Genomic DNA, 55,346 nt, shown 5'->3' with positions numbered 1-55,346 from the left:
CGATCTCGTCGACGATGTCCTCGAACTCCGGTTCGTGCGGCTCGTGATACTCGTCGATGATAGCCTCGTCGAGGTCGGCGTCCTCGAGCGCTCCGACGAGGTCGGGAAGCGTCACGAGTTCGATGGGGGCTTCGACCTCGACGGGGTCGACGAGGAGCGCCCGGTCGCCGTTGTCGTCGGGCTCGTCGAGCTGTTCATCGTCCGCGAACGCGAGCGCGAGCGTCTCTTCGGCCCGCGCTTCGTCGCCGGTCGTCAGGAGCGTCCCGTCGATACCGCGGCCGTCGCAGCGCTCCGCGAACGCCTCGACGCTCCGGGCGTCGAACGCGGCCTCGACGTCTATCCAGACGACCTCGGTCGGCTGTGACTCGCCTTCGGGAGCCGCAAAGAGGAACGTCCGCTCGTCGCGGGCGGTCCGTTTCGTCCGCTCCCCACGGGCCGAGCGGACCCGCTCGACGACGGTCGCCGCGTCGTCGGTATCGAGAAACGAGAGCACACTCGACAACAACACGTCGCTCATTGTTCGGACAGACTTCGCATCCTGCGATAAACCTTCGCGCCCCATTATCAATTTATGATAACCGGCGGGTCGTCGGCGCAGCCTCGTCGGGACGTCAGTCGGGGCGGACGAGTTCGAACCGGTCGTCGGTCGTCGCGTACTCGTTGCCCGCGAGCCGGCCGACCGCGTCGAGTTTCCTCGTGTCGAGTTTGCCGTCGGTCAACACTTCGTCGGCGACGTGCGCGTGGACGACTTCGCCGAGGACGAGCGTCGAGGAGCCGACCTCCACGCTGTCGTAGAGGGTGCACTCGAAGGCGACTTTGGCGTCGGCGACGCGGGGAGCGTCGACCCGGACGGACTCGGCCTTCTCGATGCCGGCGTGTTCGAACTCGTCGACGCCGGGCGGGACCGTCGCGGCGGTCTCGTTCATCGCCTCGACGAGGTCTCGGGTGACGACGTTGACGACGAACTCGCCGCGGGAGATGGCGTTTCGCGGCGTGTCCTTCAGCGACGGGCCGCGGCCGACCGGCGCGAAGACGACGACCGGCGGGTCGACGCTGGCGACGGTGGAAAAACTGTACGGCGCGAGGTTGTCGGCGTCGTCGCCGCGGGTGCTCACCCACGCGATGGGGCGGGGGACCACCGCCCCCGAGAGCAGGCGGTACGGCGAGCCGAACTCGTCGGGCGCGCCGTCCATCAGCGACCCGCCTCCGCGGGCGGACGGGGTCGGCTATGCGGCGGGAGACGTGCGGGTGTCGAGTCCGGTATTGCGTCGGTCATGAATGGGTGTGTGGTGGGTTCGGACGCCGATGAATCTGTGGGGCCGCGGCGGGTCGGGAGGCTCGTCGTCGCGTGGGAGTCGCCTCGGCGCGGTTAGAACAGCGTCAGGCCGACGGCGTAGGACCACGTCGTCCCGCTGAGCGCGAGGAAGACGAGCGCGCCGCCGAGCATGACGACGTTCTTCAGGAAGCTCGTCATCTCGGACTCCTGTTGGTCCTCGGGAACCGCCCAGAAGTCGTGGAACACCGGCGTCCCGACGACGAGGAAGACGGCGACGGCACCGGCGGCGAGCGCGGGCAGGACGCCGAGGGCGATACCGAGACCGCCGAACACGAGCATCCCGCCGGAGACGACGACGCCGAGGCGAGCCGCCGGCAGGCCCTTCATCTCCGCGTAGCCGGTCATGTGGTCGAGGTTCAGGAAGTGGTTGAGTCCCATGAACGCGAGCACCGCGCCGAAGAGGACGCGCGCGAGGAGGAACGCGATGTCCGCGCCGGGAGCGGCGAACTGGAGCGCGACGCTCATCTCGGTACCTCCGTCGCGGCGGTGGTTCTGTGACGGTCCGTCGTCGGGTGTAGTACTATCATTACGTTACCTGGTACGAGACGGAACCGATATATGTGTTTGCTGACATACATGTCACCGGGTAACCGTGCAGGTATCCGGTTACGCCGGCGTCACTCCAAGTCGGTGATGTCCACGAAGAGTTCGGTCGTTCGGTGACTGAATCGGCACACTCCGGGCGAGTAAGTGGGAGCACGTTTCGTTCTCGGCCGATATATGGTACGTATATGGTAGTATTGTCCGACCCTCGAAAGATATACCCCGCTTGGCAGTGCATATCAGTACGGGACGTGTCAACCATGATGAAAACAACCAGCGGAGGGTCTCATTTATGACCGAGACGTGGGACTCCGCGGGGTACATCGCGAGTTCTCGGTATCGACTGGCCGTGTGTCGGTATCTCTCGGAGCACGGTTCGGGACTTCCGTCTCGAATCGCCGCGGAGACCGACCTCGCACAGCCGCACGTGTCTCGGGCGCTCTCCGAACTGCGGGAGCGGGGCATCGTCGAACTCTTGGTTCCGGAGTCACAGCAGAAGGGGCGACTCTACGGACTGACGGACCTCGGCGAACTCGCTTACGAGCGGGTCGCACTCGACCAGGAAGCAGACATTACCGTCGTCAACGACGGCGAATTCCCCGCGCCCGAACTGTCCTCGGAGCTACAGGAAGCGTACGGGGGCGCGCTCCGAGCAATCGCGTGGTGTGAGCCGATTCAGACGCGGATTCGCTTCTTCGAGCAGTCGCTCATCGAGCGCTACGACGAAGACACCGTCAAGACGCTCGTCGCGACGCTCACGAACGAGGAGGCCATCGACCAACCCCTCGAAGACCTGCCAATCGGAGGGCCGGAACTCGTCGCGTTCGCCATCGACGACGCGCTCATCGTCAGGGTGCCCCTCGAGGACGGCGTGAAACTGCTCGTCTCGCTCGACGCGACTGTCGACGTGACGCTCAACGAACTCCGCGATTCCTGCCGGCAGATGACGGCTACGGCCCTCGACTCCTAACTCCGACGCTTTTGTCTCCCAGCCCCGTACTGCAGGCCGTGCCACAGCGATGCTCCGTCGTCGGTGTCGACGGCTGTCGGTCGGGCTGGGTGTGCGCCGTCGCCGCCGCGGACGGCCTCTCCGTACGGATCGTCTCTGACTTCGCCGCCGTCTGGGACCTCGCCCGCGAGCGTGACGCCGAGCGGGTGCTCGTGGACATCCCTATCGGTCTTCCCGAGTCCGACCGCCGTGCGTGCGACCGCGAGGCCCGCGACCTGCTCGGCGCTCGGGCCGCCACCGTCTTCTTCGCGCCCGTCCGGGCCGTCCTCGACGCCGACTCCCACGAGGCGGCAAGCGCGGCGAACCGCGAGCGCACCGGGGCGGGGCTCTCGATTCAGGCGTGGCACCTCGTGCCCAAAATCCGCGAGGTAGACGCCGTTCTTCGGGAGACACAGCGCGCCCGACAGCGCGTGTTCGAATCCCATCCCGAACTCGCCTTTGCCGCCTTCGCCGGCGAACCGCTCTCGGAACCGAAGTCGACGCCCGAGGGGCGCGACCGTCGTCTCGACGCGCTCAGGACGGCGTTCGCCGGAGCCGGAGTCGGCGACGACGGTTCGAATGCCGGCGCGACGGACGCGCCGAAGTTCGACGCCGAGCGCGCCTACCGCGAGACGCTGGCCCGGACGCTCCGACGCGACGTGGCTCGCGACGACGTGCTCGACGCGCTCGCGCTCGCGGCCGCGGCCGCGGCCCGGCGACCGCTCGGGACGCTCCCGAGCGACCCGCCGCGGGACGCCGCCGGACTGGAGATGGCGATTCGCGTCCCGACGGGGGCTCTCGAGACGAATACAGAAGTTTGACAATCACTAGCATCTATCCGTAAAATCTTGAAACACACGAGTATATAGTCAACAATAGTGTTGGGTATTCTTCGGGGAGAAGATATTTATGCACGGTGTTCAATCGGATAGATGGCGCGGCCACTGTCGCCACCACGGAATACTCAGCCCAGCCCAATGCGTGATTCAGTGCCAGCACGCAGTCGGTCGCGCCTCCCGCTGCCTCTACGCGGGTTCGACGTCCCCGCCCCGGACTCGAACCCGACCGTTTCAACGCTCTGAGCGCCCGCCACGGTCGGTCTACCGCCCTGTTATCGCCCGGTTTCGGTCCTGTGTTCCGGCCCGAAGCTACATCTACAACCCATCCTAACCCCGCGTATGTACACCGGCAGGACGGACCAGCCCTGCTGTCTCTGCGACGACCCGAAGACGGTCGCCCGCATCGCGGTCCCCCCGCGAGCGGTGACGCTCATGGAGAACGCCGCCCCCATCGCGTGGCGCGACATCGTCGGCGACGTGACGCTCCAGTTCTGCGAGAGCGACTGGGAACTCGTCACCGAGTTGGTCTTGGACCTCGGCATGCACCCTCTCTCTCGATGCAACGTCGCCCGCGCGGACTTCAGTATCCGCGAGGACTTCGAGGCGCTCCTGAACAGCACCCGCGAGGAACCAGACCAGACAGCACAGGAAGACCGCATGCTCGCCGAGGCCCGCGCCGTCATCGACGACGCCGACGACCCGATGGTCGAAGCGCGCGACCTCGTGGAGGCCCACGTCGTGGTCCGCGCGCTGGCCGAACTCGGCGTCGACAGGCCCGCGTGAGTCGCGTTCGGTGAGTCCCACGGAACCGTCGACTCGGTCGTTCTCACCGGGCTGACTGTCTCGCGTAGGCCGAACACCGTATTTCTCCGCAGGGGACGTATCAGAGACCAGTTGGGTCGGTCCGTCGCCGCCCCCGCGCCGATGTCCGCGGACCCGGACGCCGTCGGTGCCGCCCGCCGGGACCTCACGATGAAGAGTTACACCGCTATCTTGGTCGCCGTACTGCTCGTCCTCGCCGCGCTCCCGACACCCGTCGCCGGCCAGCAGGCCGAACCGAACAACGTCCCCGTCTTCCGCGCGTACGTGGTCGACCCGGTGGTCGAACCCGGCGTCGAGACGACGGTGCGAGTGGTCTTCGCCAACGACCCGGTCGACACCGAAGACGTGGCGAAAACCGCGGAGAACGTCCGCGTCAGGCTTGACCCGCGGAGCACGCCGTTCACCGTCAGGACCGGCGACCTGTTCGTCGGCACGATGAACGACAGCGACACCCGCGAGGTCGCCTTCCGGGTCGAGGCCCCCGAGAACGTCGCGGCCGGCGAGTACAACCTCCGCCTCGACGTGTTCTACGAGTTCGACAACGCCCACCGCCGCGTCTACCGCCTCGACGTGCCCGTCAGAATCGAAGAGCGCGTGCGGTTCGCCGTCGTCGGCGCGGACTCGTCGGTCCCCGTCGGCGGGAGCGGCGCGGTCGCGTTGACCCTGCAGAACACGGGCGAACTCGACGCGCGGAACGCCGTCGTCGCGGTGACCGCCCAGTCTGCCGACGTGAGCTTCGACGGCGCGCAGACCGCGAGCAGTTTCGCCGCCGACTGGCCCGCCGGCGAGAATCGGACCTTCGTCTACGACACCGCGCTCGATTCCGAGGCGTCCGTCCGCGGCTACGTCCTCGGCGTCGCCGTCGCCTACGAGGACCCCGACGGCGCGCGCCGACAGTACCCCGACCTCGCCGCCGGGTTCGTCCCCTCGCCCAAGCAGTCGTTCTCCGTCGCGGACGTGACGAGCACGCTCCGCGTCGGCGACGAGGGTCGAATCGAGGGCGTCGTCGTCAACGACGGGACGACCCTCGCGCGCAACGCGGTCGTGACGCTTTCCCTCCCCGAGGGGAGCGCGACGGCGACCGAGACCGAGTTCGCCCTCGGCGACCTCGAACCCGGCGAGCGCGTCCCGTTCTCGTTCGACGTGGGAATCTCGGACGACGCGGACGCCGGCCCCCGGCAGTTCACCGCGACGGTCGCCTACCGCGACGCCGGGGGTGACCGGCGCACCGGCGACGACATCGACCTCCGGGTCGCCGTCGCGGCCGCGACCCCCGAGTTCGGCGTGACCGTCGACGAGGGCACCGTCGCGCCGGGCCGGAACGGACAACTCCGCGTGACGGTCGTCAACGACCGCGACGAGACGCTCACCGACATCTCCGCGAAGATATACCTCGAAGACCCCCTGTCGTCTGCCGACTCCGAGGCGTTCGTGGACGAACTCGCACCCGGCGAGTCGGCGACGCTCGTGTTCGACGTGTCGGCCGCCCGCGGCGCGCTGGAGAAGGACTACCCGGCCGAACTCGACTTCCGCTACGACGACGGCGCGGGCGAGACGACCATCTCGGACGCCTACCGCGTGCCCGTCCGCGTCGAGGCACCCGAAGACAGTGGCGGCCTCCCGTTCGGCCTCTCGGCCCCGCTCGTCGGCGCGGTCGTCCTCCTCGCGGCGGTCGGCGGCGCGGGCGTCCTCGTCGTCCGCCGGCGGGGGCGGCGCTGAGCCGTGGCCCGACTGGAGTTCCAGCGGTTCGTCGACTGGGTCGACCACCGCATCGTCAACCGCTCGCGGCGCGTCATCCTCGTCTTCCTCGTCCTCACGCTGGTGTTCGGGGCGGGACTGAGCGCCGTCTCGACCGAGGCGGGGACCGAGCAGTTCGCCGAGGAGGTGCCGGAAGAGGAGGCGTTTTCGCGCGTCACCGAGGAGTTCTCGCCGCGCTTCGAGGCGGGGACCGGTAGCACGCAGCTCATCCAGCGCGCGCCGAACGTCCTGACGAGGCGCGAACTCCTGCGGATGCTCGAAGCGCAAAAGCGCCTCTCGGACCGCGACGACCTCCGCGTCGTCGGTACCGCCAGCGCCGCCTCGGTCGTCGCGGAGACGCTCGACGCCGACGCCGACGGCCTCGACGAGCAGATTGCGGCGCTCGAACGCGCGACCGACAGCGAGGTCGCCGCCGCGGTCCGCGAGAACGCCGACAACGAGCGCTTCACCGGTCTCCTCGCCGACGACTTCAACCCGACCGCGGCGAGCGCCTCGGCGACGATTGCGGTCGTCACCCACTCGATTCCGCTGGCCGACGAGGCCGGCGCGGGACAGGGCGGCGACAGCCCGCTCACCCCGATTCAGCGGACCGCCGGGCGCGTCGTCGCCACCGTCGGCGGCGACATCTCCGTCTTCGGCTCGGGCGTCATCGCCGACGAGTTCGGGACCGTCATCGCCGACTCGCTCGTCCTCGTCGTGCCCGCGGCCGTCGTCTTCATCCTCCTCTTTCTCGTCGTCGCCTACCGCGACCTCGTGGACCTGCTGTTGGGGACCGCCGCGCTCGGGATGGCCATCGTCTGGACGTTCGGCTTCCTCGGACTCGCGGGCATCCCGTTCAACCAGATTATGATCGCCGTGCCGCCGCTGCTCCTCGCGGTCGGCATCGACTTCGGCATCCACGCGGTCAACCGCTACCGCGAGGACCGCGCCGAGGGGCTTCCCGTCGGCGATGCGATGCGAAAGGCGACGGACCAGCTCCTCGTGGCGTTCTTCATCGTCACCGCGACCACCGTCATCGGCTTCCTGTCGAACCTCGTGAGCAACCTCACGCCGATTCGGGACTTCGGCGTCGTCGCGGCCATCGGCATCGTCTTCACCTTCCTCGTGTTCGGCGTGTTCCTCCCGGCGACGAAAGTCGAGGTCGACAGGCTCCGGGAGCGCTACCCGATTCCGACGTTCAGCCAGTCGCCGCTCGGCCGCGAGGGGAGTTCCCTCGGGACAGTTCTCCGGGTCGGCGTCGCGCCCGCCCTCCGCGCCCCCGCCGTCGTGCTCGTCGTCGCGCTCGTCCTCTCGGGGTCGGCGATGTGGTACGCCACGGGCGTCGACACCGAGTTCGGACAGGAGGACTTCCTGCCGCCCGCGGAGGCCCCGGCGTACCTGAAATCCCTCCCAGAGCCCTTCGCGCCGGGCGACTACAGCGTCGTCGCCGACATCGAGTTCCTCGAAGAGCGCTTTTCGTCCTCCCAGAGCGGGGTCGTGACGGTGTATCTGGAAGGTCGGCCCACGGACGACGCCTACCTCGAAACGCTCGACCGGGTCGCACAGGACCCGCCGGACACCTTCATCGTCGAGGACCGCCGGGCCGACTCGACGAGCGTCCTCACCGTCATCGAAGCCGAGGCCCGGGAGAACCCCGAGTTCGCCGCGGTCGTCGCGCGACACGACCGCGACGGCGACGGCGTCCCCGACCGGAACCTCGCCGAGGTGTACGACGCGCTGTTCGCCACCGACTCGGCCGCCCGCGCCGGCGAGTACCTCGCCGACGACTACCGGAGTTCGCGGGTCGACTACCGCGTCCGGGCCGACGCGGACGACGACGCGGTCGTCGCCGACGCCCGCGAGGTCGCCGCGCGCTTCCGCGGTCCGAGCACCGCCACCGGCGCGGTCGTCGTCTTTTCGGCCATCTCGGACCTCATCCTCGACTCCGCGGTGCAGAGCCTCGCCATCTCGATGGCCGGCACCGGCGCGTTCCTCGTGTTCGTCTACTGGTGGCTCGAACGCCGCCCGTCGCTCGCGCTCGCCAACCTCGTGCCAATCCTCGTCGCGGTCACGTTCGTCGCCGGGACGATGCGACTCGCCGGCATCTCCTTCAACGCCTTCACCGCGACGGTGCTCGCGCTGACCATCGGACTCGGCGTGGACTACTCGGTCCACGTCGTCCACCGCTTCGTCGACGAGCGCGCCGACCACGACCTCGAAACCGCGCTCGACCGGACGGTCCGCGGCACCGGCGGCGCGCTCGCGGGCAGCATGCTCACGACCGTCTTCGGCCTCGGCGTGCTCGTCCTCGCGGTGCTCTCGGTCCTCGGCCAGTTCGGCCTGCTCACCGCCGCGAGCATCGTCTACTCGTTCCTCGCGTCGATGCTCGTGTTACCCTCGGCGCTGGTCCTCTGGGACCGGTTCAGCGGCAACGACCCGCTCGTTCCCCTGGGCGGCGTCGAGCGCGAGTCCGGCGCGGCGGCGACCGCCGACTGAGACCCGCGTCCCCGCTCACGCCCCGCTCGTATTCGCGCTCCCGCTTACGCGCCGGCTGGTATTCGACCCACTCACGCGCCGGTTCCGACGCCGAACAGCCGCGTCGACCCCCACGAGAGGACGACGATGCCGACGATGAACACCGCGAGCGCGGCCATCATCGGAAACGGGTCGAGCGACGGCCCGCCGAGGAACGGCCCGCGGACGATGAGAAACGAGGTGCCCATCGAGAGGCCGAGTCCGACGCTCGTGACGAGCGTGAAAAACAGTTTTGCGACGCCGATGCCCCGCGTGTCGTTCCGGAAGCGCATGGGGACAGGTCCCCCGAACCCCGCTTGAACGATTTGGCCGTCTCGTTGATGTTATCGGGCGGTTGTCGGGTTCTCGTCAGCGCTCGACGCGGAAGCCGGTCTCGCCGTCCGGCTCCTCGTAGGTGACGTCCACGTCCTCGACGGACGCCATCGGACTCCCCTCGTGGCACCACTCGACCATCGCCTCCACGTCGTCGCGGGGCCCCTCGAAGACGGCCTCGACGCGGCCGTCCGAGAGGTTCTTCACCCAGCCGTCGACGCCGCGGTCGCGGGCGGTGTCGCGGGTCGTCGCCCGGTAGTAGACGCCCTGTACGTGTCCCGAGACGTAGACGTGCGCGCGGGTTCGACCGTGTTCGCTCATGGCTCCCGATTCGTCATCCGTCGTCAAAGGCGTGCTGCCTCGGGCGGTCGGTTCGGCGGTCCGTCCGACGCCGGCGTCGCCGTCTCCCCGCCCGTCGCCGCGACCGCGCCGGCCGCCCCGTGCCCCCGACCCGCACGCATCCGGCGAACCGTCAGCATCTAAGTACGACCCACCCAACGCTGGACTATGGAACTCTTCGGCACCGCCGGTATCCGCGGGAGCGCGACGGAGCGAGTCACGCCGGAACTCGCCCTCAGCGTCGGCCGCGCCGCTGGCCTCGCCGCGCTCGAATCGGACGCGCCCGCCGAGTTCGTCGTCGGCCGCGACGGACGGACGACCGGGCAGGGCCTCGCCGCCGCCGTCGAGGCCGGTCTGCTCTCCGCCGGCGCGGACGTGACCCGCGTGGGCGTCGTCCCGACGCCGGCGCTCGCGTTCGCCTCGCGGGGTCGACGCGGCGTCATGCTCACCGCCTCGCACAACCCCCCGACGGACAACGGCATCAAGATGTTCGTCGACGGGCAGGAGTACGACCGCGACCTCGAACGCGACATCGAGACGCGGGTCGAGGCGGGCGCGTCCCCGGCCGACTGGGACGACTGGGGCGCGACGGGGACGAGCGGCGTCCTCGACGCCTACCGAAGCGCTATCGTCGAGTTCGCCAGCCAGCACGGCGACGACCTCGACGGCCTCAACGTCGCCGTCGACTGCGGCAACGGGATGTCCGCGCTCGGCACGCCGCAGGTCCTCCGCGACCTCGGCGCGCGCGTCGTCACGCTCAACGGGCAGATAGACGGCCACTTCCCCGGGCGCGAGTCGAAGCCGACGCCCGAGACGCTCGCGGACCTCATCGCGTTCGTCGCCGACGGCGACTTCGACTTCGGCATCGGCCACGACGGCGACGCCGACCGCATCGTCATCATCGACGGGGACGGCGAGGTCGTCCACGAGGACACCGTCATCGCCATCGTCGCCGAGCACTACGTCCGCGTCTCCGACGCCGACGACCCCGTCGTCGTCACGACGCCCAACGCCTCGGGCCGCATCGACGAGCGGGTCCGCGAGGCCGGGGGTCGCGTCGAACGCGTCCGCCTCGGCGCGCTCCACGAGGGCATCGCCAGCGCCCGCGCCGGCGGCGGCGACGTGGTGTTCGCGGCCGAGCCGTGGAAGCACATCCACCCGTCGCTCGGCGGCTGGATAGACGGCGTCGCGTCGGCGGCGCTCGTCGCCCGCCTCGCCGCCGAATCCGGCATGGCCGGCCTGCGCGAACCGGTCACGGAGCGCCCGTACCGCAAGGTGAGCGTCCCGTGTCCCGACGAGAAGAAGCGGGCGGCGATGGCGGCGCTCGAAACCTCGCTTCCCGACGCGATGGCCCCCGAGTCGGTCGACACCGAGTACGGCGTTCGACTGGAGTTCGCCGACGCGTCGTGGACGCTGGTCCGCCCGTCCGGCACGGAACCCTACATCCGCGTGTACGCGGAGGCCGACGACGTGGACCACCTCGTCGACGAGGTGACGGCCGTCGTCGAGGCCGAAATCGAGGACGCCTGAACGGGCTTCGAAGAGGTTTTTCGCCGGCGCAAGCGGCCGGCCTGGTGCGAACTCGACGCCGGCGGACGTGAACCTCGCTCCCGTTCTCTACGATTTGCAAACGTGGTGATGTGACGCCGATGAAACCGCGAAACGACACCTTTATGCAATTTTCGCGGCCCCTGTCTCAATAGGAGTTCATACATATGGACAGACGTTCTTTTGTCAAAGCGGCAGGGGTCGCGGGTATCGCTGGCCTCGCAGGTTGTACGGGCGGACCGTCCGAGGGGAGCGACGACACGACGGCGACGACGACCGAGTCGTCCGGCGGCGAGGAGACCACCACGGCCGAGCAGACGACCGAGGAGTCCGGTCCGGCGGCCAACGTCGGCATGGTCTACGCGCTCGGCGGTCTCGGTGACAAGTCGTTCAACGACGCCGCGAAGCGCGGCATCGAACAGGCGGAATCGGAACTCGGCATCGCCTACGACGAGGCCCAGCCCTCGGCGGCGGAGGAGTTCCCGCAGTTCCAGCGCCGGTTCGCGCAGTCGTCGAACCCGGACTACGACCTCGTGTCGTGTATCGGCTACGCGCAGAAGTCCGCGCTCTCCGAAACCGCACCGAGTTTCTCGGACCAGAAGTTCATGATCGTCGACGACGTGGTCGACGAGGACAACGTGGCGAGCTACCTGTTCCGCGAGGAGCAGGGCTCGTTCCAGGTCGGCTACCTCGCCGGCCTCATCACGACCCAGGAGTTCTCGGCCGGCTCCGGCTCGACGACGGCCGACTCGAAGAGCGTCGGCTTCGTCGGCGGCACCGAGACCGAGCTCATCCGCAAGTTCCAGGCCGGCTACGAGGCCGGCGTGGCGCACGCGGACGAGGAAATTTCCGTCGACGTGGCCTACGTCGGGTCGTTCTCCGACTCCGCGAAGGGCAAGGAGATTGCCACCTCGATGTACGACAACGGCGCTGACGTCGTCTACCACGCGGCCGGCGGCAGCGGCCTCGGCGTCTTCCAGGCGGCCAAAGAACAGGGCAAGTTCGCCATCGGCGTCGACTCCGACCAGTCGCAGACCGAACCGAACTACGCCGACGTCATTCTCGCCTCGATGGTCAAGCGCGTCGAGTCGGCGGTGTACACCTCCGTCGAGAACGTCGTCAACGACGAGTTCAACGGCGGTTCCACCACGACGCTCGGCCTCGAAGAGGACGGCGTCGCCGCCGTCTACGGCGCGGAACTCGGTTCCGAAATCCCGCAGGACGTGAAGGATTCGCTCTCGGAGTCCCGCGAGGCTATCATCGCCGGCGACATCGAGATTCCGACGACGACCGAGTAACGCCGCACTCGACACTCACATTTCTTTCGACGCCGCCCGCCGAGCGACGGCATTCCCGAACCTTGGGGTCAATGTTGCCGCTTTCACACCGCGGTCGGCCGAACATGCTCGCGGGTTGAACGGTTCGAACTCCCCGAGAACCGCCGCGACGCTCCGTGTGGACCACTCCCGCGCCGACTCGAATCCCACGAGTTTAAGCGAACCCCCCCGAAAAAAGGGTCAAGATGAGCACCGCTGTTCATCTCGACGAAATCACAAAACGGTTCCCCGGCGTCGTGGCGAACGACGACGTGGACCTGACCGTCGAGCGCGGCACGGTGCACGCACTTCTGGGAGAAAACGGGGCCGGCAAGACGACGTTGATGAACATCCTCTACGGGCTCTACGAACCCACTGAGGGGACCGTCCACGTGGACGGGGAACCGCGGGACTTCGATTCGCCCGCGGACGCCATCGACGCCGGAATCGGCATGATTCACCAGCACTTCATGCTGGTCGACCCCATGACGGTCGCCGAGAACATCGTCCTCGGCAACGAACCGCGCAAGTGGTTCGGCACGACCGTCGACCGGGAGCGTGCGCGCCAGGAGGTCATCGACCTCTCGAACCGATACGGATTCGACGTGAACCCCGACGACGCCATCGAAGACGTGAGCGTCGGCGTTCAACAGCGCGTCGAGATTCTGAAAGCACTCTACCGCGGGGCCGACATCCTCATTCTGGACGAGCCCACCGCGGTCCTCACCCCGCAGGAGGTCGAAGAGCTGTTCCGCGTCTTCGAGGAGCTGACCGCCCAAGGCAAGACGATTATCTTCATCAGCCACAAGCTCGGGGAGGCGATGCACGCCGCCGCCGACATCACCGTCCTCCGAGACGGGAAGAACGTCGGCACCGTCAAGGCTGACGAGACCTCCAACGAGGAGCTCGCCGAGCTGATGGTCGGCCGCGAAGTTCTCCTCGAACCGAAGGCTGAACCGCAAGAACCGGGCGACGAGGTGCTCGCGGTGCAGCACCTCTCGGCCGAGGACAACCGCGGTATCCCCGCCGTCTCCGACGTGTCGTTCGACATCCGCGAGGGCGAGGTGTTCGGCATCGCCGGCGTCGACGGCAACGGCCAGTCGCAGTTGGTCGAGGCCATCACCGGCCTGCGGACGCCGACCGGGGGGGCGATTTCCTACAAGGGCCGGGACATCACCGGCGCCTCTCGCCGCTCCCGCATCGCCGACGGGATGGCGTACATCCCCGAGGACCGCCACGAGCGCGGGCTCGTGATGGACTTCGACCTCGTCCAAAACGGCATCCTCGGCAGCCAGCACAGCCCGACGTTCGCCGCCGACGGCCGGATAAACTGGTCCGACGCGCGCGACCACGCCGAGCGAATCATCGACGAATACGACGTTCGACCGCCCCACGCCGACGCCGACGCCGAGTCCTTCTCCGGCGGCAACCAACAGAAGTTCATCGTCGGCCGCGAGTTCGAACGCGAACCGGACCTCGTCGTCGCCACCCACCCGACCCGCGGCGTGGACATCGGCGCGATGGAGTTCATCCACGAGCGGCTCTTGGACCTCCGAGCCGAGGGCAAAGCGGTGCTCCTCGTCTCCTCGAAGCTCGACGAGGTACAGGGCCTCTCGGACCGCCTCGGCGTCATGCACGACGGCGAACTCATGGACATCGTAGACCCACGCAACACCACCGAAGAAGAGATCGGCCTGCTCATGGCCGGCGAACGCCCCGACGCCGACGCGACCGACGCGGAACCGCCGGTGGGTGACGCCAAATGAGCGCGACCGAGAACGCGAAGGCCGTCCTCCGACGGCTGACGGCCGCCTCCGCGACCGAGCGCATCCTCATCAGCTTCGCCGCGCTCGTCATGGCCGTGCTCGTCGGCGCGGTCATCATCCTCGTCTCGGGCCGCATCACGACGTGCCAGACCGCGGCGACGACGCTGTTCGGCACCGGCTTCTGTTACGACCCCGTCGAGGTGTACCTCGTGTTGTTCAACGGGGCGCTCGGCGAGCCGTTCCTGCTGAACGACCCCGCGCTGTTCAACCCCAACTGGAACCCGCTGAACTTCGGGTTCGCGCTCACGCTCAAGGAGACGACGCTCCTCATCTTCACCGGCCTCTCGGTCGCCGTCTCCTTCCGCGCGGGCCTGTTCAACATCGGGACGCAGGGACAGCTCGTCCTCGGCGGCCTCGCGACGGCGCTGTTCTCGTTTTTCGTCGCGCCGCTGCTCCCGTCGGGTCTCGTCGGCGGCCTCATCCTGATTCCGCTCGCCGTCATCGTCGGCGCGCTCGTCGGCGGTCTCTACGGCGCGATTCCGGGCGCGCTCAAGGCGTACGCCGACGCCAACGAGGTCATCACGACCATCATGCTGAACTTCATCGCGGCGCAGATCGCGTTCGTCCTCGTCAGCGAGTTCTACGGCAACCCCGACTCGCAGGTCGTCGAGACGACGCCGCTTCCCGACTGGGCGACGCTCCTCCCGGTGGCGTTCCCGCAGGGCGGCGACTTCTCGATTCTCGCGCTCGCGTTCGGTCTCGCGCTCGTCGTCGCCGTCTGGTTCCTGCTCGAACAGACCTCGTTCGGGTACGACCTCCGGACGAGCGGCGAACAGCCGGAAGCCGCCGAGTACGGCGGCGTCGACGCCAAGCGCACGACCGTCACGAGCATGTTCCTCTCCGGCGCGCTCGGCGGCATGGGCGGCGCCATCTGGGTGCTCATGGTCATGGGCAAGTGGCAGGCCGGCGTCCCCGCGCTCGGATTCGACGGCATCACCGTCTCCATCCTCGCGGGGAACAACCCGTTCGGGGTCGTCCCGGCGGCGCTCCTGTTCGGGACGCTCAAATCCGGCTCGCTCGCGGTTCAGTTCGGGACCGGCGTCCCGAAACAGCTCGTCGGCGTCCTCCGCGGCCTCATCATCCTGTTCGTCGCGATGCCCGAGTTCTTCCGCATGCTCGGTTCCGCGATCGACCTCGAACCGGACCGCGAGACCGTCGCCACGGACGGCGGCTCCCTCGGAGGTGACGACGAATGAGTACGACCACTATCGACCGACTCCGCGACACGGAACTGTCTTACAGAGCGACCCTCGCCGGCGGGGCGCTGAGCGTCTTCCTGCTCATCGCGCTCCTCGGTCTCGCGTTCCCGGGCAGCATCTGGGGCAACTTCCTCGCCATCCTCACGAGTCGGAGCACGCTCTCGTCGGCGCTCCGGCTCTCGGTACCCATCACCTTCGCCGCGCTCGGCGGTATCTTCTCCGAGAAGGCCGGCGTGGTGAACATCGGGCTGGAAGGGCTGCTCATCATCTCGGCGTTCACCGCGGTCATCACGACGGCCGTCGTCGGCCCCGAGATGACCGTCCTCGGTCTCCCGGCCATCTGGATCGGCTTCTTCGCCGGCATCCTCTCGTCGGTGCTGTTCTCGGCGCTGTTCGCCGTGGTCTGCATCCGATTCAAGGCCGACCAGATTATCGCCGGCCTCGCCGTCTGGCTCATCGCGCTCGGTCTCGCGCCGTTCGCGGCGACCGTCTACTACGGCGGCGTCAACACCGACAACCTCGGGACGACCCTCGGGACGTGGACGATTCCCGTCCTCTCGGACATCCCGTTTTTCGGCGCGTTCTTCGACGCCGACCCCGCGGTGTACATGATGCTCGTCGCGGTCCCGGCGTCGTGGTACGTCCTGAACCGCACGGCGTTCGGCCGCCACGTCCGCGCGTCCGGCGAGAACCCGAAGGCGCTCGACACCGTCGGCGTCGACGTGAGCCGCGTCCGCTACGCGGGCGTCCTCCTCTCGGGCTTCCTCGCCGGCATCGGCGGCTCCGCGCTGTCGCTCGGCCTCGGTCAGTTCGTCGGTAACAACCAGACGATGGTCAACGGGAAGGGCTTCATCGCCATCGTGGCGTACCTCTTCGGGAACTACAACCCCATCGGCGCGTTCGGCGCGTCGTTCCTCTTCGCGGGGCTGGAGGCCGCCCAGATTCGCCTCCAGCAGGTCCCCGGCTACGCCATCCCCGACTCGCTCATCCAGACGATTCCGTACGTGACCGTCCTCGTCGTCCTCGCGCTCGTCGGCCGCACCCGCATCCCGGAGGCGGCAGGCGAGCACTACGACACCGGCGACGACAACCGCTGAGCGACCCGGAATCCTCGTTTCCCCCGTCTTTTCCGCTCCCCTGTTCTCCGTTTTCGCCCGTTCGAGCGCCGCATCTCGGGCGGGCCGGTCTCCGTCGAACCCCTCCCGAACGGTCGGTGCGGGAGTAAAGAGTTTTCAGCCCGCGATATGGAGGTGATACCATGTCCACAGACGAGAACGACACCGCCGAGGAGTCCTCGGCGAGCCCACGGACCCAGTCCGTGGACGTGGTGGTCGTCGGCGCGGGAACCTCCGGCTGTTACGCCGCCGCCACCATCGCGAACGCGGGCTACGACGTGACCATCGTCGAGCGAAAGTCCGCGGAGGAAGCGGGGCACATCGCCTGCGGGGACGCCCTGAAGGGCGCGGACGCCTTCCCCGAGGCGATTCCGAAGTCGAAAATCGAGCCCGCGTTCACCAACACCGAGGTCGACCACGGCCGCTTCGAAATTCCGCAGGAGGACACCGTCCTCGATATCCCGGTCCCCGGCGAACTCGCCGTCATCGACCGCTGGGAGTACGGCCGCCTCATCATCGAGGGCGCGGACGAGGCCGGTGTCGAACTCCACTACGACACGGTCGTCCAGGACGTGAAACAGGACGACGACGGCACCGTCACCGGCATCGTCGGCAAACACGACGGCGAGGTCGTCGAGTACGACGCCGACATCGTCATCGACGGCGCGGGCTCGCTGTCGCTCCTGCAGGACAAGGTGGACTTCTCCGACGCCACCTTCGACACGAACGTCTCCTACCAGCACTTCTCGTCGGCGTACCGCGAGGTCGTCGAGGTTCCCGAACCCGTCGAGTGGTCCGACGCGCTCGTGTTCAAGCCGGCCGAGGTCGCCGCGGGCTACGTCTGGTACTTCCCGCGGACCGAGACCGAGATCAACGCCGGCCTCGGCTTCCAGATGACGGAGGAGCCGATGAAGCTCGTCGACGACCTGAAGCGGGACCTCCGGGAGCGCCCCGAGTTCGAGGGCGCGGAGGTCATCGACAAGCTCGGTGCCGCGCTCCCGACCCGCCGGCCCTACGACTCGGCGACCGCGCCGGGCTACATGGCCGTCGGCGACGCCGCGGCCCACGTCAATCCGACGACCGGCGGCGGCATCGCCGGCGCGGCCTACGCCGGCAAGTACGCCGGCGAGCAGGCCGCAATCGCGCTCGACGCGGGCGACGTGAGCGAGGAGATGCTCTGGCGCTACAACCAGCGCGTCATGGACCACTTCGGTGGCCGCTACGCCAGCCTCGACGTGTACAACATCCTCTCGACCGCCGTCGACGTGGACGACCTGATGGGTCTCATCGCCTCCATCCCCGGCGAGAAGCTCGCCGAGGCGCTCTACTCCGGAACGACCTCGTTCGGCCCCGTCCTCCTCGCGCAGACCGCGGCGTCGAGCTACGGTCACTGGAGCCAGATTTACGAGTTCTTCAAAATCAAGCGCCTCGCCGACGAACTGCTGGCCCACTACGGCCGCTACCCGACCCGACCGAGCGCCCTCGAGGGCTGGAAGGTCGAGCGGGACCGCATCATGGACGACATCTACGAACTCACGGGCGCGGACCCGAAGTACTGACCTCGGACTCCGCCGCGAACGAGACGTTTCGGAACTCGAACCGGGCACCCCCGTTTTCGCCGTCCGTCGCCGCCACCTCCCAGCCGTGCGCGTCGGCGACGCCGGAGACGATAGCGAGGCCGAGGCCGGTCCCCCGCGAGTCGGTGCTGTAGCCCGACTCGAAGATGCGCTCCCGTTCTTCCGGTGGGATGCCGGGGCCGTCGTCCTCGACGAAGAAGCCGTCTTCCAGCGGACCGACCCGGACGTTGACGCCGGGCGTTCCCCCGTCGGTGGCGTCCGGCACCGGCCGTCTGACCCCCGGATTCGGTGCCTCGTCGGCCGACGGTCGACCACCTGCCGCGCCGCGCTCGACGGCGTCAGACGCGGTCTGGTCGCCTGTCGAACTGCGTTCGACAGCGTCGTCGGATGAAATCCGACTGCCCGTGGAACCCTGTTCCACAGTGTCGCCGGGAGTATCCCGACGGCCTGTCGAACCGTGTTCCACCGAGTTCCGAAACAGGTTCTCGAAGACAGCGGTGAGTCGTCCCCTGTCGGCGAGCAGTTCCGCGTCGGCCTCGACGGTCAGGCCCGACGCGCCGAGGCTGGTGTTCGTCACCGCGTCCGCGGCCACGGTGGCGAGGCTGACGCGCTCGACCTCGCCGACCGACTCGCCGGCTCGGGCGAGCTGTAACACGTCTTGGATGAGCGCCTCCATCCGGTCGTGGGCGTCGGCGACCGTCGAGAGGTGCTCGGTCCCGTGGCCGTCGCGGGCGAGTTCGAGCCGCATCTGGGCGACGTTCAGCGGGTTTCTGAGGTCGTGCGTGATGACCGACGCGAACTGGTCGAGCCGGTCGTTGCGGCGGCGGAGGTCCGCCTCGCGGGCGTCGCGGTGGGTCGACCACCGGACCGCGCCGACCGCGAGCGCGGCGGACCCGACGAGGAGCGCTCCGTCCTCGAAGACGAGCGTGAACGCCTCGGGCTGGACGACGACCTCGTCGACCGCGTCGCTGACGGCGTAGACGGCGAACAGCGCGGTCCCGGCGTACAGCGGTCGCCAGACCGTCTGCACGTCGCGGACGCTCCCGACGACGAACGCGCCGGCGAGCGGAATCGGAACCAAGAGGAGTTCCACGGCGAACCGGAGCCAGTGAACCTCGGGGCTGTCGGGGAAGACGGCGACTTGGACGACCGCGACGCCGACGGCGATGCCGACGACTGCGAGACCCGGACGCAGGTCTGCGTCTTCGGTCGATTCACCTCCGAGGAGCCCCATCGCTGCCGGCTATGCACGGGGGGGACAAATAACCGCTGGCGGTTCGTCGCGGGCAGGTCGGTCGAGCGCGCGTCGGTCCGGCGAGTCGAGGCGGTCGGAAATCGCTCGAACGGCGCTCTCGGCGCGACTCAGGGTTGCTTCGCTCGCCTCAGGGGCGGCCGGCGGCGATTCGTTCGACGCTGCCGGCGAGCACGTCGACGGCGATGCCGATGGTCGCTTCGTCCACGTCGAACGTCCGGGTGTGGTGGCCGCCGGGGTGGTCGGTGCCGACGCCGACGTAGGCCGCGAGGCCGCCGCGGTCCTGGACGTACTGCATGAGGTAGGTCGCGTCCTCGCTGCCGCCGAGGTCGTCGCTTTCGAGAATCGAGGTGACGCCCTCGACCCCCTCGCTCACGCCGCCGACGATGGCCGCGAGCGCGTCGTCGCTCCGGGCGCTCGGGGCCTTCCCCTCGACCCCGATTTCGACCTCGCAGTCGTGCATCGCGGCCGCCGACTCGATGACGGTGTGGGCGCGGTCTTCCATGTACTCCATGAGTTCCGTCGTCGCGCCGCGCACCTCGCCTTCGATGAACGCCTCCTCGGCGACGATGTTCGTGGCCGTGCCGCCGCCCATCAGGCCGACGTTGACGCGGGTCGGTCCGTCGGAGTGCCGGGAGATACCGTAGAGGTTCTGCGTGGCCGCCGCGGCCGCGAGGTTCGCGTTCTTTCCCTCCTCGGGCTTCGCGCCCGCGTGGGCCGGCGCGCCGGTGAACTCGGCGCGGAAGTGCGACACCGCGAGGAACCCGCCGACGCCGCAGACGACCTCGCCGGTCGGGTGGTCGAGACCGACGTGGAGCGCGAGCAGGTAGTCCACGTCGTCGAGGTGGCCGCCCTCGGCGACGGCCTTTCCGCCGGCGACCTGCTCCTCGCTCGGCTGGAAGAACACCTTGAACGTCCCCTCGAAGTCGGAGTCGAGGACGGCGTCGAGGACGCCGATACCGATCGTCGCGTGGGCGTCGTGGCCGCAGGCGTGCATGAAGCCCTCGTTCTCGGAGCGGAAGCCCTCGGCGGCCGGGAGGTGGTCGCCGTCCTCGGACTCGGTGATGGGGAGCGCGTCGATGTCGACGCGGAGCCCGACGGTCGGGCCCTCGCCGCGTTCGACGACCGCGACCGCGCCGGTGTAGCCGCCGACGAGGCGGTCGAGAACGTCCTCGCGCGCGCCGGCCTCGCGGGCCCGCTCGAACCACGCGTCGAGTTCGGCGTCGTCGGGGACGGCCATGCGCTCGTCGGCGTCGAGTATCTCCGGGCCGACGTAGAGCGCGTCGAGGTCGCGCGTCTCCAGTTCGTCGACGAGGCGGGCGGTGGTGTAGAACTCGCGCCACGCGGGTTCGGGGTGGCGATGCAGGTCGCGGCGAAGCGAGACGAGGTCGTCCATCGTCGCTCGGTTGCTCATGTCCGGACTCTTTTCTCCCGGCGATGATAAACGCTCCCGACGTTTCGTGGCCGAGAAACTCAAGTTTGGAAGAAATAGTTGGAGGAAATTCGTGCCTATTATATATCACAGTCAATCTCTGACAAACGATGCCAGAAGAACCGGACATCGAGCTCAGTTTCCGTGGCGGGCGCCTCGTGAGCGCCCTGCCCATCGCCCTGTTCATCGCGTGGGCGATTTTCCAGAGTGGTATCCTCGGTATCGGCGATACGACCGGCCTCGTCGCGGGGATGCTGACAGGACTCATCGTGGGACTACTGTTCGTCCGGGGAGATTGGAAGGACTACGCGGACGTCGTCTTCGCCGGCATGACCCGCCGGGTCGCCGCGACGGCGGTCGTCGCGTGGCTCTGGGCGGGCATGTTCGCCGAGACCATCCAGGTCGGCGGCTTCGTCGACGGCCTCGTCTGGGCGGCCACGGTCCTGAACGTCGGCCCGGGGCTGTTCCCGGCCGTGACGTTCCTGCTCGCGGCGCTGTTGGCGACCGGTATCGGCACCGGTTACGGCACCGCAATCGCCTTCACGAGTCTCGTCTTCCCGGCGGGACTCCTCCTCGGTGCGAACCCCGTGTTGCTGTTCGGCGCGATTCTCTCCGGCGCGGTGTTCGGGGACAACCTCGCGCCCGTCAGTGACACCACCATCGTCTCCGCGGTCACGCAGGACGCCGACATCGGCGGCGTCGTCGCCTCGCGGGTGAAGTACGCCGTCGTCGCGGCGACGCTCGCAATCGCGGCGTACCTCGTCGCCGGCTTCGGAATCCCCGGCGTCTGGGGCGGCATGCCGTACGTCGACGTGGCCGGCGAAGTCTCCGCGTCCGTGTCGCCGTGGGGACTCGTCCACCTGCTCGACATCGCCGTGGTCATCGCGCTCGCCGTCCGCGGCCGACACATCATCGAGGCCGTCTCGTGGGGACTGCTCCTCGCGGCGGCGTTCAACGTCGCGCTCGGCGCGGCGAACTTGGTGGACGTTTCGGTCGGGAGCATGCTCCTGTTCAGCGCGCCGCAGAACGGGCTCACGCAGGCGGTCGAGGCGCTCCCGCTTCTCGGGGCCGTCGTCGAGACCGTCCCCGCGGGGCAGGTCGGCGTCGGCGGGAGCGTCTACTCCGGCGCGGCCGGCTTCTTCCCGCTCATCGTCCTGACGCTCTTGCTCGTCGCGGGCGCGGAAATCATGCGCGCCGGCGGCGGCTTCGACGCGATTCAGGAACTCGTCATCGACCGCGTTGCCACGACGGTCCGCCGCGCGGAGACCACGATGGTCGTCGGGACGGCGCTCGTCAACGCGACGGTCACCATCAACACGGCGGCCGAAATCGCCATCGCGCCCTACGTCGCCACGCTCGGCAAGCGCTTCAACATCAACGGCTACCGCCGCGCCAACATCCTCGACGCCAACACCTCGGCGCTCGGCTACATCTTCCCGTGGGGCGGCGGCCTGCTCGCCGGCTACGGGGCCATGCAGGGCCTCGTCGGCGGCGAGGCGACGCCGTGGTTCACGGCGGAGATGCTCGTGAACCCCGCGTCGGTCTTCCCCTACGTGTTCCACGGCTGGTTCCTCGTGGCGGTGTTCCTGTTCGCCGCGTGGACCGGCTACGGCCGCGAGTACGTCTCCGACCGCACGAGCGAGGAGGTGAGCCGCGTATGAGCCGCCTCGATAAGCTCTTGGCCGGCTGGACGTTCCGCACCGCGACGCCGACGTTCGAACCCGGCGAGGTCATCACGGCCTACGTCAGCGAGCGCAACGGCGACGGTCTCACCGTCCGCATCGGCGACTCGGTCATCCGGGTCGAAGACGGCCGAGGCGCGGCCGTCGAGGACAAGGTTCGGCTGGAGGTCACGTCGTTCGACGCGACCAATCACGTCGGTACCGGCGAGGTAGTCGAGGTCCTCGGGCCGGACGCCTGAGCGGTCGAAAAACAGACAAAAAAGCGCAGACCCGCGTCTTCTTTCGCGCTCCGTGACCGCCGTCAGCGACGGTGACCGAGCGGTTTCTTCTGTTCGACTTCGATTTCGAGGTGGACGCTGTCGGGGAACTCCTTGAGGCCGACCTCGCGGGCGATCTGGTCCGCGCCGTGGATTTCGAGCCGACGGGTGTACACGGGGTATGACCACGACGAGAACTGGTCGCCGGGCTGGAGCGTCCGATACTGCGGGACGCTCACCTGCTTCGGCTGGTCGGAGTGGGGGCCGCGGCACTCCGCGCCCTTCCGCTCGACGAACTGCTTGAGGTCGTCGACCACTCGGTCGAGGACCGCCTTATCACCGCTTTGAAAGGTGAGTTTTGTGACGAAGGCCATAGCTGGGTACTACTCCTTGTTGCACGCTCCGACGGTAAAAGCGCATCTACACGAACCGGGGACTCCGGGCTTCCGCCACCCGAATCCCGAACGAACGACCGTGCGAACGCGCTACAATCTCCGATACCCTCTTAAAGGGTGGCACGTTTATTTCGGGTAATGGCAGTCGAAGCGGTTAGCGCTGGAGCCATTCTCTTCCGCGACACCCGCGGCCGGAGGGAGTACTTACTCCTGAAGAGCCGTCCCGGGGACTGGGAGTTCCCGAAGGGCGGGGTCGAAGGGGACGAGGAGCTTCAGCAAACGGCAATCAGGGAGGTCAAAGAGGAGGCGGGAATCCAAGATTTCCGTCTCATCGACGGCTTCCGCGAGGACTACAGCTACGTCTTCGAGGCGAACGGTACGACGATTCACAAGACGGTTCACCTCTTCATCGCGCGCTCGTTCGAGGCGTCCGCGGAGCTCTCGACGGAGCACCGCGACCTCCAGTGGCGCGACTACGAGCAGGCCATCAACACCATCACGCAGGACGGCCCCCGCGAGATATTCGAGCGCGCACACGAGTTCCTCGACGAACTCGCCGAGCGGAACGAGGGCGAACACAAGTACCTGAAGTAGCGTCGGTCGGTTCGACCGACGCCCGAGACGCGACGAGAGCGAGCGACAGCGCCGCGAGTCGGCGCGGGGGCAACACCCGCGGCGTCGTCTGCGTCGTCGTCGGGTCGCACCCCGAAGCCACCCGACCGAAACGCCTTCGGCTTCCCGCCGCAACTCCCGGTCGTGAGCGACGCCGCCGACCGCGACCCCGAGTTCGCCTTCGAGCTGCGGGTCTGCCGCTGGGCCGAGCGCGCGTGGCACCCCGACGGCCCGCGCCCCGCGTTCGTCGCCCGACAGCTCGGCACCCGAGAGCGCCGCTGGGACACCGTCGTCGTGGAGGTCGACCCCGAGGCGTTCGCCGCCCGGCGCGCCCTCTCGACCGACGGCTTCGACTCCGACCTCTTGCGCGTCGTCCGCCACGCGCCCGCCGAGTGGGCGTGGTACCGAGACGCCATTCCCGAACCGGATTTCCCGTGGCGACACGTCGTGCCGGCGGTCCACCGCGCCGCGGGGCTCGGACTGGTCGAGAAGTGCCGCGGCTCGCGGAACCGCGTCGAGTACCGCCGGACCGCCCCGTACCCCGACTGGGTCGAGCGCGTCGTCGCCATTGAGAACAAGCCGGACCTCGACGCCAGCGCCGCCCGCGCGCTCGCTGACCAACTCGAACACGACGTGTCGCGGGCGCTCGCCGACGAGGTCTGGGTCGCCACCGAGGTGACGGGCCGGCGGGTCGAACCCGCTCTGTTGGAGGACCTGCCGGTCGAAGTCGGCATCCTCGGCGTCGACGGCGACTCGGCGGAGGTGCTGTGGCATCCGAGTTCGCTCTCGCCCGACCCCGACGACGCCCGGCGGCGACTCGTCCTCGCCGAGCGGGCCTACGACCGCGGCTGGCGGAACTACGTGGACACGATGCGCCCCGACTGCCGGCACTTCGAACTCGACCGGCGCGGGCGGGCGCTCGTTCCGCGGTGCGCCGCGAAAGACTGCTATCAGAGCCAGCGCGAGTGCGCCCACTCGTGTCCGTCGTTCGAGCCGGAGCCCCCGGCGTGGCGGATGAAGGGCTGGCCTATCGAGGGCGGCCCCGGCAAGGGCGTGCGCCGGATTCTGGACGCGCGGCGCGAGCGCGCCAGAGACCGTGCCGAACGCGATAGTGAGAACGCCTAAATTCGCGCCCCTCTGACCGGGCAGTATGGAGCGATTCCAGAACACGAGCCTGCCGGACTGGGACTGGTGGGGAAAGCTCTGGCCGACGCCGGGCGAGACGCTTCGGGAACTCGGACTGTCGACCGGCGACACTGTCGTCGAAATCGGCTGCGGAAACGGCTACTTCGCGCTCCCAGCGGCGCGAATCGTCGCGCCGGCCCCAGTGTACGCGGTTGACCTCGACGACCGACTGCTCGCGGAACTCGAACACCTCGCCGACCAGCAGCGCATCGACAACGTGGCGACGGTTCGCGGCGACGCCCGCGAGCTATCGGCGCACGTGTCCGACCCCGTCGACGTGGCGCTCTTCGCGAACGCGTTCCACGGGGTCGACGACCGCGACGAGTTCCTGACGGAAGTCGAGTCGGTCCTCGCCGACGACGGCCGGTTCGTCGTCGTCAACTGGCGACCGCTCCCCCGGTCGGAGACGACCGTGGCCGGCGAGCCCCGCGGCCCGCCGACCGAGCTACGGCTCGGTCCCGAAGAGACCGCCGCGATAGTCGAGGACGCGACTGGCCTCGCGGTGACGGCGGAAATCGACATCCCGCCGTACCACTACGCGCTGGTGTTCGAGCGGCGAGCGTAGCGACCGCGGAGACGAGCGGTTAGACGACTTCCACGTCGACCTCGTCGCGCTCGACGGCGAGGCGGAACGTGGGGACGGTTCGGTAGACGACCTCGATGACGCCCTTGCGGCGGAGGCTCTGGAGCGCCCGGCGCACGTCGTCCACGTCGGGGTCGATGTCGAACTCCTCGCGGAGCTTGTTGAGGACGCTGACGACGCTCTCGGAGCGCTCGTCGGGGCCGGCGACGACCTCGAAGACGCGGGCTTCGAGCGAGGGGACGCGGATGACGCTCGGTACGGACTCGGCCTCGTCGTCGCCCTCGACGCCGGGTTCGACGCCGACGAGTTCGGCGGCCTCGGCCGTCGCGCGGATGAGGCTGTTGTCGTCGCGGTAGTAGTAGTCTTTGAGCTCGGACTCGAGGTAGCGGTGGACTTCGCTCCCGCTTTCGAGGTCCCAGCGGTTCTGTAACTCCTTGTTCTTCGTCGGCTGGAGCCGGACGATGTCGGCGAGGCGTTCTTTCGCCTCGTCGGAGAGCGTCATATCGGTGGATTCGACGGAGGGGGTATAACGTTGTTCTGGATTCTTCAGCGCGACCGCGGAACGTTAATTATTATCCCTGTCCCTTGCGTCGGCTCGACCATGAGCTGGGACACCCTCCGACTCGACTGGGACGGCGACGTGGCGACCATCACCATCGACCGCCCCGAGCAGATGAACGCGCTCAACGCGGACACGCTCGACGCGCTCGAAGACGCGCTCGACGAGGCCGAGGACGGCGGCGCGCGGGTGGTCGTCCTCACCGGCGCGGGCGAGAAGGCGTTCATCGCGGGCGCGGACATCGGCTACATGAAGGACATCGGGTCGCCCGCCGCGCAGGCGTACGCCGAGCAGGGTCACCGCATCGCGACGCGCTTGGAGGAGTTCCCCGCGCCGACCATCGCGGCCATCAACGGCTACGCCTTCGGCGGCGGCATGGAGTTCGCGCTGGCGTGCGACCTCCGGGTCGCCTCCGAGCGCGCGCTGCTCGGTCAGACCGAAATCGACCTCGGCATCATGCCCGGGTGGGGCGGGAGCGTCCGCCTGCCGGCGCTCGTCGGCGACGAAGTCGCCCGTCGACTCATCTTCTTCGGCGAGCGCATCGACGCCAGCGACGCCCACGAGTACGGCATCGTCGGCGAGGTCGTGGCCCACGACCAACTCGACTCGCACGTCGAGGACCTCGCCGCGGACCTCGCGTCGAAGCCGCGACACGCCCTCGCGGGCGCGAAAGCCGCCATCAACATGTCCCACGACGCCCCGCGGGACGCCGCGCTCGACTTCGAGGCCCGCGTCTGGAGCGGCCTGTTCGGCACCCACGACCAGCGCGAAGGGATGGACGCCTTCCTCGACAAGCGCGACCCCGACTTCGAGTAGGAAACCGACGGGAAGCCCCGTTTCGACGGCGCAATCGGTCAATTAGCTTCGTCCGTACTCAGTGATACCCGTGCTAGCACGGCTCCTACAACTGCTAAGGCGCTGCATGTATAATGAATAATCGTGCAAGATTCCATCACGCTCGGCCGCGTCGAATCCCTCCTCGAAGACCTCTCGTACCCGGTCTCGCGCCGGGACGCCGCGGCCTCCCTCGACGGTGTGACGGTGCTCATGGCCGACGGGAACGCCGACCTCGGCGAGTTGGTCGGGAACTGCCTCACGGCCGAGTTCGCCGACGCGAAGGACCTGTACTACGAACTGAACAACGCGATGCCGATCGAGGCGCTCGGCGAGCCGGGGCAGTCCGACGGCGACGCCTGAGCCGCCCGTTCGACACCGGCTTTTTTAGCGCTCACCCCGCGAGCGGGGCGCAATCCTGACGCTTAAGTCCCTCAAGCGGTAGGACGTACTATCATGGAGTTTTGCGACGACTGCGGGTCCCTGATGACGCCGCAAGACGGCGTCTGGGTCTGTCCGAACGGCCACGAGAAAGCGCGCGACAGCGAAAAGGAAAAATCGATGGTCACGACCGAGGGCCAAGAGTCCAGCGAGGTCGTCGACATGTCCGACGTGGACAACGCCGACATCGGCCCGACGACGAAGACCATCTGCCCGAAGTGCGGCCACGACGTGGCGCGCTACGAGATGAAGCAGATCCGCTCGGCCGACGAGTCCGAGACGCGTTTCTTCACCTGCGTCGAGTGCGACCACAAGTGGCGCGAAGACGACCACTGAGCGACTCGCCTTTTTCAGCCCTCCGTCCGTAACGCGGGGTATGTCCGACGCGCTCGCCCCGCCGACGCTCCCGCCGCTCGAGGGGTGGGTCCGCGTCGACGACGCGACCGACCGGCCGTTCGAACTCGGTCCCGTCAGCGTCGTCGCCCGAACCGTCGTCTACGAGGACGCCACCATCCGCGAGCGCGTCCCGGCGACCGCCGACGGCCCGTGGCGCTTCCTGTTCGCCAGCCGCCTCGAAATTCGGCCGCACACGCCGCCGTCGAAGGCGCTGACGAAACTGGTCGGCAAGCGCGCGAGCGCCGGTTTCGAATCCCGCCTCGGAGCGCGCGGCTTCTCGGACGTTCGGCGCGTCGAGTCGCGGACGCTTCGGGTTCGAGTCGGTGGCGGCGACGAGACTGGTTCCGCCGGCGACGGCGGGACCGAAGCCGAGGCCGACGTGGTCCGGTACGCCGCGACCGTCGAACTCGCGGGGGTCGAACTCGCGGCCGACGCCTACCTCGCGGTGACGCCGGTCGACGGCGAGTTCCTCCTGACCGGCGGCGCGTACCCCCGCGAGGTCCGCGGCGGCGACGCGGAGACGGCGGCGGCGCTCCGCGAGGTAATCGAGCCGGAGCGGTTCAGAGAAGAGCTGTTTCGCGTGATTCGCCGCGTCGGGTGAGGCGACGCCGACGGACCGAAAGCGGGGCTGGCCCGGCGGCGTCGGCGTCGTTCACTCGTTGCGGGCGAAGACGAGGTAGCCGGTGTGGCCGACGCCGGCGGTCGAGGGGCGCGACCCGCGGTCGTTGAAGTCCATGTGCCGCTGAATCGTCTCGAACGTCTCCACGTCCGACAGGCCCGCCTCTCTTGCGGCTTCGACGGCCGCGCGCGTGCCCTCCACGAACGGGGAGTAGACGGCGACGTAGCCGCCGGTCACGAGGAGGTCCGGCGCGTGTCGGACGACCTCGGGCGCGTTCTCGGTGTCGAGGGTGAGCACGTCGAACGCCGACGCCGCGAGGTCGTCGACCTCGTCTGTGATGTCGCCGGTGCGAACGTCGACGCGCTCTTCCACGCCGGCGAGTCGCATGTTCTCGCGGGCGACGTCGGCGAACTCGGCGTCGCGTTCGAACGTCGTCACGTCGACGCCGAGGCGACCGAGGTACGCCGAGAGGACGCCCGTGCCGGTGCCCGCGTCGAGGACGCGCTCGCCGGCCGCGACGCCGGTGTGGCCGACGATGAGGCCGATGTCGCGCGGCATCATCGGCGCGCCGGTGCGCTCGAAGTGGTTGAAGAGGTCCGGGCCGCGCGGCTCGCGGACGAGGAACTCCTCGCCGATGTGGGTTTCGAGCGTCTGGCCGGCTTCGACGTCCTCGGGGACGGTGAGCATCCCGAGGTCGGTGTGCAGCTCGTCGCCGGGCGCCCGGAGGTACTCCCGGTCGCCGTGGACGAGGAGTATCACTCCAGTCGCGAGATGGCCGCGGCGAGGTCGCCGTCTTCGGCCTCCAGCGCTTCGCGGGCCTCGTCTTCGGGGACGCCGGCGCGCTGGGCCACGATGGCCACGTCGTCTGCCGGGATGGCGTCGGCGGCCTGCGCGGCCTCGTCGTCGCCGTCGTCACCGGCACCGAGTTCGCGCGTCTCGGGCTCGCCGACGATTTGGTAGGTCTCCTGGCCCTGCGCGTCCATGCGCGTGACCTGCGCGTCAGAGAAGACGAGTTCCTCGTCGGCCGTCTTGATGACGACTTCCTCGGCATCGAGCTCCGTCACGTCGATGCCCATCTGCTTCATCATTTGCTGCATTTTGCGTGGGTTCATCCCGCCGCCTCCAAACATACCCGAAGGGTCGGGGTGAGCGCTCAAAAGCGTGGCGAACGTCGGTGCGCGGCGGGGCGAGCCCGGGCCGACGCTCGCTGGCTCACTCGACCCGCGTGCTGACCGCGAGACCGCTCCCGACCGGGAGGACGATGGTCTCGTACCGCGGGTCGGCCCGCACCGCGTCGAGGAACGCCGCGATGCCGCGGGTGTCGGCGTCGGCCCCGTCGAGCGCCTCAGCCTGCCCCTCGCTCCAGTCGGTGAGCGCGCCGAAGTCGACGGGGCCGCGCATCACGTTGTCGGCGACGACGACGCCGCCTTCCGTGACGCGGTCGGCGACGAGGTCGAACGCCTCGGCGTAGCGGTGTTTCTGGTGGTCCAAGAGCACGAGGTCGAACTCGCCGTCGACGCCCTCGAACAGGTCGAGCGCGTCGCCTTCGAGGAAGGTCGTCCGGTCGGCGAGGCCGGCGCGGTCGAGAAAGTCCCGCGCCATGTCGAGTTCGTGGGCGTCGTGTTCCGTCAGGTAGAGCTCGCCGTCGTCCGCCATCCCCTCGGCGAACCACGTCGCGGAGTAGCCGAAGCCGGAGCCGAACTCGAACAGCCGCTCCGCGTCCGCGAGGTGCGCGAGGACGCGGAGGACGCCGCCCGCTTCGGGGCCGATAATCGGGAAACCGTGCTCATCGGCGTACGCGGCCATCTCGGCCTGCACCGCGTCGTGTTCGGGCGCGGTCGCCGCGAGGAACCGCCGCGTCTCGTCGGTCAGGATGTCCATGGCGAAGCAGGGCGCGCGAGCGACATAAAATCGGTCGCAGCGGCCGGATTCGTGGGTTCCGTCGCGGGCGCGTTTGCGCTCCGCCCTCACCGCGTCCGTCGTCTCGGTCTCACGGTCTCGCGTCCGCCCTCGTCGCGTCCGCAGTCGGCGGCAGCACCGCGATTCGCCGACCCGCGTACGCTTAAGTAGGGACAAACCACATCTTCGACCATGTTTGATCCCGACGAGCTCGAAGAGATTCGGGAGGCGAAAGCCGAGTGGGAAGAGGAGACGCTGGGGCCGACCCTCGACCGCTTCGGGGAGCGAAAGGAGGAGTTCACGACGGACACGGGCGGCAACGTCGTCGAGCGGCTCTACACGCCCGACGACGCCGACGTGGACTACGACGAGGACGTGGGCTTCCCGGGCGAAAAGCCCTACACGCGCGGGGTCTATCCGACGATGCACCGCGGGCGGCTCTGGACGATGCGGCAGTACGCCGGCTTCGGGACGGCCGCCGAGACCAACGAGCGGTTCCGCTACCTCATCGACAACGGCTCGTCGGGGCTGTCGCTCGCGTTCGACCTGCCGACGCAGATGGGCTACGACTCCGACGCGATGATGGCCGCCGGCGAGGTCGGGAAGTCGGGCGTCGCCATCGACAGCCTCCACGACATGGAGACGGTGTTCGACGGCATCGACCTCGGGGAGGTCTCCACGTCGATGACCATCAACGCCCCGGCGGCCGTGTTGCTGGCGATGTACGTCGCGCTCGGCGACAAGCAGGGCGTCCCCCGCGAGGAGCTCCGCGGCACCATCCAGAACGACATCATGAAGGAGTACATCGCGCGGAATCTCTACATCTTCCCGCCGGAGCCGTCGATGCGGCTCATCACGGACATCTTCGAGTTCTGCGCGGCGGAGACGCCGAAGTTCAACACCATCTCCATCTCCGGCTACCACATCCGCGAGGCCGGGTCGACCGCCGCCCAGGAGGTCGCGTTCACCCTCGGTAACGGCATCCAGTACGTGCAGGCCGCGGTCGACGCCGGCCTCGACGTGGACGAGTTCGCCCCCCAGTTGTCCTTCTTCTTCAACGCCCACAACAACATCCTCGAAGAGGTGTCGAAGTTCCGCGCCGCCCGGCGGATGTGGGCGAAAATCATGGAAGAGCGCTTCGGCGCGGAGAACCCGAAGTCGATGCAGTTGAAGTTCCACACCCAGACCGGCGGGTCGACGCTCACCGCCCAGCAGGTCGAGAACAACGTCGTCCGGGTCGCCTATCAGGCGCTGGCGGCCGTCCTCGGCGGCACGCAGTCGCTGCACACCAACGGGAAGGACGAGGCGCTGTCGCTGCCGACCGAGAAGTCGGTTCGGACGGCGCTCCGCACCCAGCAGATTCTCGCCCACGAGTCGGGCGCGGCGGACACCATCGACCCGCTGGCGGGGAGCTACTACGTCGAGGCGCTGACCGACGACATCGAAGACGAGGCGTTCGACCTGCTCGACGAGGTCGACGAGCGCGGCGGCATGCTCGACGCCGTGAAGAACCAGTGGGTCCAGCGGGAGATTCAGGACGTGGCCTACGAGCGCCAACGCGAGATTGAGGAGGGCGAGCGCGTCATCGTCGGCGTCAACGAGTATCAGGTGGACGAGGAGCCGACCGTCGAGGTCCAGGAGGTCGCCGAAGAAGACGAGACCAAGCAGGTCGAGTCGCTCGAAGCCCGGAAGGACGACCGCGACGAGGCGGCCGTCGAGGCCGCTCTGGAGGACATCCGCGCCGCCGCGAACGGCGACGAGAACCTCCTCCCGCTCATCGTCACGGCGGTCAAGGCCTACGCGACGGTCGGCGAGATATGCGGCGTCCTCCGCGAGGAGTTCGGCGAGTACGAACCCGGCATGGCCTGAGTCGGCCCCCGAGACTCGGCGGCAACCAATGCCGGCGGTCGCGTTCCGTCTCCCTTCAGTCCGACCGCCCAGCCCGTCTCGCCCCGTGCCAACTAGTCACTCGAATTATACATTCACCCGGCTAACGAGTTTTATTATCACCCCCCGAGTGGAGACAATCGAGGCTTATGATGCCGCTTATCGTATTCTAAACCCGTCACACGCCCGGCCGCCGTCTGTCGGCGCGAGGTTCGCGCCACCAGTCGCTCGACGTTTCGAGCGGCGGCCGTCGCGTTGCGGGGCTCTTCGACCGGAGAGCCCCCGGTATCGCATCCGATTGTCCACCTCACCAGACGAATGTCACGAAGACGCTCCCGAGACAGTCGTACCGTCTCCGACTACCGACCCTCCCATCACCGACCCGCGCCCTCGCTCGCGACGCAGGCCGTCCTGCTCGCGTCGATGGCCGCGGTCGTCGCGGTCGTCACCTTCCCCGTGGCGTCGCTCGCGGTCGCCGTCACCGTCGCCGCCATCGTCGCCGTCGCCCGCGCCGTCGTCACCCGGGCCGACCGCTCGATGCTGACGGTCGACGTGCCCGGCGTCCCCGTCGAGGTCACGGTCGCCCGGACCGCCCGCGACTGAGGACCGGCCGAACGCCGTGAGTCCCACACCGCCCCCGCTCGCGTCCCTCACACACCTCGCACGCTCCACGCCACTCACGACCACCGCACCCCTCACGGCCGTCACACCCCTCTCGACCGTCACGACTCCCGCGTCCCGCTCTTGACGCGCGCTTCCGCGCTCATTTTCGTTCCCGCTCTCGACGCGTTTCCCGCTCTTAGGTCACTCACCGACCCCGGCGAGTCGGGTTCGAAGCACCCGCACGACCGCCACGACGAGCATCGCTTGGAGGTAGCCGAAGACGGCGAGCGCCGGGTAGAACGTCGCCGTCTCGCGGACGCCGAACTCGTTGGCGGCGAGCGTGTCGAAGAAGAAGGCGGCCACCAGCGCGGGGAAGTCGACGAACCAAATCTCCTTCGGCAACACGCCGAAGAAGCCGACCGCCCACGCGGCCGCGAGCACGGCGAAGACGGCGACTGTGGCCCGGTCTGTTGCGAGTCGAGCGAACCCGCGCGCGAGCCGCCGCGGGTCGCGGGCGGCGCGCCGGGACGTCGGCGTCATCGTCGGCTCACGCCACGTCGGCGTTCGACTCGGACGCCGATTCCGCGTCGGCGTCGTCGTCGCCGACGAGTTTGACGGCGGTCCCGTAGGCCAGAATCTCGGCCGCGCCCTGCGTTACCTCGGCGGTCACGTACCGGACGCCGACGACGGCGTCGGCACCCATCGCCTCCGCCTCGGCAACCATCCGGTCTGTCGCCTCGTCTCTCGCCTCGGCCATCAGCCCGGTGTAGGACTTGAGCTCGCCGCCGACGATGTTCCGGAGCCCCTGCGTGATGTCGCGGCCGACGTTCCGAGCGCGAATCGTGTTCCCGCGGACGGCACCCAGCGTCACCTCGATGTCGCGGCCGACGACCGACTCAGTTGTAGTTACTATCATGACATGAGTATCGAACCGTCTGGGTTTATCCGTTGCGCCCGACGAACTGGAGACATGCACTTCGACCACGTCGGAATCGCCACGCCCGACGCCGCCGGGCTGGCCGCGCTGTTCGCGGAGCTGTTCGACGCGCCCGTGGCCCACGAGGAGACGTTCGACGGCATGTCGGTCATCTTCCTCGAACTCGAAAACGGCTACTTCGAACTGCTCGAACCCCACGAGGAGGGTGCCATCTCGAAGTTCCTCGACAAGCGCGGCGGCGGCATCCACCACGTCGCCATCGAGACCGACGACATCGAGGCCGCGCTCCGGACCGCCGAGGCCGCCGGTGTCGACCGCATCGACGAGGAACCGCGCCCCGGCGCGTGGGGCCACGAGGTCGCCTTCCTCCATCCCAAGTCCACGGGCGGCGTCCTCGTCGAGTTCGTCTCGCACTGAGCGATGACGGGAGATTACCCCGACGACACGGCCGACGACGACGCGCCCGCGGACGGGTCGACCGACGACGACGCAGCCGCCACCGGCAGTTCAGACGGTGGCGATGAGGGCTCCGCCGCTGACGGCTCCGCACCCGGCGGCGAGGGCCGCGGGTTCGCCGGACCGATGCGCGACTGGCTCTCCCACCGGGTCGCCGCGACGCCCGACCGAGAGGCGCTCATCCACGCAGCGACCGGCGACTCGTGGACCTTCCGCGAACTCGACGCGCTCGTCGACGAGACCGCCGGCCAACTCGCCGCGCTCGGCGTCGAGGCCGGCGACCACCTCGGCGTCGTTCTCGACCCCGGCGTGGACTACGTCCGACTCATCCACGCCGCGACGCGGCTCGGGGCGGTGCTCGTCCCGCTCAGCGACCGACTCACCCCCGACGAGGTCGGCCGCAACGTCGAACTCGCGGACGTGACGACGCTCGTCTGCGGCGAGTCTACCGAGTCGACGGCGGTCGAGGCCACGACCGACGTGCCCGTCGTCTCCGTGGACGACCCGCGCTGGGAGGGCGTCATCAACCTCTCGTCTATCGCGCCGAAGCGGGTCGAACCCGCGGGCTGGTCGCTCTCGGAGACGATGCTCCTGCTTTTCACCTCGGGGACGACCGGGACGCCGAAGGCGGTGAAACTCACGATGGGCAATCTGCTCGCCAACGCCGTCGCCGGGGCGTTCCGACTCGGCGTCTCGCCCGACGACCGGTGGCTCGTCACGCTCTCGCTGCACCACATGGGCGGCATCGGCCCGATTCTCCGCGGCCCGCTGTACGGGACGACCGTCGTCCTCCGCGAGGGGTTCGACGCCGGCGGCGCGGCCGACGATATCGGCAAGTACGACGCGACGGGCGTCTCGCTCGTGCCGACGATGCTCAAGCGGATGCTCGACAGCAGGGGCACGCTCTCCGATTCGCTCCGCGTGGTGCTCCTCGGCGGCGCGCCCGCCCCCGACGACCTCGTCGAGCGCTGTCGGAACTACTCGGTGCCGGTCTACCCGACCTACGGCATGACCGAGACGGCCTCGCAGGTCGCCACTGCGACCCCGGACGAGGCGTTCGCCGACGTGGGGACCGTCGGACGGCCGCTGTTTTTCACCGACCTCTGGGTCGTCGACGAGGACGGCACCGCCGTCGAACCCGGGACGCCGGGCGAACTCGTCGTCTCCGGACCGACCGTCTCGCCCGGCTACTACCGGAACCCGGAGGCGACCGCCGACGCCTTCACCGACGCCGGCCTCCGGACCGGCGACATCGGCTACCGCGACGACGACGGCCTCCTGTACGTCCTGAACCGGAAGGACGACCGCATCATCACCGGCGGCGAGAACGTCGACCCCGGCGAGGTCGCGGCGGTCCTGCGGGAACACCCGGCGGTGGACGACGCCGTCGTGCTGGGTATCCCCGACTCCGAGTGGGGCGAGCGCGTCGCCGCGCTCGTCGTCCCCGCCGACCCGGAGAACCCCCCGGACGACGAGGACCTCGACGCCTTCTGCCGCGATCGGCTCGCCGGGTTCAAGTGTCCGAGACTGGTCGAGACCGCGGAGGAACTCCCGCGGACCGTCTCGGAGACCATCGACCGCGAGGCGGTCCGCGAGCGACTGGTCGCGGCCAAGCCCGTCGCGGAGGCCGAACCGGAGCGCGCGGCGGCTGAGGAACGCGACGAAGCGCGCGCGACCGAGAGCGGACGCGAAGCCGACGAATCCGAGGCCGAAGTCGACGAGGTGACGCCCGCGAGCGACGCCGACGGGGCCGCCATCGACGACGCCGAGGCCGACCCGGCGGACGCGGAACGTGGCGGAGACGACGGTGGCGAGGCGACAAGAGACGACGACGGTGAGGCGATAGCCGACGAAGACGAACGCGGTGACGTCGAGAGCGCGGAGGGCGACATCGACGACGGCGACGGCGGCGACGACGAACCCGCTCCCGACCGCGACGAGGAGTGAACGCGCCCGCGGGTGAAGCAAAACCCACAGCCCGCGTCTCGCCGGGTTGCGTCCAAACAATCATTACGTTTTACCGCAAGTGGACTGTATGGTAGGTGCTACCAACCAGACGCTTCGGCCGTTCCTGTGGCGCGCGGGCAAGCTCTTTCCGGACCGCGAAATCGTCTCTCGGACCGCCGAAGGGCTGGAACGCTACACGTACTCGGAGTACGAGGGACGCGTGGCACGGCTCGCGGGGGCGCTTTCGGACGCCGGCATCGGGGACGGCGACCGGGTGGCGACGTTCTGCTGGAACCACAACCGACACTTCGAGACGTACTTCGGCGTGCCGTCGATGGGCGCGCAGTTGCACACCATCAACCCGCTTCTCCCCGACCACCACATCCAGTACATCGTCGAGAACGCGGCTGACCGCATCATCTTCGTGGACCCGTCGCTCGCGCCGAAACTCGCCGGCGCGGTCGATGAGGACGCCTTCGCCTCCGTCGAGCAGTTCGTCGTGATGGCCTCGAACGTCCCCGAGGACGTGGGGCTATCCCCGGTGACGGACTACGAGTCGTTCATCGCCGACTACCCCGACGAGTACGACTGGCCCGACCTCCCGGAGGACCAACCGGCGGGGATGTGCTACACGTCGGGGACGACCGGCGAACCGAAGGGCGTCGAGTACTCCCAGCAGATGCTGTGGGCGCACACGATGGCGACGCTCCCCAAGTCGGGTCTCGACATCGGCGCGGAGGACGTCATCATGCCGGTCGTGCCGATGTTCCACGTCAACGCGTGGGGCCTGCCGTTTTCGACGACCGCGGCGGGCGCGAAACACGTCTATCCCGGCCCGTCGCCGACGCCCGAGGACCTCGCCAAACTCATCGAGGAGGAGGGCGTGACGATGACCGCGGGCGTGCCCACGGTGTGGCTCGGCCTGCTCGACTACCTCGACGAGAACGACGCGGACATCTCGTCGCTCGAACGCATCATCATCGGCGGGTCGGCCGCGCCCAGGTCGGTCATCCGCCGGTTCGACGAGGAGTACGACGTGGACGTGCTCCACGCGTGGGGGATGACCGAGATGTCGCCGGTCGGCACCGTCGCGCATCTCAAGCCGGGGATGGAGGACCTCCCGGCCGAAGAACAGTACGAAAAGCGCGCCAAGCAGGGCCTGCTCGCGCCGGGACTGGAGATGCGCGTCGTCGACGACGACGGCGACGAGGTCCCGTGGAACGGCGAGGACTTCGGCGAACTCTGGGTGCGCGGCCCGTGGGTGACGACCGAGTACTTCGAGCGCCCCGACGCGAACGAGGAAGACTACGAGGGGAACTGGCTGAAGACCGGCGACGTGGTCACGGTGGACGAAGACGGTTACGTCCAAATCGTCGACCGGGCGAAAGACGTCATCAAGTCCGGCGGGGAGTGGATTTCGTCGGTCGAACTTGAAAACAGCATCATGGCTCACGACGACGTGGCGGAGGCGACCGTCATCGGCGTGCCCCACGAGCGCTGGCAGGAGCGCCCCGTGGCCTTCATCGTCCCGAAGGCGGGCGCGGACGAAGCGGCGCTCAAGGCCGAACTCGTCGCGCTCGTCGAAGACGAGTTCCCGAAGTGGTGGGCCCCCGACGAGGTCGTCTTCATCGAGGAGGTCCCGAAGACCGCGACCGGCAAGTTCGACAAGAAGGTGCTCCGAGACCAGTACGACGACTCCTCGCTCATCGAGGGCAAGACGCCCGACGCGGAGGCCCCGTCGGACGAGTGAGCGCCGGGTCGGTCGTGGGTTCTAACGAAGAACCAGTTTGAAGTTTAGACTGGTTCCATACACTATTTTTACTGTACAATCCTATGTCGGGACATGGAACTTCTCGACGACTCCATCGTGCCCGAACACGCCCGCGAACTCAAGCGGGAGGCCCGCGAGTTCGCCAAAGAGCACATCGAACCGGTCGCGGAGGAATACTACGAGTCCGGCGAGTACCCCCACGAGGTCCTCCAGGCGGGGATGGACGCGGGGCTCGTCGCGCAGGACATCTCCGAGGAGTACGGCGGCAAGGGCTTCGACCTCCAGCAGATTCTGGCAATCTCCGAGGAGTTCTACCGCGCCGACGCCGGCATCGCGCTGACGCTCCAACTCGCCTCGTTCGGCTGCGAGATTATGGAGGACTACGGCAGCGAAGAACAGAAGGAGAAGTGGCTCCGCCCGGTCGCCGAAAACGAGCAGATTTCGGGGCTCGCGGTGTCCGAGCCGCAGACCGGCTCCGACATGGCCGGCATGGAGACGACCGCCGAGAAGACCGACGACGGCTACGTCCTCAACGGCGAGAAGTACTGGGTCGGCAACGCCGTCGAGGCCGACTGGCTGACGGTGTACGCCAAGACCGCCGACACCGACGACCGCTACTCGAACTACTCGATGTTCATCGTGCCGACGGACACGCCCGGCTACGAGGCCGAGCACATCCCCGAGAAGATGGGCATGCGCGCGTCCAAGCAGGGCCACATCGTCTTCGACGACTGCGAGGTTCCCGAGGAGAACCTCATCGGCACCGAGGGCGGCGGCTTCTACATGCTCGCGGACTTCTTTAACCACGGTCGCATCATCGTCGGCGGCCACAGCCTCGGCCTCGCCGCCGCCGCCATCGAGGAGGCGTGGGAGTTCGTCCACGAGCGGCGGGCGTTCGGCCGCAACGTCTCGGAGTTCCAGGCGGTCCAGCACATCCTCGCCGACATGCGCATGGAGTTCGAGGCGGCCCGCGCGCTCAACTGGCGCGCCGCCGAGAAGGTCGAAACCAACGAGGACGCCGGCTTCTGGGCGGCCGCCGCCAAGACGAAGTCGACCGAGACGGCCGTCGACGTGGCCGAACGCGGCATGCAGCTCCACGGCGGTCGGTCGGTCCTCAACGAGTACAAGATTTCGCGGGTCTACCGCGACGTTCGCATCCCGGTTATCTACGAGGGCGCGAACGAGATTCAGCGCAACCTCATCTACCGGCAGGGCGCGCTCTGAGGCGACCCGAGACCGGGGAGAGAACTGACAACTCGTTTTCCGGTTTGGCATCGCTTGACCGGAACGCAGTTACTATCTGAGCGTCGTACCTTGACTCAGCAAATGGTACGCACGAGCGTTATCGGCTGCGGAAACATGGGGAGCGCCCTCCTCACCGGGCTCTGGAAGGCGGGCGGTCACTCGGTCGTCGCCTGCGACCTCGACCCCGACGCCCTCGCCGCGGTCGCCGACTACTGTGAAGCGACGACGGACGACGTGTCGCGCGCCGCCGACGCCGACGTGGTGTTCGTCGCGGTCAAGCCCGACATCGTCGAGGCCGTCCTCTCGGAACTCGACCTGTCTCCCGACCAGACTCTCGTCACTATCGCCGCGGGCGTCCCGACCTCGTTCGTCGAGGCGCGCACCGACGCCCGCGTCGTCCGCATCATGCCGAACCTCGCCGCCGAGACCCGCGACATGGCCGCGGCGGCGACCGGCGACCTGACCGACGAGGTCCGCGAACTCCTCTCGGACGTGGGCGAGTTCGTCGAGGTCGAGGAGTCGCAGATGGACATCGCCACCGCGGTCAACGGCAGCGGCCCGGCCTTCGTCTTCTATCTCATCGAGGCCGTCACGCAGGCCGGCGTCGCGGGCGGGCTCTCCGAGGAAGACGCCGAGATTCTCGCCGCCCAGACGTTCAAGGGCGCGGCCGAGACCGTCGTGCAGGACGACCGCAGCGCCGACGAACTCATCGACGCGGTCTGCTCGCCGAACGGGACGACCATCGAGGGGATGGAGGTCCTCTGGGACAGCGCCGCCGACGAGGCCGTCACCGAGGCGGTCGTCGCCGCCGAGCGCCGGTCGAAGGAGCTCGCGGAGGACTTCGCCGATGAGTGAGGTGAGCGAGACGACGGAGACCTCCGAGGTCGCCGAGCCCGACCCCGACGCGGTCGCCGCCGCCCGCGACGCCGCCGCCGAGGCGAAGCGCGTCATCGTCAAGGCCGGCACGAACTCGCTGACCGACGAGGACTCCAACCTCGACGACGACAAGCTCGACAAGCTCGTCGACGACATCGAATCGCTCCTCTCGCGCGGCAAGGAGGTGCTTCTCGTCTCCTCGGGCGCGGTCGGTGCCGGTATCGGCCGCCTCGACCATCCCACAGCTGACCGCGACACCCTCGAAGCGTCGCAGGCGCTGTCGACGGTCGGCCAGAGCCTCTTGATGCACCGCTACACCGAGAGCTTCGAGCGCTACGACCGGAAAGTCGCCCAGATTCTCATCACCCAGCACGACCTGGAGAACCCCGAACGGTTCACCAACTTCCGGAACACGGTCGAGACGCTGTTGGAGTGGGGCGTCGTGCCCATCATCAACGAGAACGACGCGGTCGCCACCGAGGAGCTCCAAATCGGCGACAACGACATGATTTCGTCGAACATCGCGGTCGGCATCGGCGTCGACCTACTCGTGACGCTCACCGACGTGGGCGGCGTCTACACCGGGAACCCGAAGGAGGACCCCGACGCCGAGCGCATCGAGGTCGTCGGCGACAACTACAGCGACGTCGAGGACATCGTCACCGCGAGTTCGACCGGCGGCTTCGGCGGTATCCAGACGAAGGTCCGCGGCGCGCGCGACGCCGCCGAGTACGGCATCCCCGCCGTCATCGCGAAGTCGACCGAACCCGACGTGCTGGCGAAGATCGCCGAGCGCGAATCGGTGGGAACAATGTTCCTCCCCCTCGATGGTGAACTCGATGACTGAGCGAGACACGACCGCGCAGGTCGAACAGGCACAGTCGGCGGCGCTGCGCCTCGCCAACGTCGACGCGGCCGACCGCGACGCCGCGCTCGGAGCCATCGCGGACGCCATCCGCGACAACAGCGAGGCGATTCTCGCGGCCAACCGCGAGGACGTCGAGGAGGCCGAGGCGATGCTCGAAGCGGGCGAGTACACGCAGGCGCTCGTCGACCGCCTCAAACTCGACGAGGCGAAACTCGACGACATCGCCGGGATGGTCGAGTCCGTCGCCGAGCAGGACGACCCGCTCGGCGAGACGCTGGAAGCGCGCGAACTGGACGCGGACCTCGAACTGTACAAGCTCTCGGTCCCCATCGGCGTCGTCGCGACCATCTTCGAGTCGCGGCCCGACGCGCTCGTCCAAATCGCCGCGCTGGCGCTGAAGTCCGGCAACGCCGTCATCCTCAAGGGCGGCAGCGAGGCGAGCGAGTCGAACCGCGTGCTGTACGAGACGATTCTGTCCGCCACCGAAGAGCTCCCCGACGGCTGGGCGACGCTCATCGAGGCCCACGAGGAGGTCGACCGCCTGCTCGAACTCGACGACATGGTCGACCTCGTGATGCCCCGCGGCTCCTCGGAGTTCGTCAGCTACATCCAGGACAACACCCAGATTCCCGTCCTCGGCCACACCGAGGGCATCTGCCACGTCTACGTCGACGAGTCGGCCGACCTCGACATGGCCGAAGACATCACCCTCGACGCGAAGGTGCAGTACCCCGCGGTCTGCAACGCCGTCGAGACGCTCTTGGTCGACGAGTCCGTCGCCGCCGACTTCCTGCCGGCGGTCGTCGCGCGCTACCGCGACGAGGGCGTCGTCCTCCGGGGCGACGAGGCGACCCGCGAGCACGTCGCTGTCGACCCCGCGACCGACGACGACTGGGACACCGAGTACGGCGACCTCGAACTCTCCATCAAGGTCGTCTCGGACCTGTACGACGCGGTCGACCACATCAACGCCCACGGCTCGAAACACACCGAATCCATCGTCACCGGCGACGCCGAGCGCGCCGAGACGTTCATGACCGGCGTCGACGCCGCCAGCGTCTTCCACAACGCCTCGACCCGGTTCGCCGACGGCTACCGCTACGGCCTCGGCGCCGAGGTGGGCATCTCGACGGGCAAGATTCACGCCCGCGGCCCGGTCGGTCTCGAAGGGCTGACGACCTACAAGTACTACCTCGAAGGCGACGGCCAGTTGGTCGCCACCTACGCCGGCGAGGACGCCGTCCCCTTCACCCACGAAGCGCTCGACGCCGAGTGGAACCCCGGCCACCGAAGTCGGCGAGACTGAGCGCGCCGGACGCCCTTCGGTCGTCGCTCCGCGTTTCGAATTCTCGCGGCACATAGAACTATATCCCTGACAGTCGCCTCTCCGGTAGAGTCGTCTCCGCTGCGACTCGGTGACTCCAATGGATTTAGACGAATTCGTCAGCACGCACGCACCGTCCGAAGGCGGCGAATCCTTCGAACTCGAAAACTCGAAACTGCTCGACGTGGCTCTCGACGGGAGCGTCATGGCCAAGGCCGGGTCGATGGTCGGCTACACCGGCGACATCTCCTTCGAGCGGAAGTCCGCCGGCGGCCTGACGGGGATGCTCAAGAAGAAGGCCACGGGCGAGGGCGACGTCATGATGCAGGCGACCGGAACCGGGCACCTCTATCTCGCAGACCAGGCCAAGGAGGTCCAGATTCTCGAACTCGACGCGGGCGAGGAACTGAGCGTCAACGGTAACGACGTGCTCGCGTTCGAGTCGAGCGTGAACTGGGACATCAAGATGCTGACGAGCATCGCCGGGGCGTCCTCCGGCGGCCTGTTCAACGTCTTCCTCGAAGGCCCCGGCCACGTCGCCATCACGACCCACGGCGAGCCCATCGTCCTCCAGACGCCGGCCAAGACCGACCCCAACGCGACCGTCGCGTGGAGCGGAACCGTCTCGCCGTCGTCGAACCGCGACATCAACATCAAGGGCCTGCTCGGCCGCTCGTCGGGCGAGTCCTACCAGCTCGAATTCGCGGGCGAAGGCGGCTTCGTCATCGTCCAGCCGTTCGAGGAAGTCGGCCCCGGCGAGTAGTCGCCCGGCGCGACTCCGACTCCAGTTTTGCGCTCAGCGGCCGTTTTTCGGCCGTTTTCGTCGTTACTCGGACCGAACGGGCCGAGACGGCGCGTATCTCTCGTGCCCGGCGGGCATATATTGTCTGCCTGAACTGTTATGCCGGCTCCGTCCTAATCCCGGCGTATGGGTGACATCAGCGTCCATCTGGTCGACCGCGGTCGCGTTCTCACGGATATGGGGTACGTCCTCGACGGGTACACCATGGGGAGCGCGTCGAACCGAAGCCCCGACCACGAAACGGCCGAGTTCGTCGTCTGGAACGCCGTCGTCGACGGCCCCGACCGGACGGTGCTGTGGGACACCGGAGCGAACCCCGAGGCGGGCGACGGCTACTGGCCCGCCCCGCTGTACGAGGCGTTCGAGTACGTCGACGCCGCGGAACACACGCTCGAAGGCGACCTCGATTCGGTCGGCTACGACCTCGGCGACATCGACGCCGTGGTGATGAGCCACCTGCACCTCGACCACGCGGGCGGCCTCGCCGAGTTCGCCGGGACGGACGTGCCGATATACGTCCACGAGGAGGAACTGAAGTTCGCGTACTACTCGGCGAAGACGACCGAGGGCTCCATCGCGTACCTCGCGTCGGACTTCGACCGCGACCTGAACTGGGACGTCGTCCACGGCGGCGAGCACACGCTGTTCGACGGCTTCCGGCTCGTCCACCTACCGGGTCACACCCCCGGCGTGCTGGGCGCGCACATCGAGACGCCCGACGGCGACGTGCTCGTCGCGGGCGACGAGTGCTACGTCGAGGGCAACTACACGGACGAGGTGCCGCTCGGCCCCGGCCTGCTCTGGAGCGAGCGCGACTGGTTCGAGAGCCTCCAGAAAGTGAAGGAACTCGAACGCCGGACCGGCGGCGACGTGCTGTTCGGCCACGACCTCGAACGGTTCGAGTCGTTCGGCGACGGCTGGAACGTCTGAGACGGGCGACGGCGCGCCCGACGAGGCTCTGATTTTCACGCGTCAACCGCAGAACGGCGGGCGGCCGCGGCACTCATCGCGTCCGAAGAACGTAAGAAGGGAACCGCAGGGATTGGCTGGGTTGGGTGGTGTGGGTTGGGGTGGAGTGGGGGATTGAATGGCCGGTGGAGACGACGGACCGGCCTAAATCATGAGTTGCACGTCGGCGTCGGCCATGTGCTGGAGGGCCGTCGCCGCGCCGACGCCGGTGGTGACGCCGTCGTAGAACTCGGCTTCGTCGTAGCCCATCAGCTCGATGGTCATCTGGCAGGCCTGGAGGTCCACGCCCATGTCGAGGGAGGTCTCGATGAGTTCCTCGACGGTCGCGGTCCCGTTTTCCTGAATCTTCTTTTCCATCATGCTCGTGGCGACGTTGTCCATGAAGGGCAACGCGGCCACGGCGTTCGGCATCGGCATGCTCGGGTTGCCGACCGCGCTGAGCTTCAGGTTCTTCGACTTCTCCTCGTGGAGGATGTCGAGCCCCCAGAACGTGTGGAAGACCACGACGTCCCAGCCGAAGGCGGCCGCCGTGCTGGCGAGGATGAGCGGCGGGTACGCCATGTCGAGGGTGCCTTTGGTCGCGATGATGGTCATCGACTTCTGTCCGTCGTCGTCGGTGGCCTCCCGAAGGTCGGAGACCTCCTCCTGCAGGGCTTGGACCTGCGCGCGGAGGTCTTCGACGGAGGCGGCTCCCGCGTCGACGGGCGCGTCGGCGTCCGAGCTCATTCCTTCTGGATGAGGTGGCGGAAGACCGCGTCGCCGTCTTCCTCGGCCTCTTCCTGGTCGAGCATGGAGACGCCGTCGGTGGAGTCAGCCCAGCCCTTCAGGTCGCTCATGCTACCGGAGTCGGTCGCGACGACCTGCAGAATCTCGCCGCTTTCGAGGTCGTCGACCGCGCCGCGGGTCTTGACGACGGGCATCGGGCAGGACAGTCCTTTCACGTCGAGGGTTTCGGTGGGTTCGTATGTACTCATTTTTCGAGGTCACCTGTGTTGGGTGTATTCCACAATATAGGGGTGCTTCGTAAAAGTGTGTCGGTTCTTGGGTAGACTACACAATACTTAGGCTCGACAGCGATGCATGCCGAAATCGGCGGTTAAACGGGGATTAGCGTCATTACACGCTCGCACGAGTGCGAAATCGCACTACCTTCTGACGATATATTCTGAGTTAGTATTGCAAGAAATTCAAACTACCATCCGAAAGCTTAAGTCGAACCACCCGATAGTGGGTGATGCATACATGACCGTTCCAGACCTGCCGGAACTCGAAGTCGACGTGCCAGTCATCGAGCCCGAGACGCTGAAAGCCCGCATCGACGAGGGCGAGGCGCTCACCATCCTCGACAATCGCGTGCCGTCGGAACACGAGGATTGGCGCATCGACGGCGAGAACGTCTCCCACGTCAACATCCCCTACTTCGAGTTCCTCGACGAGGAGCTCGACGAGGCGCTGTTCGAGGACCTGCCCGAAGACGAGGAGTTCGTCGTCCTCTGTGCGAAGGGCCACTCCTCGGAGTACGTCGCCGGGCTCCTGATTCAGGAGGGCTACGACGCCGTGGCGCTCGAACGCGGGATGAACGGCTGGGCGAGCATCTACGAGTACACCGAACTGGAGACCGACGGCGACGCGCTCGTCGCGCAGTACCAGCGCCCCTCCAGCGGCTGTCTGGCGTACCTCGTCGTCGACGGCGACGAGGCGGCCGTCGTCGACCCGCTCCGGTACTTCGCCGACGAGTACGTCGCCGACGCGAAGGCCCTCGGCGCGGAACTGAAGTACGCCGTCGACACGCACATCCACGCCGACCACATCAGCGGGGTCCGCACGCTGGTCGAAGACCACGGCGTCACGGGCGTCATCCCCGAGGCCGCCGAGGACCGCGGCGTCGACTACGGCACGCCCTACGACACAATCGCGGACGGCGAGACGCTCACCGTCGGCGACACCGACATCGAGGCCATCCACACGCCCGGTCACACGACCGGCATGACGACCTACACGGTCGACAACGTGCTGTTCACGGGCGACGGCCTGTTCATCGAGTCGGTCGCCCGCCCCGACCTCGAAGACGGCGACGAGGGCGCGCCCGACGCGGCCGGAATGCTCTACGACTCGCTGCAGGAGCGCGTCCTCTCGCACGACGACGACGCCATCGTCGCCTCCGCGCACTTCAGCGACGCGGCAATCCCCGCCGCCGACGGCAGTTACACCGCCACGCTCGGGGAACTGAAGGACACGATGGACGCACTTTCGATGCCCAAAGACGAGTTCGTGGAGTTCATCCTCTCGGACATGCCGCCGCGGCCGGCCAACTACGTCGACATCATCGAGACGAACCTCGGCGTGCAGGAGTCGGACGACGACCGCGCCTTCGAGCTCGAACTCGGGCCGAACAACTGCGCGGCCAGCAACGAAGCCCTCACGAACTAAATGTCGGGTCTGACGCCGCTCCTCGTCGAAGGGCTCTTTCCGAACGGTATCGCGCACTACGCGCTCGGCGGTCTCCTCATCGGCCTCGGGACCGCCGTCATCTACCTCGGGACGGGCATCATCGCCGGCGCGAGCACCTTCCTCGAATCGACGCTGTCGTACGCCTCCGACCTCCCGCGGTTCAACAAGGCGAAGTACGTCGCCTCGCGGGACTGGCGGGTCGTGTTCACCCTGAGCATCGTCGCCGGGGCCGCCATCTACACCGTCCTGTTCGGTGACGGCTGGTGGGTCTCCGACGTGCAACCGTGGCGCTTCGCCGTCGGCGGCGTCCTCGTCGGCGTCGGCACCCGAATCGGGAAGGGCTGTACGTCCGGCCACGGGGTCTGCGGCGTCGGCTCGCGCTCGCGGACCTCGCTCGTCAACGTCGCCACGTTCATGCTCGTCGCCATCGGGGTCGCACAGCTCCTGAGCGCGCTGGGGGTGTCGCCGTGAGCGACGACGAACGCGGACTCGGGTTCATGCTGGTCGTCGTCGCGGGCGGCCTGATATTCGGGTTCGGCCTCGCCGTCAGCAACATGGCCCGCCCGGAGGTCGTCCTCGACTTCCTTCAGTTCGACGACCTCGGTCTCGTCTTCGTGATGGGCGGGGCCGCGGTCGTCACCGGCACCGTCTTCGCGCTCGCCGAGGCGTTCGGCGACCGCGCGCCCCTCACCGGGCGCGACTACGGCCGCCGCCTGAAGTCGTTCGACAAGAACGTCGTCGTCGGCGGGGTCGTCTTCGGAGCCGGCTGGGGTATCTCCGGCATCTGTCCCGGCGCCGCCTACGCCAGCCTCGGCGTCGGCAACTACCCCATCCTCATCGCCATCGGCGGGATGTTCGTCGGCGCGTACCTGCAGGGGCTCTGGCGGGCCCGCCGCGCCGAGAGCGCCGTAACCGGCACCTCCGCCGACTGAACCCCTCGTCGGCGAATCCGATCTCGTTCTTTTCCCGTCCGTCGCCCGCAGAGCGACGGCGACGACGTTCTCGCCTCCCTGTCGGCGAACCGCCGCCGATGGGCCGCGGCTCGCGCGCGCTGTCGAGCAGTCGGTGGTCGTTTCCTCCGCGAGTCGACGGTCGACGCTCGCCGCCGATGTCCGAGAACGTCGTCGTGAGCGGCTCTCGACCGAGTCTATGCGATTGTAACCGGCCAGATATAGTATTGCACAAGAAGCAAACAACTATTTTGTCATAGATAGCGGACAAATATGTTCGTAACGTCTCGTGATACAAAATATAGCTCGATTTAGTGGTATTTCTATGTCCATTCTATAACTTACGAGTATGCAACAGCGATATGGTATTGTACAGTATTCCCAAAAGCGTTATATCCTCACTCCGGTTAGCCAGCGGTGTACAAGATAGTATGATGCGTGCAATACACTCCGGGCACCCCGAGGGGTGCTGGTAAGATGTTCGGAATCGAGACGTTGGGCGGGAACGCACAGGCCGCCGCGCTCGTCGGCGTCGTCCTCGTCGAGGCGATGGTGCTGTACGTCGGGTACGGCGCGCTGACCGCCGCACTCGGACCGACCGTTCGGAAGGCCATCGGTGGTGAGTGAGCGTGTTCGAACTACTCGGCATGTCTGCCGGGATGCTGGCCCTCTTCGTCGCGTTCGGGGTTCTCATCGGCGTCCTGTTCGGCTTCTTCGGCATGGGCGGGTCGTTCCTCGTGACGCCCGCGCTGCTCGTCATGGGCTACCCCTCGCGCGTGGCCGTCGGTTCCGGGCTCGCGTTCGTCTTCGGGACCTCCGTCATCGCGACGCTGAAGCACCGCGACCTCGGACAGGTCGACTACAAACTCGGCATCTCGATGATTATCGGGACCACGGTCGGCCTCGAAGTCGGGAAGGAAATCGTCCTCTACCTCGAAGAGCTCGGACTCGCCGGTAACATCATCAGCGTCACGTACGTGTTGCTTCTCGGCGGTATCGGGCTGTTCGTCACCTACGAGGCGCTGAAGGGCGGCAACGGCGGCGGCGTGAGCCACGACGTGGACGGCGACGCCGACATCGACGCCGACGACATCCCCGAACTGGCCAAGAAGATTCAGAGCTACTCGCTCCCGCCGATGATAACCCTCCGCGGCGGCGTCAAAGTCTCGCTGTGGATGATTCTCCTGGTCGCGTTCGCCACGGGGCTCCTCTCGGGCTTCCTCGGCGTCGGCGGCGGCTTCATCCGCATGCCCGCGCTGTTCTACCTCATCGGCGTTCCGGTGCCCATCGCGGTCGGCACCGACCTGTTCGAAATCATGTTCTCGGGCGGTATCGGCTCGTTCCTCTACGCGCAGTCCGGCGGCGTCGACCTCTCTATCGTCGCGCCGCTCCTCGCCGGGTCGGCGCTCGGCGCGCGCGTCGGCTCCGCCGCGACCTCCATCGTCGACGAGGACGAGATCAAGATTTACTTCGGCCTGATGCTGCTCCTCGGCGCGCTCGCCGTCGCCGTGCGGCAGGCCGGGAACTACCTCGGCATGGGCGTCCTCGACTACGTCAGCCTCGCGCTCATCCTCGGGTCGGCGCTCATGGTCTCCGGCGCGGTGCTCTACAGCGCCGTCAAGTCCATTCGCGCGCCTTCGGCCGCCGGAAGTTCGACCGCCGACTGAGGACGACGGCTCGCACGCGAACCGCACTCGTATCGAACCCGAATCCACGACACCGGGACGCCGTTTCTCCCCCGGTGTTGTGCAAACTATACAAACCCTTTTGAGGGCTGACCACGTAGCCCGAACCGACAATGGCTAGCTCGATGGTCGAATACCTGCAATCGGACATGGAGTGTGAGGGACTCCTCGAGTGTCTCCACGGACTGAAGCAACTCGACCGGCGGTGTTTCGAGGTGCTCGTCGAGACCGACGAACACCTGACCGTCGACGAGGTCGCCGAGGCGGTCGAGCGGGAACGTTCGACCGCGTACCGCTCCATCCAGCGCCTGCTGCAGGCGGGGCTCATCCAGAAGGAACAGGTGAACTACGAACACGGCGGCTACTACCACGTCTACCACCCGACCGACCCCAACGAGGTCGCAGACGACATGCAGCGCATGCTCAACGACTGGTACGCCCAGATGGGCACGCTCATCCAGGAGTTCCGCGACAAGTACGACGAGAAAATCGTCCCCGCGGAGTAGTTTTCTTCGACCGACGAGCGGCCGCCGCCTCTCGATTGGTCCACCTCCCAAATCGATTAGGTTCCGTATTCAACGCCTCTGAGTCCATAGCTACTGCCACGACCACTCTATGTCGAAGAGTAAAAGCAGTCCCCGAAACAACGAGTTCGTCGAAGAGTGCCAGTCGTGTGAGTCCCGGACGCCGCACGACGTCTCCATCGAAATCAAGACCGAGAGCCGGAAACGCGAGAACCGCGAGTTCTCCCGCGAGCCGTACCGTGTCACGCGCTGTACGCGCTGCGGGAACACGCGGTCCCAGCGAATGAACGACGCGTGAGCGATACCCCCGCCGACCGCCGGCCACCCTCGGCAGACCACTCCCGACCCCAACCCCGGCCCCGACCCCGACCCCGACCGACCGCCTCCGCGACACCGACGTAGCCACGGTCCGAGCCATGACACAGCAACCCACACCAGACGCGCCGACTGTCCTCCTCGTCGACGACGAGGCCGCCCTCGCCGATAGCCTCGCGCTGTGGCTCGAACGCCGCTACCGCGTCCGAGTCGCGTACTCCGGGCGCGAGGCCCTCCAGACGTTCGACGAGAGCGTCGACCTCGTCTTCCTCGACCACAACCTCCCCGGTCTCTCCGGCGAGTCCGTCCTCGAAGAACTCTCCCGACGGGTCGACCCGTCGTCGTTCGCGGTCGTCATGCTCAGCGCCGCGCCCGGCGACGAACTCGCCGACCTCCCCGTTGACGCCGTGCTCACGAAGCCGGTCACCAAACGCGACGTCTTCGACGCCGCCGACCGATTCGTCGGCGACGCGCCCGAAGCCAAACTCGACTAATCTCCTTTCGACGGTCCGCGGCCGCCCGCTTCAGTCGTCCGCCGACGCGGGATTCAGCTCGTCGAAATACGTCTCGATGAGCTTTCGCTCCGCCGTCCGGAGGTGTTCGTGGAGCGTCGGCGGCGAGATGCCGAGCGAGTCGGCGACCTCTTCTGCCGTGCTCCCGCGGGGCCACTCGAAGTAGCCGGAGACGAGCGACGTTTCGAGGACCGTCTTCTGCCGGTCTGTCAGTTTGGAGTCGAGCGTCCGCCGGAAGGAGTCGGCCGACTGGACGGACCGCTCCACCTCGCGCTTTGCGACGACCGAGACGCCGGCCGCGGCCGTCGTCACCGCCTCCACGAGCGCGCCGTGGTCGGCGTCGGCCGCGACGTGGAGCGCGAGGGTGCCGCTCCCCTCGGAGAGCGTCAACCGCTCCACGCTCGCGCCGTGGTCGATGGCGGTCGACAGCATCGCCTCGGCGTCGGTGCGGAGTTCGACGACGGACTCCTCGTCGCCGTCGGCGACGACGCGGGCCTGCGAGACGTCGGCGGCGTCGATAGCGGCCGCGACCGCGTCGCACCCCGACGCGCCGGCGACGCTGACGAAACAGGTGAGCTCGTCGCCGGCTCGGGTGACGCCGTCCAGCGAGAGTCGGCAGTCGAGCGTCGCCGAGAGCCCGGCGAGCACGCCGGCGCCGCCGCCGACCTGAAACTCCAGTTCGACGACGCTGTCGCCGTTGAGAAGCTGCTTGCTCTGCGTCGCGTTGATGCCGTTGCCGACGGTCGCGCCGAGGTCAGAAAACAGTCCTGCGGACTCCTCGTCGAAGCCGTCGGTCTCGTCGTAGACGACGAGCGCGCCGTACACCGTTTCGCGGTAGTCGATGGCGACACAGAGCGCCGACACCGCGTCGAGGTCGGCGGCGTCGTCGCCGAAGACCGCCGCGCGGTGCGCCTCGGAGATGTCCTCGAAGGCGAAGCCGTCTTCGACCGTTCCGTCGATATCGAACGCCTCGTCGACGAAGTCGAGGTCGACGCCCGAGGGGTCGAGTCCGTAGCCCGCCGCGGCGGTACACCGGAGCGTGCCGGCGGCGGTGCGTCTGAGAACAAACGCGGCCTCGTGGGCGCTCGCGACCGCGTCGCAGACGGTCCGTTCGATTTCGTCGCGGCTCCGCGCGTCGATTATCGCCCGGTCGATGTCGCGGAGGAGCTCGTTGGTCCGGTTCAGGCGGTCGAGCTGCGCCTCGCGGTTACGAATCGCCGCCTCGTGTTCGGCTCGGACCGCCTCCAGTCGACCGCGGAGGTCCGACAGCGCCTCGGGCTCGCGGAGCTCCTCCACGTCGCGGCTGTCGAGCGCCGCCTCCGTGGATTCGAGCGCGAAGTACTCGCGGACCTCCGACTCGAAGCCCGACCGCACGAGCAGCTCTTCGACCGTCTCTTTGACCTCCGACTCCGAGACGGGCTTGACGAGGTAGGCGTCGAACGGCATGTCGACGATGTCCGTGTCGGGCTCGACCGCGGTCATCATCGCCACGCGGCAGTCGAGGCCGCGCTCGCGAATCTCGTCGAGCACGTCGTCGCCCGTGACGTTCGGCATTCGGCGGTCGAGGAGGACGACGTCGACGGTGTCGTCGAGTCGGTGGAGGGCTTCTTCACCGCCGTAGGCGGTCTCGACGGCGAACCGCTCGCCGTCGAGCCAGTACCGGCAGGTGTCTGCGAGGTCCTCGTCGTCGTCGACCACGAGAACGACCTGCTCGGCGGCCCGCTGTTCGGGGCTCTCGCGCGCCGAGCGTTCGGTGACCATCGTATCGAACACACAGTAACGGCGAACAGTAATATATCTGCCCATCGCAGCAGGTGGAATTTAGGCGGTTCAGTGACCCGATTCGGTCGTCTCCGACGGACGGGGAACTCCCGCGACCGACTGCGAACCGACCCGCGAGACGGCCCCGGGCCGAACTCACGCTCGCGGGAGCGTGACGACGAACGTGGCTCCGCCGCGGTCGTTGTCCTCGATTGCGACCGTCCCGCCGTAGCTCTCGACGATTTCGCGGACCAGAAACAGCCCGAACCCGTTACCCGGATTCGACAGGTCCTCGATGCGCTGGTCGACGATGCGGTGTTTCTCCTCGTCCGGGACGCCCGGGCCGTTGTCGGAGACGCGGAGTTCGACCGCGTCGTCGCCGGCCCCAACCTCGACTTCGACCGCCGGGTTCGGCTTGTCGTTGTGCTGGACGGCGTTTTTCAGCAGGTGCTCGATGACCTCGTCCAGCAGGTCGTCGGCGACGACCGAGACGTCGGGGAGCCGTCCGACTTCGACGCTCGCGGCGTCGGTCTCGCTCCGCAGCGACTCCGCGCCGTGGTCGACCGCCTCGTCGATTCGACGCGGTCGGAACTCGTGGGACTCGCGCTCGACGATGACCTTCATGAACGTCCGCATCGTCCCGACGAGTTCGGTCATCTCGCGGACGCGCCCCTGTATCGTTTCGAGGTGGGTCAGCCCCGCGTCGTCCACGAAGTCCTCGACGATGTCCGCCCGCGCGCCGACCACGTTGAGCCCGTTGAGGAGGTTGTGGCGGATGATGCGGTTTACGAACTCCAGTCGCTCCTGTTCGCGCCGCAACTCCCGCTCTCGCTCCTTGCGGGCGGTGATGTCGTGGCCCTCGAGGACCAGAAGCGACACCTCGCCGTCGTCGTCGCGGACCGGGGTGACGGAGAAGTCGATGACGACCGGCCGGTCGGTGTTCTGTCGCTCGATTTCGACCTCGTAGCGGACGAACTCCCCGTCGGCCGCGCGGTCGAGCGCGGCCCGGAGGTCGGCGATTCGCTCGTCGTCGCCGCGCCACCACGGCGTCTCCCACGCCCGCAGTCCGACGATGTCGTCGCGGTCGCCGTCCACGAGGTCGAGCGCGGCGTCGTTCACCCGGAGGACCGTTCCGTCGGGCTCGACCAGCCCGATGTACTGGAACGTGCTGTTGAACACCGCGTCCAACTGTCGCTCGCGGCGCTTCCGGTCGGTCATGTCGCGGGTCACCTTGGCGAAGCCGATGACCTCACCGGTGTCGTCGGTCAGGGCGGTGATGGTGACAGACGCCCAAAAGCGAGTGCCGTCGGCACGGACGCGCCACCCCTCGTTTTCGGCTCGGCCCTCGGTCCGCGCTCGGTCGAGAAGGCGCTCTGGCAGGCCGTCTTCGGCGTCCTCGTCGGTGTAGAACGTCTCGATGTGTTCGCCGAGTATCTCCTCCGTATCGTAGCCCTTGATGGCCGCCGCGCCGCGGTTCCAGCTCTCGACGCGACCCGAGGCGTCGAGGCGGAACAGCGCGTACTCCTCGATGTCCTCGACGATGCGCGAAAACGCCTGCTCGCGGCGTTCGAGTTCGCGCTCGCGCTCCCGCCGGACGTGGGTGTCGATGCCGTGGGCGACGGCGTGGCCGAGATTCGAAATCGGCTCGGCGAGCTCCGCGGTGAACGCCCGCTCGTGTTCGGCGTACATCGTGAGCACGCCGTAGCGCGCGTCGTCGTAGACGAGCGGCACCGACGCCGCCGAGCGGTAGCCGCGTTCGAGCGCCGGTTCGCGGAACGGCCCGAACGCCGGTTCGTCGGCGATGCTGTGGGTCGCCTGCACCGCGTTCGACCGGACCGCGCGGCCGACCGGGCCGTTTCCCTCGGGGCGCTCCGCCGACACCGACACGTCTATCTCGTCGAGGTAGCCGTCCTCGACGCCGGCCCACTCGGTCGGCTCCACGTCGCCGGTCGCCTCGTCGACGACGCCGACCCACGCGAACCGGAGTTCGTCGGTCTGGACGAGTCGCTCGCAGACCTGCCGTTCGATGTCCGCGCGCCCGCCGGCGTCGACGATGGCCTCGTTCACGTCCGCGACGACCTCGTTGAACGTCGCGAGGATGTCGAGTCGCTGGCGCAGTTCGCGCTCCGTCGCAGACGGGTCGTCGACCGACTGCGGAGCCCCGTCGGTCATCCGTCTCGACCCCCCCTCGAACCGGCGTCCCGTCGTGCGTGCATACCCCGACTCTAACCCCCACTGACTTGTGCGTTTCTCGGTCGGCCCGAGCCGTCCCTAACCACGTAGGGCCGTGAATTAGTACCGACCGCGCCATTCGACTATATGGCCACAGTGACCTGCCCGGGTCACTCGTCGTGCCCGCACGACCCTACGGCGGAATCGACAACCTACCCCCTCTCTCCGCCCTGGGGACGTGTCCCTGCCCAAACCCCAACTCCCTTTCCGCGAAATCGCCCGACGAGCGACGGGTGTTTCGTTCGTGTCCCCGACGCGTACATTCATTTCTAGCCGAGGCAGATACAAGACCAAAAGCACGCACCACCGCGCCATTTACGCCGGATGAGCACATACGTGCAACCCATGAAGAAAAACGAGCTCATTCACGTGCATTCGCTGCTCGTAGAAATCGCCACAGACTACCTCGACCGCGGGGTGCTCACCAGCGCCGACCTCGAACCGTACCACCGACTTGGAATCGGCCCGATGGCCCTCCGGGACTGCCGGGCCGACCACGAGCACGCCGTCCGGACGCTCACGACCGCGCTCGCGGTCGGTGCCGCCCGCGACCTCGACCTCGACGCGGAGTCGGTGCCCGGCCGACACCTGCTCCGTCCCGACGAGGCGACCGATACCGACCCCGACACCGACCAGCGCGTCACGTCACACTGATATTTTCTTCGCGGACTCCCCCTCGAACAGCGGCGGCACCGGCCGACGGGTGGACCTAAGAGCGCCCGGCGAGACGCCCCCGGTATGCGACTCGAAGACTACTGGGGAGTCGGCCCGAAGACCTCGGACCGACTGGAATCGGCTCTCGGCAGGGAGGGGGCGGTCGTCGCCATCGAGTCGGCCGACGTGCGGGCGCTCGTCGACGCCGGCGTCACGCGCGGGCGGGCGGTTCGCATCCTCCGCCGCGCCGACGGACAGGCCGGCATCGACGCGCTGTCGACCCGCGACGCCCGAAACGTGTACGACGACCTCCTGTCGCTCGCGAGCGACCGCGCGCTGACCGAACACGCCGCCGACCGAATCCGCGTGCTGACGCCGCTCCCGACCGTCGGAGACCGG

Annotated in this window: 59 protein-coding genes (2 of these 59 cut by a window edge); 41 read left to right on the top strand and 18 right to left on the bottom strand. The window is 68.0% G+C overall.

What is annotated here, in order from left to right:
• The 3 genes from C5C07_RS07490 to C5C07_RS07480 form a co-directional block, all read right to left on the bottom strand.
• On the bottom strand, positions 1-517 hold the 5' portion of the coding sequence (locus C5C07_RS07490) for a hypothetical protein (RefSeq protein ID WP_115804811.1). It extends 137 nt beyond the left edge of the window; 517 of the gene's 654 nt are visible here — the first part of the coding sequence; the start codon lies at positions 515-517; the stop codon falls past the left edge of the window.
• A 94-nt stretch (positions 518-611) separates the two neighbouring features.
• Positions 612-1,193 (bottom strand): flavin reductase family protein, encoded by a 582-nt coding sequence (locus C5C07_RS07485; protein WP_004977103.1) that lies wholly within the window; start codon positions 1,191-1,193, stop codon positions 612-614.
• 176 nt (positions 1,194-1,369) lie between these two features.
• Positions 1,370-1,801, bottom strand: coding sequence for a DoxX family protein (locus C5C07_RS07480; RefSeq protein ID WP_004977104.1), 432 nt, complete (start codon positions 1,799-1,801; stop codon positions 1,370-1,372).
• A gap of 370 nt (positions 1,802-2,171) precedes the next feature.
• Between C5C07_RS07480 and C5C07_RS07475 the strand changes: the two genes are divergently transcribed.
• The 5 genes from C5C07_RS07475 (at position 2,172) to C5C07_RS07455 (ending at position 8,761) form a co-directional block, all read left to right on the top strand.
• Complete coding sequence (locus C5C07_RS07475; protein WP_050459030.1) at positions 2,172-2,849, top strand: winged helix-turn-helix domain-containing protein; 678 nt, start codon at positions 2,172-2,174, stop codon at positions 2,847-2,849.
• Positions 2,850-2,887: 38 nt separating this feature from the next.
• A complete protein-coding gene (locus C5C07_RS07470) occupies positions 2,888-3,688 on the top strand; it encodes a DUF429 domain-containing protein (RefSeq protein ID WP_115804810.1) in 801 nt (266 codons plus the stop codon).
• A 357-nt stretch (positions 3,689-4,045) separates the two neighbouring features.
• Complete coding sequence (locus C5C07_RS07465) at positions 4,046-4,489, top strand: hypothetical protein (protein ID WP_004977107.1); 444 nt, start codon at positions 4,046-4,048, stop codon at positions 4,487-4,489.
• Between the two features lie 111 nt (positions 4,490-4,600).
• A complete protein-coding gene (locus C5C07_RS07460) occupies positions 4,601-6,247 on the top strand; it encodes a COG1361 S-layer family protein (protein WP_233510291.1) in 1,647 nt (548 codons plus the stop codon).
• A gap of 3 nt (positions 6,248-6,250) precedes the next feature.
• Positions 6,251-8,761, top strand: a complete 2,511-nt coding sequence (locus tag C5C07_RS07455; protein WP_004977110.1) for an RND family transporter — start codon at positions 6,251-6,253, stop codon at positions 8,759-8,761.
• Between the two features lie 71 nt (positions 8,762-8,832).
• Here C5C07_RS07455 and C5C07_RS07450 read toward each other — a convergent pair whose 3' ends face one another.
• Together C5C07_RS07450 and C5C07_RS07445 are read right to left on the bottom strand one after the other, a co-directional pair.
• Entirely contained in the window at positions 8,833-9,072 is a 240-nt protein-coding gene (locus C5C07_RS07450) for a hypothetical protein (RefSeq protein ID WP_004977111.1), read from the bottom strand.
• 76 nt (positions 9,073-9,148) lie between these two features.
• Positions 9,149-9,433, bottom strand: coding sequence for an acylphosphatase (locus C5C07_RS07445; RefSeq protein ID WP_004977112.1), 285 nt, complete (start codon positions 9,431-9,433; stop codon positions 9,149-9,151).
• Positions 9,434-9,619: 186 nt separating this feature from the next.
• Between C5C07_RS07445 and C5C07_RS07440 the strand changes: the two genes are divergently transcribed.
• From C5C07_RS07440 to C5C07_RS07415, 6 genes are all read left to right on the top strand, one after another.
• Positions 9,620-10,981: a phosphopentomutase/phosphoglucosamine mutase gene (locus C5C07_RS07440; RefSeq protein WP_115804809.1), complete on the top strand. Its 1,362-nt coding sequence runs from the start codon at positions 9,620-9,622 to the stop codon at positions 10,979-10,981.
• Between the two features lie 185 nt (positions 10,982-11,166).
• Positions 11,167-12,297 (top strand): BMP family protein, encoded by a 1,131-nt coding sequence (locus C5C07_RS07435; protein ID WP_004977114.1) that lies wholly within the window; start codon positions 11,167-11,169, stop codon positions 12,295-12,297.
• Positions 12,298-12,521: 224 nt separating this feature from the next.
• Positions 12,522-14,081, top strand: a complete 1,560-nt coding sequence (locus C5C07_RS07430; protein ID WP_115804808.1) for an ABC transporter ATP-binding protein — start codon at positions 12,522-12,524, stop codon at positions 14,079-14,081.
• A complete protein-coding gene (locus tag C5C07_RS07425; protein ID WP_115804807.1) occupies positions 14,078-15,337 on the top strand; it encodes an ABC transporter permease in 1,260 nt (419 codons plus the stop codon). Before C5C07_RS07430 ends, C5C07_RS07425 begins: the two co-directional genes overlap by 4 nt.
• Entirely contained in the window at positions 15,334-16,437 is a 1,104-nt protein-coding gene (locus C5C07_RS07420) for an ABC transporter permease (RefSeq protein ID WP_004977118.1), read from the top strand. The genes C5C07_RS07425 and C5C07_RS07420 overlap by 4 nt, the downstream gene beginning before the upstream one ends.
• Before the next feature lie 161 nt (positions 16,438-16,598).
• The gene (locus C5C07_RS07415) at positions 16,599-18,014 is read left to right on the top strand and encodes a geranylgeranyl reductase family protein (protein WP_115804806.1); all 1,416 of its coding nucleotides are present in this window, start codon (positions 16,599-16,601) and stop codon (positions 18,012-18,014) included.
• Here C5C07_RS07415 and C5C07_RS07410 read toward each other — a convergent pair.
• Together C5C07_RS07410 and C5C07_RS07405 are read right to left on the bottom strand one after the other, a co-directional pair.
• Positions 17,989-19,266: a HAMP domain-containing sensor histidine kinase gene (locus tag C5C07_RS07410; RefSeq protein WP_050459024.1), complete on the bottom strand. Its 1,278-nt coding sequence runs from the start codon at positions 19,264-19,266 to the stop codon at positions 17,989-17,991. The two genes, C5C07_RS07415 and C5C07_RS07410, sit on opposite strands and share 26 nt — an antisense overlap.
• Before the next feature lie 148 nt (positions 19,267-19,414).
• The gene (locus C5C07_RS07405) at positions 19,415-20,698 is read right to left on the bottom strand and encodes an amidohydrolase (protein ID WP_115804805.1); all 1,284 of its coding nucleotides are present in this window, start codon (positions 20,696-20,698) and stop codon (positions 19,415-19,417) included.
• A gap of 128 nt (positions 20,699-20,826) precedes the next feature.
• On the opposite strand from C5C07_RS07405, the gene C5C07_RS07400 reads away from it, so the two are divergent.
• Both C5C07_RS07400 and C5C07_RS07395 read left to right on the top strand, forming a co-directional pair.
• Positions 20,827-22,377: a Na+/H+ antiporter NhaC family protein gene (locus C5C07_RS07400; RefSeq protein ID WP_050459022.1), complete on the top strand. Its 1,551-nt coding sequence runs from the start codon at positions 20,827-20,829 to the stop codon at positions 22,375-22,377.
• Positions 22,374-22,637 carry a hypothetical protein gene (locus tag C5C07_RS07395; RefSeq protein ID WP_004977129.1) on the top strand — a complete coding sequence of 88 codons (264 nt, stop codon included), beginning with the start codon at positions 22,374-22,376 and terminating at the stop codon, positions 22,635-22,637. The genes C5C07_RS07400 and C5C07_RS07395 overlap by 4 nt, the downstream gene beginning before the upstream one ends.
• Before the next feature lie 62 nt (positions 22,638-22,699).
• On the opposite strand, the gene C5C07_RS07390 is transcribed toward C5C07_RS07395, so the two are convergent.
• Positions 22,700-23,029, bottom strand: coding sequence for an uS10/mL48 family ribosomal protein (locus C5C07_RS07390; RefSeq protein WP_004977130.1), 330 nt, complete (start codon positions 23,027-23,029; stop codon positions 22,700-22,702).
• A gap of 159 nt (positions 23,030-23,188) precedes the next feature.
• On the opposite strand from C5C07_RS07390, the gene C5C07_RS07385 reads away from it, so the two are divergent.
• From C5C07_RS07385 to C5C07_RS07375, 3 genes are all read left to right on the top strand, one after another.
• The gene (locus C5C07_RS07385) at positions 23,189-23,644 is read left to right on the top strand and encodes a bis(5'-nucleosyl)-tetraphosphatase (RefSeq protein ID WP_004977131.1); all 456 of its coding nucleotides are present in this window, start codon (positions 23,189-23,191) and stop codon (positions 23,642-23,644) included.
• A 162-nt stretch (positions 23,645-23,806) separates the two neighbouring features.
• Positions 23,807-24,787 carry a DUF5787 family protein gene (locus C5C07_RS07380; protein WP_115804804.1) on the top strand — a complete coding sequence of 327 codons (981 nt, stop codon included), beginning with the start codon at positions 23,807-23,809 and terminating at the stop codon, positions 24,785-24,787.
• 25 nt (positions 24,788-24,812) lie between these two features.
• Complete coding sequence (locus tag C5C07_RS07375; RefSeq protein ID WP_004977134.1) at positions 24,813-25,412, top strand: class I SAM-dependent methyltransferase; 600 nt, start codon at positions 24,813-24,815, stop codon at positions 25,410-25,412.
• 19 nt (positions 25,413-25,431) lie between these two features.
• Here C5C07_RS07375 and C5C07_RS07370 read toward each other — a convergent pair whose 3' ends face one another.
• Positions 25,432-25,932, bottom strand: coding sequence for a DUF5797 family protein (locus C5C07_RS07370; RefSeq protein WP_004969904.1), 501 nt, complete (start codon positions 25,930-25,932; stop codon positions 25,432-25,434).
• Between the two features lie 99 nt (positions 25,933-26,031).
• Between C5C07_RS07370 and C5C07_RS07365 the strand changes: the two genes are divergently transcribed.
• The 4 genes from C5C07_RS07365 (at position 26,032) to C5C07_RS07350 (ending at position 28,261) form a co-directional block, all read left to right on the top strand.
• A complete protein-coding gene (locus C5C07_RS07365) occupies positions 26,032-26,805 on the top strand; it encodes an enoyl-CoA hydratase/isomerase family protein (RefSeq protein WP_004977135.1) in 774 nt (257 codons plus the stop codon).
• Positions 26,806-26,928: 123 nt separating this feature from the next.
• Complete coding sequence (locus tag C5C07_RS07360; protein ID WP_004977136.1) at positions 26,929-27,186, top strand: hypothetical protein; 258 nt, start codon at positions 26,929-26,931, stop codon at positions 27,184-27,186.
• A 93-nt stretch (positions 27,187-27,279) separates the two neighbouring features.
• On the top strand, positions 27,280-27,600 hold the full coding sequence (locus C5C07_RS07355) for a transcription factor S (protein ID WP_049905217.1): 321 nt from the start codon (positions 27,280-27,282) through the stop codon (positions 27,598-27,600).
• Positions 27,601-27,640: 40 nt separating this feature from the next.
• A complete protein-coding gene (locus C5C07_RS07350; protein WP_004977138.1) occupies positions 27,641-28,261 on the top strand; it encodes a DUF6517 family protein in 621 nt (206 codons plus the stop codon).
• A 51-nt stretch (positions 28,262-28,312) separates the two neighbouring features.
• Here the strand turns inward: C5C07_RS07350 and C5C07_RS07345 are convergent, their stop codons facing one another.
• The 3 genes from C5C07_RS07345 to C5C07_RS07335 form a co-directional block, all read right to left on the bottom strand.
• Entirely contained in the window at positions 28,313-29,038 is a 726-nt protein-coding gene (locus C5C07_RS07345; protein ID WP_004977139.1) for a methyltransferase domain-containing protein, read from the bottom strand.
• Positions 29,035-29,409, bottom strand: a complete 375-nt coding sequence (locus tag C5C07_RS07340) for a nascent polypeptide-associated complex protein (RefSeq protein ID WP_081605244.1) — start codon at positions 29,407-29,409, stop codon at positions 29,035-29,037. The genes C5C07_RS07345 and C5C07_RS07340 overlap by 4 nt, the downstream gene beginning before the upstream one ends.
• An 82-nt stretch (positions 29,410-29,491) precedes the next feature.
• The gene (locus C5C07_RS07335; protein ID WP_004977141.1) at positions 29,492-30,160 is read right to left on the bottom strand and encodes an O-methyltransferase; all 669 of its coding nucleotides are present in this window, start codon (positions 30,158-30,160) and stop codon (positions 29,492-29,494) included.
• A gap of 210 nt (positions 30,161-30,370) precedes the next feature.
• Between C5C07_RS07335 and C5C07_RS07330 the strand changes: the two genes are divergently transcribed.
• Together C5C07_RS07330 and C5C07_RS21860 are read left to right on the top strand one after the other, a co-directional pair.
• Entirely contained in the window at positions 30,371-32,047 is a 1,677-nt protein-coding gene (locus tag C5C07_RS07330; protein WP_004977142.1) for a methylmalonyl-CoA mutase, read from the top strand.
• 336 nt (positions 32,048-32,383) lie between these two features.
• Positions 32,384-32,668 (top strand): hypothetical protein, encoded by a 285-nt coding sequence (locus C5C07_RS21860; protein WP_004977143.1) that lies wholly within the window; start codon positions 32,384-32,386, stop codon positions 32,666-32,668.
• Between the two features lie 201 nt (positions 32,669-32,869).
• On the opposite strand, the gene C5C07_RS07320 is transcribed toward C5C07_RS21860, so the two are convergent.
• Together C5C07_RS07320 and C5C07_RS07315 are read right to left on the bottom strand one after the other, a co-directional pair.
• Complete coding sequence (locus C5C07_RS07320; protein WP_004977144.1) at positions 32,870-33,208, bottom strand: hypothetical protein; 339 nt, start codon at positions 33,206-33,208, stop codon at positions 32,870-32,872.
• Between the two features lie 7 nt (positions 33,209-33,215).
• Positions 33,216-33,584, bottom strand: a complete 369-nt coding sequence (locus C5C07_RS07315; RefSeq protein ID WP_004977145.1) for a YbjQ family protein — start codon at positions 33,582-33,584, stop codon at positions 33,216-33,218.
• Between the two features lie 54 nt (positions 33,585-33,638).
• Between C5C07_RS07315 and mce the strand changes: the two genes are divergently transcribed.
• The 9 genes from mce (at position 33,639) to C5C07_RS07270 (ending at position 43,824) form a co-directional block, all read left to right on the top strand.
• On the top strand, positions 33,639-34,022 hold the full coding sequence (gene mce, locus C5C07_RS07310) for a methylmalonyl-CoA epimerase (protein WP_115804803.1): 384 nt from the start codon (positions 33,639-33,641) through the stop codon (positions 34,020-34,022).
• 3 nt (positions 34,023-34,025) lie between these two features.
• A complete protein-coding gene (gene menE, locus C5C07_RS07305) occupies positions 34,026-36,008 on the top strand; it encodes an o-succinylbenzoate--CoA ligase (protein ID WP_115804802.1) in 1,983 nt (660 codons plus the stop codon).
• An 88-nt stretch (positions 36,009-36,096) separates the two neighbouring features.
• Positions 36,097-37,758 carry a long-chain fatty acid--CoA ligase gene (locus C5C07_RS07300; RefSeq protein ID WP_115804801.1) on the top strand — a complete coding sequence of 554 codons (1,662 nt, stop codon included), beginning with the start codon at positions 36,097-36,099 and terminating at the stop codon, positions 37,756-37,758.
• 93 nt (positions 37,759-37,851) lie between these two features.
• Positions 37,852-39,003 carry an acyl-CoA dehydrogenase family protein gene (locus C5C07_RS07295; RefSeq protein ID WP_004977150.1) on the top strand — a complete coding sequence of 384 codons (1,152 nt, stop codon included), beginning with the start codon at positions 37,852-37,854 and terminating at the stop codon, positions 39,001-39,003.
• A 102-nt stretch (positions 39,004-39,105) separates the two neighbouring features.
• A complete protein-coding gene (gene proC, locus C5C07_RS07290) occupies positions 39,106-39,879 on the top strand; it encodes a pyrroline-5-carboxylate reductase (protein ID WP_081605245.1) in 774 nt (257 codons plus the stop codon).
• On the top strand, positions 39,872-40,747 hold the full coding sequence (proB, locus tag C5C07_RS07285; protein WP_004977153.1) for a glutamate 5-kinase: 876 nt from the start codon (positions 39,872-39,874) through the stop codon (positions 40,745-40,747). The genes proC and proB overlap by 8 nt, the downstream gene beginning before the upstream one ends.
• Entirely contained in the window at positions 40,740-42,074 is a 1,335-nt protein-coding gene (locus tag C5C07_RS07280) for a glutamate-5-semialdehyde dehydrogenase (protein ID WP_115804948.1), read from the top strand. Before proB ends, C5C07_RS07280 begins: the two co-directional genes overlap by 8 nt.
• A 118-nt stretch (positions 42,075-42,192) precedes the next feature.
• On the top strand, positions 42,193-42,855 hold the full coding sequence (locus C5C07_RS07275; RefSeq protein WP_004977155.1) for an AIM24 family protein: 663 nt from the start codon (positions 42,193-42,195) through the stop codon (positions 42,853-42,855).
• 165 nt (positions 42,856-43,020) lie between these two features.
• Positions 43,021-43,824, top strand: coding sequence for an N-acyl homoserine lactonase family protein (locus C5C07_RS07270; RefSeq protein ID WP_004977156.1), 804 nt, complete (start codon positions 43,021-43,023; stop codon positions 43,822-43,824).
• A 183-nt stretch (positions 43,825-44,007) separates the two neighbouring features.
• Here the strand turns inward: C5C07_RS07270 and C5C07_RS07265 are convergent, their stop codons facing one another.
• Positions 44,008-44,589, bottom strand: a complete 582-nt coding sequence (locus tag C5C07_RS07265; protein WP_004977157.1) for a DsrE/DsrF/DrsH-like family protein — start codon at positions 44,587-44,589, stop codon at positions 44,008-44,010.
• Positions 44,586-44,837 (bottom strand): sulfurtransferase TusA family protein, encoded by a 252-nt coding sequence (locus C5C07_RS07260; RefSeq protein ID WP_049905219.1) that lies wholly within the window; start codon positions 44,835-44,837, stop codon positions 44,586-44,588. The genes C5C07_RS07265 and C5C07_RS07260 overlap by 4 nt, the downstream gene beginning before the upstream one ends.
• Before the next feature lie 268 nt (positions 44,838-45,105).
• Between C5C07_RS07260 and C5C07_RS07255 the strand changes: the two genes are divergently transcribed.
• The 8 genes from C5C07_RS07255 to C5C07_RS07225 all read left to right on the top strand — a co-directional run bounded on the left by C5C07_RS07255 (position 45,106) and on the right by C5C07_RS07225 (position 50,282).
• Positions 45,106-46,293, top strand: a complete 1,188-nt coding sequence (locus C5C07_RS07255) for an MBL fold metallo-hydrolase (RefSeq protein ID WP_115804800.1) — start codon at positions 45,106-45,108, stop codon at positions 46,291-46,293.
• Positions 46,294-46,785, top strand: coding sequence for a YeeE/YedE family protein (locus C5C07_RS07250; RefSeq protein WP_004977160.1), 492 nt, complete (start codon positions 46,294-46,296; stop codon positions 46,783-46,785).
• Positions 46,782-47,246 (top strand): DUF6691 family protein, encoded by a 465-nt coding sequence (locus tag C5C07_RS07245; protein ID WP_004977162.1) that lies wholly within the window; start codon positions 46,782-46,784, stop codon positions 47,244-47,246. The genes C5C07_RS07250 and C5C07_RS07245 overlap by 4 nt, the downstream gene beginning before the upstream one ends.
• Positions 47,247-47,741: 495 nt before the next feature.
• Positions 47,742-47,891, top strand: coding sequence for a hypothetical protein (locus C5C07_RS21645; protein ID WP_004043577.1), 150 nt, complete (start codon positions 47,742-47,744; stop codon positions 47,889-47,891).
• Positions 47,888-48,931: a sulfite exporter TauE/SafE family protein gene (locus C5C07_RS07240; RefSeq protein WP_004977163.1), complete on the top strand. Its 1,044-nt coding sequence runs from the start codon at positions 47,888-47,890 to the stop codon at positions 48,929-48,931. Before C5C07_RS21645 ends, C5C07_RS07240 begins: the two co-directional genes overlap by 4 nt.
• 143 nt (positions 48,932-49,074) lie before the next feature.
• Entirely contained in the window at positions 49,075-49,455 is a 381-nt protein-coding gene (locus C5C07_RS07235) for a helix-turn-helix domain-containing protein (protein ID WP_004977164.1), read from the top strand.
• Between the two features lie 109 nt (positions 49,456-49,564).
• Positions 49,565-49,771 (top strand): hypothetical protein, encoded by a 207-nt coding sequence (locus C5C07_RS07230; RefSeq protein WP_004977165.1) that lies wholly within the window; start codon positions 49,565-49,567, stop codon positions 49,769-49,771.
• A gap of 118 nt (positions 49,772-49,889) precedes the next feature.
• On the top strand, positions 49,890-50,282 hold the full coding sequence (locus tag C5C07_RS07225) for a response regulator transcription factor (RefSeq protein WP_004977166.1): 393 nt from the start codon (positions 49,890-49,892) through the stop codon (positions 50,280-50,282).
• A gap of 30 nt (positions 50,283-50,312) precedes the next feature.
• Here the strand turns inward: C5C07_RS07225 and C5C07_RS07220 are convergent, their stop codons facing one another.
• A complete protein-coding gene (locus C5C07_RS07220; protein WP_050459009.1) occupies positions 50,313-52,061 on the bottom strand; it encodes a bacterio-opsin activator domain-containing protein in 1,749 nt (582 codons plus the stop codon).
• 156 nt (positions 52,062-52,217) lie between these two features.
• Positions 52,218-54,233, bottom strand: coding sequence for a PAS domain S-box protein (locus C5C07_RS07215; protein WP_115804799.1), 2,016 nt, complete (start codon positions 54,231-54,233; stop codon positions 52,218-52,220).
• 405 nt (positions 54,234-54,638) lie between these two features.
• Here C5C07_RS07215 and C5C07_RS07210 point away from each other — a divergent pair, with 405 nt between their 5' ends.
• Positions 54,639-54,947 carry a UPF0058 family protein gene (locus C5C07_RS07210; RefSeq protein WP_050459007.1) on the top strand — a complete coding sequence of 103 codons (309 nt, stop codon included), beginning with the start codon at positions 54,639-54,641 and terminating at the stop codon, positions 54,945-54,947.
• A gap of 84 nt (positions 54,948-55,031) precedes the next feature.
• Positions 55,032-55,346: the 5' portion of a DNA mismatch repair protein gene (locus tag C5C07_RS07205; RefSeq protein ID WP_115804798.1), read on the top strand. The gene runs 1,428 nt beyond the window's last position; only the first 315 of its 1,743 coding nucleotides appear in the window; it begins with the start codon at positions 55,032-55,034; its stop codon lies off the right edge, out of view.

This window comes from Haloferax sp. Atlit-4N, from assembly GCF_003383025.1.
GTDB lineage: Archaea > Halobacteriota > Halobacteria > Halobacteriales > Haloferacaceae > Haloferax > Haloferax gibbonsii.
The sequence above is the reverse complement of the archived record's forward strand: the minus strand, read 5'-3'. Positions and strand labels throughout refer to the sequence as shown.

What these genes read in the sequence shown, in the direction of transcription:
- C5C07_RS07485 (WP_004977103.1), bottom strand. Translation starts at nt 1,193, where the DNA reads ATGGACGGCGCGCCCGACGAGTTCGGCTCGCCGTACCGCCTGCTCTCG.
- C5C07_RS07480 (WP_004977104.1), bottom strand. Translation starts at nt 1,801, where the DNA reads ATGAGCGTCGCGCTCCAGTTCGCCGCTCCCGGCGCGGACATCGCGTTC.
- C5C07_RS07475 (WP_050459030.1), top strand. Translation starts at nt 2,172, where the DNA reads ATGACCGAGACGTGGGACTCCGCGGGGTACATCGCGAGTTCTCGGTAT.
- C5C07_RS07465 (WP_004977107.1), top strand. Translation starts at nt 4,046, where the DNA reads ATGTACACCGGCAGGACGGACCAGCCCTGCTGTCTCTGCGACGACCCG.
- C5C07_RS07450 (WP_004977111.1), bottom strand. Translation starts at nt 9,072, where the DNA reads ATGCGCTTCCGGAACGACACGCGGGGCATCGGCGTCGCAAAACTGTTT.
- C5C07_RS07445 (WP_004977112.1), bottom strand. Translation starts at nt 9,433, where the DNA reads ATGAGCGAACACGGTCGAACCCGCGCGCACGTCTACGTCTCGGGACAC.
- C5C07_RS07440 (WP_115804809.1), top strand. Translation starts at nt 9,620, where the DNA reads ATGGAACTCTTCGGCACCGCCGGTATCCGCGGGAGCGCGACGGAGCGA.
- C5C07_RS07435 (WP_004977114.1), top strand. Translation starts at nt 11,167, where the DNA reads ATGGACAGACGTTCTTTTGTCAAAGCGGCAGGGGTCGCGGGTATCGCT.
- C5C07_RS07430 (WP_115804808.1), top strand. Translation starts at nt 12,522, where the DNA reads ATGAGCACCGCTGTTCATCTCGACGAAATCACAAAACGGTTCCCCGGC.
- C5C07_RS07425 (WP_115804807.1), top strand. Translation starts at nt 14,078, where the DNA reads ATGAGCGCGACCGAGAACGCGAAGGCCGTCCTCCGACGGCTGACGGCC.
- C5C07_RS07420 (WP_004977118.1), top strand. Translation starts at nt 15,334, where the DNA reads ATGAGTACGACCACTATCGACCGACTCCGCGACACGGAACTGTCTTAC.
- C5C07_RS07415 (WP_115804806.1), top strand. Translation starts at nt 16,599, where the DNA reads ATGTCCACAGACGAGAACGACACCGCCGAGGAGTCCTCGGCGAGCCCA.
- C5C07_RS07410 (WP_050459024.1), bottom strand. Translation starts at nt 19,266, where the DNA reads ATGGGGCTCCTCGGAGGTGAATCGACCGAAGACGCAGACCTGCGTCCG.
- C5C07_RS07405 (WP_115804805.1), bottom strand. Translation starts at nt 20,698, where the DNA reads ATGAGCAACCGAGCGACGATGGACGACCTCGTCTCGCTTCGCCGCGAC.
- C5C07_RS07400 (WP_050459022.1), top strand. Translation starts at nt 20,827, where the DNA reads ATGCCAGAAGAACCGGACATCGAGCTCAGTTTCCGTGGCGGGCGCCTC.
- C5C07_RS07395 (WP_004977129.1), top strand. Translation starts at nt 22,374, where the DNA reads ATGAGCCGCCTCGATAAGCTCTTGGCCGGCTGGACGTTCCGCACCGCG.
- C5C07_RS07390 (WP_004977130.1), bottom strand. Translation starts at nt 23,029, where the DNA reads ATGGCCTTCGTCACAAAACTCACCTTTCAAAGCGGTGATAAGGCGGTC.
- C5C07_RS07385 (WP_004977131.1), top strand. Translation starts at nt 23,189, where the DNA reads ATGGCAGTCGAAGCGGTTAGCGCTGGAGCCATTCTCTTCCGCGACACC.
- C5C07_RS07375 (WP_004977134.1), top strand. Translation starts at nt 24,813, where the DNA reads ATGGAGCGATTCCAGAACACGAGCCTGCCGGACTGGGACTGGTGGGGA.
- C5C07_RS07370 (WP_004969904.1), bottom strand. Translation starts at nt 25,932, where the DNA reads ATGACGCTCTCCGACGAGGCGAAAGAACGCCTCGCCGACATCGTCCGG.
- C5C07_RS07365 (WP_004977135.1), top strand. Translation starts at nt 26,032, where the DNA reads ATGAGCTGGGACACCCTCCGACTCGACTGGGACGGCGACGTGGCGACC.
- C5C07_RS07355 (WP_049905217.1), top strand. Translation starts at nt 27,280, where the DNA reads ATGGAGTTTTGCGACGACTGCGGGTCCCTGATGACGCCGCAAGACGGC.
- C5C07_RS07350 (WP_004977138.1), top strand. Translation starts at nt 27,641, where the DNA reads ATGTCCGACGCGCTCGCCCCGCCGACGCTCCCGCCGCTCGAGGGGTGG.
- C5C07_RS07340 (WP_081605244.1), bottom strand. Translation starts at nt 29,409, where the DNA reads ATGTTTGGAGGCGGCGGGATGAACCCACGCAAAATGCAGCAAATGATG.
- C5C07_RS07335 (WP_004977141.1), bottom strand. Translation starts at nt 30,160, where the DNA reads ATGGACATCCTGACCGACGAGACGCGGCGGTTCCTCGCGGCGACCGCG.
- C5C07_RS07330 (WP_004977142.1), top strand. Translation starts at nt 30,371, where the DNA reads ATGTTTGATCCCGACGAGCTCGAAGAGATTCGGGAGGCGAAAGCCGAG.
- C5C07_RS21860 (WP_004977143.1), top strand. Translation starts at nt 32,384, where the DNA reads ATGTCACGAAGACGCTCCCGAGACAGTCGTACCGTCTCCGACTACCGA.
- C5C07_RS07320 (WP_004977144.1), bottom strand. Translation starts at nt 33,208, where the DNA reads ATGACGCCGACGTCCCGGCGCGCCGCCCGCGACCCGCGGCGGCTCGCG.
- C5C07_RS07315 (WP_004977145.1), bottom strand. Translation starts at nt 33,584, where the DNA reads ATGATAGTAACTACAACTGAGTCGGTCGTCGGCCGCGACATCGAGGTG.
- mce (WP_115804803.1), top strand. Translation starts at nt 33,639, where the DNA reads ATGCACTTCGACCACGTCGGAATCGCCACGCCCGACGCCGCCGGGCTG.
- menE (WP_115804802.1), top strand. Translation starts at nt 34,026, where the DNA reads ATGACGGGAGATTACCCCGACGACACGGCCGACGACGACGCGCCCGCG.
- C5C07_RS07300 (WP_115804801.1), top strand. Translation starts at nt 36,097, where the DNA reads ATGGTAGGTGCTACCAACCAGACGCTTCGGCCGTTCCTGTGGCGCGCG.
- C5C07_RS07295 (WP_004977150.1), top strand. Translation starts at nt 37,852, where the DNA reads ATGGAACTTCTCGACGACTCCATCGTGCCCGAACACGCCCGCGAACTC.
- proC (WP_081605245.1), top strand. Translation starts at nt 39,106, where the DNA reads ATGGTACGCACGAGCGTTATCGGCTGCGGAAACATGGGGAGCGCCCTC.
- proB (WP_004977153.1), top strand. Translation starts at nt 39,872, where the DNA reads ATGAGTGAGGTGAGCGAGACGACGGAGACCTCCGAGGTCGCCGAGCCC.
- C5C07_RS07280 (WP_115804948.1), top strand. Translation starts at nt 40,740, where the DNA reads ATGACTGAGCGAGACACGACCGCGCAGGTCGAACAGGCACAGTCGGCG.
- C5C07_RS07275 (WP_004977155.1), top strand. Translation starts at nt 42,193, where the DNA reads ATGGATTTAGACGAATTCGTCAGCACGCACGCACCGTCCGAAGGCGGC.
- C5C07_RS07270 (WP_004977156.1), top strand. Translation starts at nt 43,021, where the DNA reads ATGGGTGACATCAGCGTCCATCTGGTCGACCGCGGTCGCGTTCTCACG.
- C5C07_RS07265 (WP_004977157.1), bottom strand. Translation starts at nt 44,589, where the DNA reads ATGAGCTCGGACGCCGACGCGCCCGTCGACGCGGGAGCCGCCTCCGTC.
- C5C07_RS07260 (WP_049905219.1), bottom strand. Translation starts at nt 44,837, where the DNA reads ATGAGTACATACGAACCCACCGAAACCCTCGACGTGAAAGGACTGTCC.
- C5C07_RS07255 (WP_115804800.1), top strand. Translation starts at nt 45,106, where the DNA reads ATGACCGTTCCAGACCTGCCGGAACTCGAAGTCGACGTGCCAGTCATC.
- C5C07_RS07250 (WP_004977160.1), top strand. Translation starts at nt 46,294, where the DNA reads ATGTCGGGTCTGACGCCGCTCCTCGTCGAAGGGCTCTTTCCGAACGGT.
- C5C07_RS21645 (WP_004043577.1), top strand. Translation starts at nt 47,742, where the DNA reads ATGTTCGGAATCGAGACGTTGGGCGGGAACGCACAGGCCGCCGCGCTC.
- C5C07_RS07235 (WP_004977164.1), top strand. Translation starts at nt 49,075, where the DNA reads ATGGTCGAATACCTGCAATCGGACATGGAGTGTGAGGGACTCCTCGAG.
- C5C07_RS07230 (WP_004977165.1), top strand. Translation starts at nt 49,565, where the DNA reads ATGTCGAAGAGTAAAAGCAGTCCCCGAAACAACGAGTTCGTCGAAGAG.
- C5C07_RS07225 (WP_004977166.1), top strand. Translation starts at nt 49,890, where the DNA reads ATGACACAGCAACCCACACCAGACGCGCCGACTGTCCTCCTCGTCGAC.
- C5C07_RS07220 (WP_050459009.1), bottom strand. Translation starts at nt 52,061, where the DNA reads ATGGTCACCGAACGCTCGGCGCGCGAGAGCCCCGAACAGCGGGCCGCC.
- C5C07_RS07215 (WP_115804799.1), bottom strand. Translation starts at nt 54,233, where the DNA reads ATGACCGACGGGGCTCCGCAGTCGGTCGACGACCCGTCTGCGACGGAG.
- C5C07_RS07210 (WP_050459007.1), top strand. Translation starts at nt 54,639, where the DNA reads ATGAAGAAAAACGAGCTCATTCACGTGCATTCGCTGCTCGTAGAAATC.